This is a genomic window from Marmoricola sp. Leaf446 (assembly GCF_001424755.1).
Classification (GTDB): Bacteria; Actinomycetota; Actinomycetes; order Propionibacteriales; family Nocardioidaceae; genus Marmoricola.
The window spans coordinates 333,194-389,086 of sequence record NZ_LMRF01000002.1; the positions used below are offsets into that span (position 1 = coordinate 333,194).

A 55,893-nucleotide genomic window follows, 5' to 3' on the forward strand; every position below is an offset into this window, starting at 1 on the left:
GTGACGGCGGGGATCGCCCACTGGGTGATCTTGAGCTGGCGCTGGGCCTTCTTCAGGCCCTCGGAGGCGCCGGCGTGGGGCTCGGTGGCGCCGACGGCGCCCTGGTCCTGCTCCTGCTCGACCTTGCGGCCCAGCGCACCCGACCACGCCGTCAGGCCGGCGGCCACGACGGTGAGACCGAGCTTGACCAGCGTGTTGTTGGCCGCCTCGTCCTGCTGGCGGACCCGGTTGCTGTTGGAGGCGATGAGGCCGGCGCCGCCGATGGCGTGGACGCCGATGGCCGCGGCGGCCACGGGGGACCAGCGCTTCCAGCCCAGCGAGGACAGGCGCGTGCGCTCCTGCGGGTCGTGCGCCTCGGCGGTGGCGCCGTTGAGCCCGACGGCGCCCATGAGGGAGCCTCCGAACCAGGTGGCGAGGCCGAGGTCGTGCATGCTGCGGATGACGGTGTCGCGCTCGGACATGGATGTCCTTCCGATGGGGTGGGCCGCGCAGGGCTGCGGCGGCCGATACCGACCCGTACCCACGCCCGAGGGGCCTCACCGGCCTCCGACCCCTCGGGCTCACGCGCTGGCTAGCCTGGGGTCGTGCCCGCCCACCTCCGCCTCGCCGACCCCGGCGCGGTCGCCGACGCCCGGGCCCGGCTCGCCACGGGCGACCACGGCCGCGCCGACCTCAAGCTGCTGGTCAAGCACTACCTGGCGGTGCTGGCCGAGCGCGCGCCCGGCGCCTCGGTCGAGGTCCGGGTCCCGCCGTACGCCGCCGCGCAGGTGATCCCGGGCGTGCGTCACACCCGCGGCACCCCGCCGGCCGTGGTCGAGCTCGACGCCGACACCTGGATCGCGCTGGCCACGGCAGCCGTCTCGTGGTCGGAGGCGCTGGCCGCCGGACGGGTCCGGGCCTCCGGCGAGCGCGCCGACCTGACGGCGTACCTCCCGCTGGGGTAGGCCGTCGGGCTCCCTCCGGGGCTCCTAGGGTGGCGCCATGGACATCGAGGAGCTGCGTTCCCGGGTGCAGGCCGAGCTGCCGCGCCTGCGGTCGGACCTGGAGGACCTGGTGCGGATCGAGTCGGTCAGCGCCGACCCGGCCCGCGTCGCTGAGGTGCAGCGCAGCGCCGAGGCGGTGGCGACGCTGTTCCGGGCCGAGGGGTTCGAGGACACCCGCATCGTGAGCGCCCGCGAGGACGGCGGCGCCCCCGCGGTGATCGCGCGCAAGCCCGCGCCGCAGGGTCGGCCCACGGTGCTGCTCTACGCCCACCACGACGTGCAGCCCGAGAACGACCACGCCGAGTGGACCTCGCCGCCCTTCGAGCCGACCGAGCGCGACGGGCGGCTGTTCGCGCGCGGCGCCGCCGACGACAAGGCCGGCATCGTGGCCCACCTGGCCGCGGTCCGCGCGCTCGGCGACGACCTCGGGGTCGGCGTCACCGTGTTCGTCGAGGGCGAGGAGGAGGTCGGCAGCGACACCCTGCCCGACCTGCTGCGCGAGCACGCCGACACGCTGCGCGCCGACGTCATCGTGATCGCCGACAGCGCCAACTGGGACATCGGCGTCCCCGCGCTCACCACCAGCCTGCGCGGCCTGGTCCGCGTCGACGTCACCGTGCGCACCCTCACCCACGCCGTGCACTCGGGCATGTGGGGCGGGCTCGTGCCCGACGCGCTGATGGCGCTGACGCGGCTGCTGGCCAGCCTGCACGACGACGCCGGCGACGTCGCGGTGGAGGGTCTGGTGAGCGGGCCCGCCGCCGACGTGGAGTACCCCGCCGACCGGCTGCGCGCCGAGTCCGGCGCCCACCCCGGCGTGGAGCTGATCGGCACCGGCTCGGTCGTCGAGCGGCTCTGGACCAAGCCGGCCCTGACCGTGACCGGCGTCGACGCCCCGCGGGTCGAGGGCGCGAGCAACACCCTGACCCCGGTCGCCCGGGCCAAGATCTCGCTCCGCGTCGCGCCCGGCGACACCACGGCACACGCGCTGGCGTGCCTGCGCCACCACCTCGAGGCCCACGTGCCCTGGGGGGCCCAGCTGGCCGTCGACCTGGTCGACACCGGTGAGGCGACCCGCATCGACGCCACCGGTCCGGCGTACGACGCGGCGCGCCAGGCCTTCACCGAGGCCTGGGACGGCACCGCGCCCGTCGACATGGGCGTGGGCGGCTCCATCCCCTTCATCGCCGAGTTCCTCGAGACCTTCCCGGAGGCCAGCGTGCTGGTGACCGGCGTCGAGGACCCCGACACCCGTGCCCACGGCATCGACGAGGGCCTGCACCTCGCCGAGTTCGAGCGGGTCTGCCTCGCCGAGACGCGGCTCCTCGACCTGCTCGCCGGGGTGGGGGCCGCGGACTAGGGTGGCCGCGCGCCCGCCATGTCCCCGCGGGTCCGGGTGGAGGTGGGCCGTGCGAGCCGACGACGTCGAGGCGCGCGGACGCGACGCTGCGCCCGCCGTGGGGCGGCGTACGACACTCCTGGTCGTGGCCGCGCTGGTCGTCGCCGGCGCCCTCGCCCTGCTGCTGCCCGGCACCGTGGCGGTCGCCGCCACCGCCCAGGTGCTCGGGGCGGCGCTCTTCGTGCCGGCCGTGCTGCTGTGCTGGCGCGCGGGCCGGGTGACCCGGGCGCGCTGGTCGCTGGCCTGGCGGCTGCTCGCCGGGGCGGCCGCCGCGTGGGCGGCCGGCAACGTGGTCACGGTCGTCTCCGCCGTGGTGCTGCCGGGCCGCGGCATCAACGCCGGCATCTACCCGCTGCAGGGCGCCGCGATGCTGCTGGTGCTCGCCGCGCTGCTGGTGCTCCCGCGCCCGCGCTGGACCCCGGGGCAGGCGGCCCGGGCCTGGCTCGACGTCCTGGTGCTCGTGGCCGGCGTCGGCCTGATCGGCTCGGTGTCGCTGGTGGAGCAGGCGGTCGAGGGGGCGTCGGGCGCCGTGCGCGTGTTCGCGCTGGCCTACCCGGCAGCGGCGCTCGCGATGGTGGGGCTGGCCTACGAGCTGAGCCGACGCCACGTCTACCCGCCCCGACCGGAGCTGTTCCTGCTCTCGGCGTCGTTCGTCGCGTGGCTGGCCGGCGCCGCGGCGTACACCCTCACCCCGGACGCCTACGTCGCCCCGGCCGGGGTGACCTGGGCCGTCGGGGTCGGTACGACGCTGCTGGCGCTCTCGGCCCACCGGGTGGTCCGTCGCCGGCCGGACACCCTGGAGGTGGGTTCCCGGGTCTCGCGCGTGGTGCTCGCCGCGCCCGAGGCCGTGGTGGTCGTCGCCGCGGTGACCGGCATCGCCGTCGGGCTCGACCACTGGCCGCAGCGGGTGCTCGCCGCCGTCCTGACGCTCGCGGTGGTGGTGCGTCACGTGGTGGTCAGCTCCGACGCCCGGAGGTTCCACTGGCGCCTGGAGCGCGAGGTCGCCGACCGCACCGCCGACCTGCGCGACTGGACCGAGCGCTACGCCACCATCCTGGACACCGTCGGCGACGGCATCGTCAGCACCGACGGCCGGGGCGTCATCACCTTCGCCAACGCCTCCGCCTGCACCCTGCTGGGCCGCACGCCCGAGGAGCTGGTCGGTCGCGAGGCCTGCGGAGCGCTGTGCACCGCGCCGCGGCACGACTGCCCCTTCGACGCAGCCCTGAGGGGGTCGGTGGTCGACGGCGTCGACGCCGAGCTGCGCCACCGCGACGGGGCGGTCGTGCCGGTGGAGCTGCACGCGACGCCCCAGCCGTTCGACACCGCCGACCGGGCCGAGGCCGCCCACGACGGCGGGGTGGTGATCGCCTTCCGCGACGTCTCGGCCCGCGTGGCCGTGGAGCAGGTGAAGCGGCAGTTCGTCTCCACGGTCAGCCACGAGCTGCGCACCCCGTTGACCTCGGTGCGCGGCGTGCTCGAGATGTTCGTCGACGGTGACGCGGGCGAGCTCACCCCGGACGGCCACCGCCTGGTCGCCAACGCGAGCCGGGGCGTGGAGCGGCTGAGCCGGCTGGTGGACGACATCATCGACGCCGAGAAGCTGGCGACCGGCCAGTTCCGCCTGCACCGCACCCGGATCCCGCTGGCCCGGGTGCTCCACCAGACCGTCACCGCGCTCCAGCCGCTGGCGGCCGGCGCGCACGTGGGCATCGAGGTCGGGGAGGTGGGCCCCGCCCAGGTGTGGGGCGACGCCGACCGCATCGAGCAGGCGCTGGTCAACCTCATCGGCAACGCCGTGAAGTTCTCGCCCGAGGGCGGGACCGTCGAGGTCGGGGTCACCACCGAGCGCGACGCGGTGCTGGTCACCGTCCGCGACCACGGTCCGGGGCTGCCCGAGGACCAGCTCGAGCACGTCTTCGAGCGGTTCCACCAGGTCACCAGCGGTGCGGCGACCGACCGGGGCGGCACCGGGCTGGGCCTGACCATCACCCGCTCGATCGTGCAGCAGCACGGTGGTCGGATCTGGGTGGAGAGCACCCTCGGCGAGGGCGCGCTGTTCAGCTTCACCCTCCCGGTGGCCCCGGGCTGGTTCCCCGGCGCCCGGGCCGGCACGACCGGCTCCGCCCCCGGCGCGGCGACCGGCTTCCTCACCGGGCCCGGCGACCCCGAGACCGTCGGGGGGCCTCGCTAGCCTGGAGCGGTGCCCCTGACCACCGACGCCGTCCTGACGCTCGTGCAGGAGGTGGCGGCCGAGGTGGTGACGCCCCGCTTCCGCTCGCTGTCGGAGTCCGACATCGACGAGAAGCAGCCCGGCGACCTGGTGACGGTCGCCGACCGCGAGGCCGAGGAGCTGCTCACCGCGGCGCTGCTCGAGGCCTACCCCGACGCCGTCGTGCTGGGCGAGGAGGCCTACGCGGGCGACGAGGGGCTGTTGCAGCGGTTCCGCGACGCGGCCCACGGCTTCACCGTCGACCCCGTCGACGGCACCAAGAACTTCGTGCAGGGCTCGCCCGACCACGCGGTGATGGTCTCCGAGGTCGTCGACGGCGAGACCGTACGCGGCTGGATCTGGCAGCCCGAGCACCGGGTGGCCTGGGTGGCCGAGCGTGGGGCGGGCACGCGCCGCAACGGCGAGCCCGTCGTCCGCGAGCCCGCCGGGCCGCAGCCGCGCGGCGCGACCTCGATCTGGTCGCGTCGGGGGCGCCAGCCCCTCGGGCTCCCGGCCCTGCGCGGCTCGTGGGTCTGCTGCGGCATCGACTACCCGCGGCTGCTGGAGGGCGAGGCCGACTACCTGCTCTACGGCCACACCAACGCGTGGGACCACCTGCCCGGCTCGCTGATGCTGCGCGAGGCCGGGGGAGCGGTGGCCCACCGCGACGGCACCCCCTACACCGCCCGGTCGGACTCGCCCGGCCTCGTCGTCGCCGCCGACGCGGAGACGCTCCGCCTGGTGCTGGAGGCCTGCGAGGGCATCTGGCCCCGCACCGGTTCCTAGACCGCTCACCGTCGCCGTGTCACGGCACCCGCCGCCGGGCCGTACACTCGGGCCCGTGGCCAGCCCCTCCAGCCGTCCCGGTGACGGCCGTCTGACTCACGACCTCGACCCCCACGAACGCTCACCGCAGGACGCCTGCGGCGTCTTCGGCGTCTGGGCCCCGGGGGAGGACGTCGCCAAGCTGACCTACTTCGGCCTCTACGCGCTGCAGCACCGCGGCCAGGAGTCGGCGGGCATCGCGGTCAGCAACAGCCGCCAGATCCTGGTCTACAAGGACATGGGCCTGGTCTCGCAGGTCTTCGACGAGTCCACGCTGGAGGCCCTCAAGGGCCACCTCGCGGTCGGCCACTCCCGCTACTCCACGACCGGCGCCAGCACCTGGCACAACGCCCAGCCGACCTTCCGTCCGACCGAGCACGGCTCGATCGCGCTGGCCCACAACGGCAACCTGACCAACACCCGCGACCTGCAGGAGATGGTCGACGCGATGCCGGGCGACCGCGGCGAGCTCGACCTCGGCGGCCGCAAGCTCGAGGTCACCACCAACGACACCTCGCTGGTCACCGCCCTGCTGGCCTACCACCCCGACACCAGCCTGGAGGAGCGTGCGGCCGAGCTGCTGCCGCTCATCAAGGGCGCGTACTCGTTCGTCTGGATGGACGAGGGCACGCTGTACGCCGCCCGCGACCCCCAGGGCATCCGCCCGCTCGTGCTCGGCCGCCTCGAGCGCGGCTGGGTCGTGGCCAGCGAGACGGCCGCGCTCGACATCGTCGGCGCCTCCTACATCCGCGAGATCGAGCCCGGCGAGATGGTCGCCGTCGACGAGCAGGGCCTGCGCACCCGTCGCTTCGCCGAGGCCGCACCCAAGGGCTGCCTGTTCGAGTTCGTCTACCTGGCCCGCCCCGACACCCTGATCTCGGGTCGGCGCATCCACAGCGTGCGGGTCGAGATCGGCCGCCGCCTGGCCCAGGACTTCCCCGCCGACGCCGACCTGGTGATCCCGGTGCCGGAGTCCGGCACCCCGGCCGCGATCGGCTACGCCGAGGCCAGCGGCATCCCCTACGGCACCGGCCTGGTGAAGAACTCCTACGTCGGGCGCACCTTCATCCAGCCGAGCCAGACCATCCGCCAGCTCGGCATCCGGCTCAAGCTCAACCCGCTGCGCGACGTCATCGAGGGCAAGCGGCTCGTGGTCGTCGACGACTCCATCGTGCGTGGCAACACCCAGCGCGCCCTGGTCCGCATGCTGCGCGAGGCCGGCGCCCGCGAGGTGCACGTCCGGATCGCCAGCCCGCCGGTGAAGTGGCCCTGCTTCTACGGCATCGACTTCGCCACCCGCGCCGAGCTGATCGCCAACGGCCTGAGCTCGGAGGAGATCTGCTCCTCCATCGGCGCCGACTCGCTGGGCTACATCGAGCTCGACCGGCTGGTCGAGGCGACCACCGTGCCCAAGGACGACCTGTGCCGCGCCTGCTTCGACGGGGTCTACCCGGTCAAGCTGCCCGAGCCGGAGAACCTCGGCAAGCACCTGCTCGAGATGGCGCCGCTGCTCGACGCCGACGGGTTGGCGACGTCGCTGACCGGGGGCGGGGCGCCCGACGCCCTGGAGCGCCCGTGAGCGCCGGCACCGGTCCCGCGGGCACCGCCGGGGTGACGTACGAGTCGGCCGGGGTCTCCATCGAGGCCGGCGACCGTGCCGTGGAGCTGATGAAGGTCTGGGTCGACCAGGCCCGACGCCCCGAGATGATCGGCGGCATCGGTGGCTTCGCCGGACTCTTCGACGCCAGTGCGCTCAAGGCCTACGACCGCCCGCTGCTGGCCAGCTCCGCCGACGGTGTGGGCACCAAGGTGGCCATCGCCCAGGCGCTCGACAAGCACGACACCATCGGCTTCGACCTGGTCGGCATGCTCGTCGACGACCTCGTCGTGTGCGGCGCCGAGCCGCTCTTCCTCACCGACTACATCGCCACCGGCCGCGTCGTCCCCGAGCGCATCGCCGCGATCGTCAAGGGCATCGCCGAGGCCTGCGTGGCCGCCGGCTGCGCGCTGATCGGCGGCGAGACCGCCGAGCACCCCGGCCTCCTCGGCCCCGACGAGTACGACGTGGCGGGCTCGACCACCGGCGTCGTCGAGGCCTCCCAGCTGCTCGGCCCCGGGCGGGTCCGGCCCGGTGACGCCGTGGTCGCGATGGCCTCGAGCGGGCTGCACTCCAACGGCTACTCCCTGGTGCGCCACGTGCTGCTCACCCAGGGCGGCCGGTCGCTGGACGAGCACGTCGACGACCTCGGCCGCACGCTGGGCGAGGAGCTGCTCGAGCCGACCCGGATCTACGCCAAGGCTTGCCTCGACCTCGCCCGCGACACCGAGACCCACGCGATGTCCCACATCACCGGCGGTGGCCTGGCCGCCAACCTCGAGCGGGTGCTGCCCGTCGAGCTGAACGCGACCCTCGACCGCACCACGTGGTCGCTGCCGCCGGTCTTCGAGCTGGTCTCGCGCACCGGGTCGGTGGCCCGCAAGGACCTCGAGCGCACCCTGAACTGCGGTGTCGGGATGGTCTCGCTGACCGCGCCCGAGGACGCCGACCGGGCCGTCTCGCTGCTCGCGGGCCACGGCATCGAGGCCTGGGTGGCCGGCACGGTCGCCACCGCCGACGAGCAGGACGGTGGCCGGGTCCGGCTGCGCGGCGACCACCGCTGAGCCCCCGCACCACCCCGCCCCGGGCCCCCACGGGCCCGCGCCACGACGCGTCCGGACCGCCCCGGCCACGCGGCGGGCTCGCCGATGCCCGCCCGATGTGCGCGAGTGACCATCGGGCGGCTAGGGTTGCGTCACGAACAGTTGACTCCGACCGGCAGCCGTCGAGCGCCGGCCAAACGTGCGAGGGGGCCACCCATGGGGCGCGGCCGTGCAAAGGCGAAGCAGACCAAGGTTGCTCGCGATCTGAAGTACCGCACTCACGAGACGGACTTCGCGTCGCTGGCGCAGGAGCTCCACGGGAGTGACTCGGCCCCGGCCGAGAACACCGACCGTGTCGATGACTCCGACGAGTACGACAAGTGGGCCGACTACTCCGGCCCCTCCTCGCGCGACTGACCCTCGCCCGTCGTCTCCTCCCCGGCTCTCGGTGAGCCGGCACTGCGGCGTACTCCGAGACGATCGGCACCACGGGGGAGCCCCCGACGGTGCTTCTCGTCTCGGACTACCGCGCCGCGGGGGCGACATGCGAGGGATGTCCGCCTTGGTGCGAATGCACCATACGGGGGTCTACGCAAGAGTGGACCCGAGCCGGTCTAGACGGCGATCGCCGAATTTCCCCGGTTTCCCGGAATCCGGACATATCAGGTTTCGATGGACCCCCCTCGGTGGCAGACTCCCCTCAGAGCAAGTCGCTCTGAACTAGCACAAAGGGGAGCGCCGTGGTAACGCGACCGACTGAGACCGAATCCCTCCTCACGCCCGCTGAGGTGGCCGCCATGTTCCGCGTGGACCCGAAGACGGTCACGCGCTGGGCGAAGGCGGGCAAGCTGTCCGCCATCCGCACGCTGGGCGGCCACCGCCGCTACCGCGAGTCCGAGGTCAACGAGCTCCTGGGCGGCACCATCCCCGCCCAGCGCGGCGCTCGCGACTGACCTCGTGTCCTCGGCGCGGTGTGCTCGCACCGCGCCACCCGAGGCCGACCGAGGCTCCTCACCCACCGGTGAGGAGCCTCGTGCACGTTCGGGGCCCTGTCCGGGTCCCCGCAGGTCCTAGGCGGACCGGAGGTCGTCGAGGAGCTGCTGCATCCGCGCGATCTCGGCCGTCTGCGTCGCGGTGACGTCGTCGCGCAGCTCGCCCACCCGGGCGTCGACCCCCTCGCCGGCGGTCTCGTCGGCCATCGCGACCGCTCCCTCGTGGTGGCGGATCATCGAGCTCAGGTAGAGCTCGTCGAAGGCCGCCCCGCGCGACCTCGCCAGCGCGTCCATCTGGGCGTCGGTGAGCATGCCCTCCATCGACGCGTGACCGTGCTTGCCGTGGTCCAGCGCCATGGGGTCCTTCGCGCTGGGCACCTCCAGCGCCCGCTCGTCGAGCCACGCCGCCATCATGGTGATCTCCGGCCCCTGGGCCGCTTCGATCCGCTCGGCCAGCCGCCGGACCCGAGGGTCCTCCGCGCGCTCCGGCGCCAGCTCGGACATCCGCAGCGCCTGCGCGTGGTGCGGGACCATCATCTGCATGAACATCACGTCGTCGTGGGACCACTCGTCCTCGGCGACGGCGTCGTCCCCGCTCACCTCGCGGGCGTCCTCGCCCGGCTCGCCCCCCTGGACCACGCGCGGCCCGTCGGAGGCGGTGGACCCGCCGGAGGGCGAGGCCCCGGCGCCGGGATCGGCGTCGGTGCCGCCGCAGGCCGACAGGGTCAGGACCCCGAGCAGGGCCAGGGCGGCGAGGCGCGGCACGGGCCGGACGGGTCGGAGAAGGCGTGTGGGGGTGCATCCCGAGACGGACACGGTGGGGCTCCTCGATCGGTAACGAATCCAGCACGACCTGCGCGAAACGGGGTGCCGGGACCTTTACACGGACAGGACAGGACGGTCAGGGTACGACGAACCGGTACCGACGGAGAACCCGTCGGCCCGTCACGAAAGGTTCTCGGGAATGCACCTCCAACGACGGCGTGCCCGCACGCCCCTGCGCCGTACGGCGCTCCTGTCCAGCGTCGCGGCCCTCGGCCTGATCGCCACCGCCGGCCCCGTCCTGGCCCACGAGGGCGAGTCCTCGAGCGCCAGCCAGGCCGACCCCCGCTGCACCGACGCCGAGAAGAAGAAGCTGGCCAAGGCCGGCGACAACTTCGCCGCCGGCTGCCTGCCCGGCCAGGACTTCCGCAAGGTCGCCCCCAGCCAGGGGCAGCTCGCGCCGGGCCAGAGCGCCAGCAGCGCCAACATGAAGCTGGTCGCCAACGTGCCCAAGCAGGGCGCCTTCGCGGAGTCCTCGGCGTACAACAGCGACCTGGCCTTCAAGGGCGACTACGCCTTCGCCGGCAACTACAACGGCTTCACCGTCTTCGACATCAAGAACCCCAAGAAGCCCAAGGCCGTGACGCAGTTCCTGTGCCCCGGCGGCCAGGGCGACGTGTCGATCTCGGGCGACATCCTGGTCTTCAGCGTCGACTCCAGCCGCAGCAGCTCCTCGTGCGCCGACAGCACGCCGCAGCCCGCGACGGAGAAGTCGTCGTGGGAGGGCCTGCGCATCTTCGACATCAGCGACCCCAAGCGGCCCGAGTACGTCTCCGCGATCGAGACCGACTGCGGCTCCCACACCAACTCGCTCGCCCCGAGCAAGGACGGCAAGTCCGTCTACGTCTACGTCTCGTCGTACTCCCCGCGGGCGGACTTCCCCGACTGCCAGCCGGCCCACGACAAGATCAGCGTCGTGAAGATCCCGGCCGGTGCGCCGCGTGACGCCAAGGTCGTCAACGAGCCCGTCCTCTTCCCCGAGGGTGGCAACCCGGGTGGCAACGGCTCCAGCGCCACCACCGGCTGCCACGACATCACGACCTACCCCGCGAAGGACGTCGCTGCCGGCGCCTGCATGGGCGACGGCGTGCTGCTCGACATCAAGGACCGTGAGAACCCGAAGGTGACCGAGACGGTGCGCGACACCACCAACTTCGCGTTCTGGCACTCCGCGACCTTCAACAACGCCGGCACCAAGGTCGTCTTCACCGACGAGCTCGGCGGTGGCGGCAGCCCGACCTGCAACCCGGCCGTGGGGTCGACCAAGGGTGCCAACGGCATCTACGACATCGTCGCCGGCCAGCTGGAGTTCCGCAGCTACTACAAGATGCCGCGCACCCAGGCCGACACCGAGAACTGCGTGGCCCACAACGGCTCGCTGATCCCGGTCGAGGGCAAGGACGTGATGGTCCAGGCGTGGTACCAGGGCGGGACGTCGGTCTTCGACTTCACGAACTCCTCCAAGCCCACCGAGATCGGCTGGTTCGACCGGGGTCCGCTGTCGGCCACCGCGCTGCAGCTGGGTGGTTCGTGGTCGTCGTACTACTACAACGGCTACATCTACTCCAACGACATCCAGAAGGGCTTCGACGTGTTCGAGCTGCGTGACAAGCGCACCGACCCGGCCCGCAAGGTGAGGATGACCGAGCTCAACCCGCAGGCCCAGACCTCGTTCAACGGCTGATCTGCACCGCACGCACCGCGGCCCCCGGACCGAGCTGGTCTGGGGGCCGCGGTGCGTCCGCGGGTGGGTGCGTCAGGCGGCGCGCTGGCCGTCGTACGACGCGGCGGTGCTGGCCCGTGGCACGACGACGTGGACGGCGTTGCGCTCGACCCGGAAGTCCACCGGCGTGCCGAGGGCGACCTCGCCGTCGAGGTTGAACGGCTGCGGCACCGAGGTGTGCACCCGCACCCGGCGGGTGAGCAGGTGGTGGACGCGGTCGTGCTCCACGAAGCTGCCGTCCTTGAGCAGTCGCGCGATCGAGACGTGGTCGCGCAGCCGGCCGCGGGTGATGGCGTAGAGGTCGAGGGTGTGGTCGTCGACCGAGGCGCTGGGGGAGACCGCGTTGCCACCGCCGTAGTGCCGGCCGTTGCCGACCGCGACCTGCAGCAGGTCGTCGAGCTCGAGCGTCGGGTGGTCGCCGTCGGGGAACTCCAGGCGCACCGAGAACGGCTCGTGGTGGCGGTACGCCGAGAGCGTGGCCACCGGGTAGGCCAGCGGCCCGAGCCGGCGCTTGAGCCGCGCGCTGAGCCGCTCGGTCACGCCGACCGAGAGCCCGGTCGAGGCGACGTTGAGGAAGGGCCGCGACACCGCGGCGGTGCCGGGACCGAAGGCGCGCGCCCGGCCGAGGTCGACGTCGACGACCTTGCCGGTGCTGAGCGTGCGCACCGCCTCCTCGAGCACGCCGGGGATCTGGCAGGTGCGGGCGAAGTCGTTGGCGGTGCCGAGCGGCAGCACGCCCAGGGGGGTGCCGGTGCCGGCGACCTTGCCGGCGGCGGCGCTCAGGGTGCCGTCGCCGCCCCCGACGACCAGCAGGTCGGGCCCGGTCTCCAGCGCGGCGTCGAGGGCGGCGTCGAGCGCGCTGCCGACGGGCACGGCGTCGAGCCGGGCGTGGCCCAGGCCCGCGGCGGCGAGCAGGCGGCGTACCTCCTCGACGGCGTCGGCACCCCGGCGGGACGCGGTGTTGAGCACCACGCAGACACGGTCGCGGGCAGGGTCGGTGGGCATGCGTCCACGGTAGGCCGGGGGTGTGAGGACGCCGTGTGAGCGACCTGATGCGAGCCTGAGGACCGCGCTCGCCGACGGCTCAGGCGACGCGCTCGCGCCGGTCCCACAGCCGTACGCCGCGGCGCGCGGGCGCCGGGGTCGCCTGCGCGGCGCGCTGGGCCTGCTCGACCCGGTGCATCTCCTCCAGGGCCCGGTGGGCGGCCGCGCGACCGTCGGCGACGTGCTCGCGGGTCGCGGAGAAGTCGGTCATCCGCACACCCCGGTCGGGGGTGGTCATCCGGTGGACCGGGACCGACGGGCCGAGGTCGGCCTGCGGGCCGACCCGGATGGCGACGCCGAGGCTGGCGACGAGCACGTCGATCGGCGTACGACCTCGGGGGAGGCGGGCGGGGACGCTGGCGTCGAGCACGAACACGCGGGTGGGTGCCAGGTCGGCCGCGCCGGCCACGGGCACGTTGTCGGCCACGCCGCCGTCGACGTGCAGCCCGGGGTGGCCGCAGCTCGCCGGCAGCTCGACCGGGGCGAAGACCGCGGGGACCGCCGCCGAGGCCAGCAGCAGCCGGGCCAGGTCGCCGTGGCGGTGGTAGACCGCCCCGTCGCCGGCCAGCGGCGTGGTGACCACCCGCACCGGCGTCGGCAGGTCCTCGAGCCGGTCGACGGGCTTCCAGTCCTCGACCAGCCGGGTCAGGGCCGCCGAGGAGAACAGGTAGGGCCGCTGGCGGACCAGGTGTCCCACCCGGGTGAGCGTGCCACCGGGGAAGATGTCACGGGTGGTCAGCTGCAGCCACTTGCCGCGCAGCTCGCGCACCCGGTCGTGGGTCGGGTCGGCAGCGAGGTAGGCCGCGTTGAGCGCGCCCACCGAGGTGCCGACGAGCGCGTGGGGCACGATCCCGGCGTCGAGCAGCACCTCGAGCATGCCGACCTGGACCGCTCCGCGGGAGGCGCCACCGGAGAGCACGAAGACGTTGCGGTGCCCGGTGGGCGGCCCCGCCGGGGGCGGGGTCGTCGCGTGGACGTCGCCGGTCGCGCTCATCGCCCCTCCAGGTGGTCTCGTGTCCTGGCCGCGCATCGCGGACCCAGACCCATAGTGGCGTCTCCTATGTCCGTTTTGCTGGGAAACCCCGGGATTGGCCGAGCGGGCTGCTGTGCGCGCCGGAACGCCGACCGGGCTCGCGTCGTACGCCGGGTCAGCGCTGCTCGACCGGGCACCACCACGTGGTCCGGCTGCCGACCGTGGCCCGGGTCATCTCCGCGCCGCAGCGCGGACAGTGCCGACCGGCTCCCCGGTGGGGGACCACCTCGCCGGTGTGGACGCCGCCGAGCCGGATCGCGCGGCGGATGCCGGCCCGCAGCTCGCGCCGCAGCGCGTCGAGCTCCTCGGTGGACAGCTCGCCCGCGGGACGGCGCGGGTCGAGCCGGCTCTGCCACAGCACCTCGTCGGCGAGCAGGTTGCCGACGCCGGCCAGCACCGACTGGTCGAGCAGCCGCGCCTTGAGCGGTGCCGTGCCGCGGCCCACGCGCCCGCGGAACTCCTCCCGGCCGATCTCCCCGGCGTCGGGACCGAGCGCGTCGAGGTCGGGGTCGAGCCGGACCCGGCCGAGCCGCCGCTTGTCGAACAGGCGCAGCCGCCCGCCGTCGTCGAAGGTGAGCGTGAAGCGGTACCACTCCTCCTTGCGCACCCGGCCGGCCGAGCCGCCCTGGTGGTCGCCGCCCTCGACCTCGCTGTCGTCCGGCTCGACGACCAGGATCCGACCGCTCATCCCGAGGTGCAGCCCCAGCAGCGGACCGTCGCCCTGCCGCGAGCGCCGTCCGGTCGTCTCGCACCACATCAGCTTGCCGCGCCGGTGCACCGCGCGGATCCGGCGGTCGAGCAGCGCCTCGGCGATCTCGCCGGGTGCGTGCGGCCGGCACTCGTAGGTGTCGTGGTCGTCGACCTCGACGATGCGTCGGTCGAGCGCCCCGCGCTCGATGACCTGGCGGGCGGACTCGACCTCGGGCAGCTCGGGCACGCTCCCAGTGTGCCGACCTCACCCCACCCGGCATCCTGGACGCATGCGTGCGGTGGAGGTGCTGGTGACCGGCAAGGTGCAGGGCGTCGCGTTCCGGGCGTACGCCGCCCGTGAGGCCGAGCGGCTCGGGGTCGCCGGCTGGGTCCGCAACCGCAGCGACGGCACCGTGCACGCGCTCGTCGAGGGCGAGGAGGGTCCGGTCGAGGACATGCTCAGCTGGTTGCGCCGCGGCTCCCCGAGCGCCCGCGTGCACCACCTCGCCACCGTCGACACCGACCCCGCCGACCTCGTCGGGTTCACGGTCGAGGAGTAGCGAGCGCGCTGATTACCCGGACGTCCGGGTAATCAGTCACTTGACGTCTGTTGCAACGCCCGCCAAGTGACTGAGAAGGCCGTCCAGTCCCGGCCGGGAGCGGGCGGCCGCCCGGGCTCGCCAGGACCGCACGTGGTTGGGTCGTGCCATGGACGACCCCCTGGTGCACCAGCGGCAGCTCAGCGAGGAGGCGCGCGACGCGCACCTGCGGTGGCTCATCACCGCGCTCGACGTCGACCTGGTGCTCGACGTGGGTGCCAACCGGGGGCAGTTCGGGCGCGGCCTGCGCGAGGGCGGGTACGCCGGTCGGCTGGTCTCCTTCGAGCCCGCCGCCGCGCCCCGCAGCCGGCTCGAGGAGCTGGCCGCGGGAGACCCCGCGTGGGAGGTGCGGCCGTGGGCGCTCGGTGACGTCGAGGGCGAGGCGGTGCTGCACGCGGTCGACGAGGAGACCGAGCTGGGGTCGCTGCGCGAGAGCTCGGAGTTCGGGCGCGCCTGGAAGGACGTGATGTCGCGGACGCGCGAGGAGCGGGTCGCCGTACGCCGCCTCGACGCCGCCTGGGACGAGCTCGCCGGCGACGCCGCCCGGGTGCTGCTCAAGCTCGACACCCAGGGCTTCGACCTGGCCGCCTTCCGGGGCGCGGGCCCGCTGGTGCAGGCGGACGGCCCCGTGGTCGCGGTGCTGTCCGAGGTGGCCTGCCTGCCGATCTACGACGGCGTGCCGCTGCTGGCCGAGCACCTGCAGGAGTACGCCGCTGCGGGCTGGTCGCTCGCCGGGCTCTACCCCGTCTCCTTCGAGCGCGCCAGCCTGCGGGTGATCGAGCACGACGCCGTTCTCGTCCGCACGCCGCCGGACTGATCGACCCTCAGCCGAGGTCGGTCGGGAGCCCGCTGTCCAGGCACAGCACGTTGTCCTCGCTGTCCCTGAACCACGCGGCGTGACCCATCCCCTCGGTGAACGAGACGTCGCCGTCCCACTCCATGCCCGGGGCCTCGAAGTGCTCGAACCGCACGCCCTTCGCGGCGAGCTCCCGAGCGACGGCGGGGACGTCGTCGACGTGCCACTGCGCGATGGTGTGACCGGCCCGGCCGGCGTGCTCGGTCTGGTAGATCGTGAACACCGACCCGCGGCCGACGCGGTAGAGCAGGGCGACGCCCGACATCTCCTGGGCGGGGGTGACGCCGAGCTTGTCGGCGTAGAACGCGCGGGCCCGGGCGAGGTCGGCGGCGGGGATGTTGGCGGTGACTTCGGCCTGGTCGAGCATGGGGGTCCCTCCGGTGGGGGAGGCGCCGCCAGCATCCCGGGACCGTGACGCCGCCTCGGCGGTCATGGCCCACCCGACTCTCCCCTGGCCGTGCGAGCGCCACAAGGGCCCCGACCCACCGGTCTACCCCGGGGACGGACGGCGAAGGCCCGCCGGTCGCACGGACCGGCGGGCCTCCTCGGTGGTGGGCAGGGGCGGGGTCGAACCGCCGACCTTCCACTTTTCAGGCGGACGCTCGTACCAGCTGAGCTACCTGCCCTCACCAGGCTCCTGCGGCGGACCGGAGGAACCGAGACGGAACTGTACCGGACACCTCCGGCACGCCCGCAACCGTGTCCGGGGCGATCGCGGCACCCGTCATCGCGACGGCCGCCAGCCCCGGGTGCGCTCGTGCGCCAGCGCTGCGCGGGCCGCGTTGGCGCCGGGGGCGCCGTGGACGCCGCCGCCGGGGTGGGCCGAGGCGGAGGCCAGGTAGAGCCCGGGCACGCCGGCCTCGGCGCGACCCAGGCCGGGCACCGGACGCAGCACCAGCTCCTGGGAGATCCGCGAGGTGCCGCCGTTGATCGCGCCCCCCACCAGGTTGCCGTCGCGGGCCTCGAGCTCGTGCGGCCCGAGCACCCGCCGGGCGAGCACGGTGCTGCCGAAGCCGGGCGCCAGCCGCTCGATCCGCGCCTGCATCCGGTCGCCGAACCGCTCGAGGTCGTCGTGGTCCCAGCGGCCGCTGAGCTCGCCGGCGGCGTCGCTGCGGTGCTGGGCGGGCTGCGGCACGTGGGTGTAGGCCCACAGCGACTCGGTGCCCGCCGGCGACCGGGTGGGGTCGCTGGTGGTCATCTGGCCGGTGAGCAGGAACGGGTCGGACGGTACGACGCCCGCGGCGACCTGCTCGGTCACCTCGACCATCTGGGCGACGGAGTCGGCCACGTGCACGGTGCCGGGGGCGGCCGCGGGGGTGCTCGCCCAGGGCACCGGCGCCGACAGCGCCCAGTCGACCTTGACGGTGGAGGGGTCGAGCTGGAACCGCTTCATGCCCCAGCGCACCCGGCGCGAGACGTCGCGGGGCCGCAGCAGGTCGGCGTACAGGTGGGGGGCGACGACGCTGGCCACGACGGCCCGCGTCGCGTCGTACGTCGTCCCGGTGGCCGTGCGGACGGTCCGGGCCTGGCCGTCGCGCAGCTCGATGCCGGTGACGGGCGTGCCGAGCTCGACCCGGCCGCCCTTCTTCTCCAGCCGCCGGGCCAGCGCCGCGGTCAGGGCCCCCGCGCCACCGACGGGCACGGGGAAGCCGTGGACCTGCCCGGTCATGGTGAGCATCAGCGCGAACACGCCTGAGCCGATGCCGGTGAGCGGCAGGTCGGCGTGGCCGGCGTTGCCGGCGAGCAGGGTGCGCGGGGCGCGGCCGCCGAAGCGGCTCTCGCCGAGGCCGGTCACCGAGCGCAGCAGGTCGCCGACGAGCCGCGCACCCCCGGGGCCCGGGAGTGCGGTCAGGCCGCGCAGCCCGGCACGCACGGGTGGGAACGGGCTCAGCAGCGCCTCGACGATGTGGGGGCCGACGCGGTCCCACTCGCGGCACAGCTCCAGCCACGCCTCGCCGTCGCCGGGGTGCTGCTCGTCGAAGCGGGAGGCGGTGGCCTCGCGGTCGCGGGTCTGCAGCGCCCACTCGCCGTCGGGGAAGGGGTGGCCCAGCACCGCGGGGGCGTGGGCCCACTGCAGCCCGTGCTCCTCCAGGTCGAGACCGCGCACGACCGGGGAGGCGGCGGCGAGGGGGTAGAACGCGCTGAAGGTGTCCTGCACGAAGGCCGGGTGCAGCTCGCGGTCGCTGCGCACCGCGCCGCCGAGGGTGTCCTGGGCCTCCAGCACGACGACCGACCAGCCGGCGTCGGCGAGCAGGTTGGCGGCGACCAGCCCGTTGGGGCCGGCGCCGACCACCACCGCGTCGTACGTCGTCATCGGCGCTCGGCGAGGTAGGCGAGCCGGCGCAGCGTCTCGGTGTTGCGCCACGCGATCCCCGGGTCGGCCACCAGGCGGGGCACCAGGGCGCCCGGGCCGCTGACGGCCTCCTCCTCGATCGTGACGCGGGTGCCGGCGCCCTCGGGGACCAGCGTGAGGGTGACGCGGGCCTCGCCCATCGGCCAGCCGCGGGCGGTCAGGACCAGCTCGCGCGGCTCCTCGGAGGCGATCACCGACGTGGTGTCGTCCAGGAGCATCGGCCAGCTGCCCACGGAGTGGTGGAGCTTGGCGTCCTCGGCGGGCCAGGTCTCGTCGACCTCCCGCATCCGTGAGGCGCCCACGACCCACACGGGGTAGAGCCAGCCGTCGGCCAGCACCTCCCAGACCTTCTCGGGGGACACGGTCATCACGCGCTCGACAGTAGCCATGGGTGCGCGGTACCCGATGTGGCCGCTCGTCGTCGCGGTCCGCAGACGCCACGAGGGCGAGGTCATGGTGACCTCGCCCTCGTGGTGGTGGCGACCCCGACGGGACTCGAACCCGCGGCCTCCGCCGTGACAGGGCGGCGCGCTAACCAACTGCGCTACGGGGCCTCGTGCGACTTCGTTTTGCGAAGCCACGGAATGCTAACGCACGACCACGGCCAGCCTGAAATCGGCACCCCTCCGTGTCCGGCCGGGGAGTCAGGACCGCTCGGCGAGGGCCGTCAGCCGGGCGACGTACGCCGGCCAGTCGGGGTCGTCGGGGAGGTTCGTGGACCACGGCAGCATGCCCACGGCCCCGTCGACCTGCTCGCGCAGGACGTCGGCGTGCCCGGCGTGGCGCTGCAGGTCGACGACGGTGTGCACCATCACCTGGTGCAGCGTCACCTCCTCGCCTCCCCAGTGGGCGACGTGGCCGACGGCCTCGAGCGGCAGCGACGCGATCGTCTCGTCGGCGAAGGCCTGCACCCGCCGGTAGAGGTCGAGGATGCCGGCCGAGGACTCCTCGGCCGTGGCGTACCAGTCGGCCTGGGGGTCCGCCCCGTCGTCCGCGACGAGCTCCTCGGGCGTGGCCCAGGTCCGGCCGAAGGTGGGGCCGAAGTAGACCGCCTCGACGTTGAGGGCGTGCTTGACGATGCCGAGCAGGTTCGTGCCGGTGGGGGTCCGCGGCAGCCGTTGCTCCCGCTCGGAGAGGCTCTCGAGCTTCCAGACGAGCGCGTGCCGCGCTCCCCGGAGGTAGGTGGTGAGCACGTCCTTGGGGCTCGGGGGCATGGCGCCATCATGCCGCCGCCGGTCGGTCCGCGAGCACCCCCAACGGGATTCGAACCCGTGCTACCGCCGTGAAAGGGCGGGGTCCTGGGCCACTAGACGATGGGGGCCCGCCGCCCCGGAGGACGACGCGCAGAGTCTAGGACACCCCTCGGTCGGGAGGACCTCAGGCGTAGCCGAGCTCGTGCAGCGCCGCGTCGTCGATGCCGAAGTGGTGGGCGATCTCGTGCACCACGGTGATGCGCACCTCCTCGACGAGCTCCTCGGGCGTCTCGCACATCCGGGTCAGCGGTCCGCGGAAGACCAGGATCCGGTCGGGCTGGGCGAAGGTGTAGCTCGTGTCGCGCTCGGTCAGCGGGATGCCGTCGTACAGGCCCAGCAGCTCGGGCTCCTCGGCCGGCGGCTCGTCCTCGACGAGCACCACGACGTTGTCCATCAGCGCGGCCAGCTCGGGAGGTACGCCGTCCAGCGCTTCGCCCACCAGCTCCTCGAACTCGGTCTGCGTCGTCTCCAGCACGTGCTCAGTGTGGCCGGGGCGCCAAGCGGGTGGGGTGCGGCCGTGGCGGCGTACTCCGAGACGAAAAGCACCCCCAGAGAGCTCCCGGGGGTGCTTCTCGTCTCGGACTACCCGGTCGTGGTCAGGCCGCGACGGTGGTCTCCGAGCGCTCCCGGGCGGGGAGCGGGGTGGGGTTGACCTTGCGCGACAGGAAGTCGTTGGGCAGCGAGAGGCGGATCACCTTGTGCCACGCGGACGCGACCTGCTTGGGCAGCGAGCCGGTGGTGTAGGTCAGGCCGTAGCGCTCGAACAGCGCCTCCACCTTGGGCGCGATCTCCTGGTAGCGGTTGCTCGGGAGGTCGGGGAAGAGGTGGTGCTCGATCTGGTAGCTCAGGTTGCCGGTGGCGATGTGCATGGCGCGCGAGCCGGTGATGTTGGCCGAGCCGAGCATCTGGCGGACGTACCACTCGCCCTTGGTCTCGCCCTCGATCGACTTCTTCTCGAAGGTGGAGACACCCTCGGGGAAGTGGCCGCACATGATCACCGAGTGGGTCCACAGGTTGCGGCCCAGGTTGGCCACGAAGTTGGCGGCCAGGGTGTTCAGCGCGGAGGGGCCCGAGAGCAGCGGGTGGACGACGTAGTCCTTGGTGGCCTGCTTGCGGATCTTGCGCAGCGTCTGGCTCAGCTTGGCCTTGAACTCGGGCGTCTTGGTGCGCTTGCGCTTGATGTTCTTGCCCAGCTCGAGGTCGTACGCCGCGATGCCGTACTCGAAGAAGCACGCGTTGATGAAGTTCCACAGCGGCTGCGCGACGTAGAACGGCACCCACTTCTGGTCCTCGTCGACCCGCATGATGCCGTAGCCGAGGTCGTTGTCCTTGCCGACGACGTTGGTGTAGGTGTGGTGCAGCTCGTTGTGCGAGTGCTTCCACTGCTCGGCCGGGGAGGCGTTGTCCCACTCCCAGGTGGTCGAGTGGATCTTGGGGTCGCGCATCCAGTCCCACTGGCCGTGCATGACGTTGTGGCCGATCTCCATGTTCTCGAGGATCTTGGCGACCGTCAGGCCCGCGGTGCCGGCGATCCACGCCGGCGGGAACAGCGAGAACAGCAGCACGGCGCGCGAGCCGAGCTCGAGCTTGCGCTGCACGTCGATGACCTTGCGGATGTACGCCGCGTCGCTCTCGCCGCGGGCGGCGACGACCTCGGCGCGGATGGCGTCGAGCTCGCGGCCGATCTGCTCGATGTCCTCCGGCGTCAGGTGGGCGATCGGGTTCTCGGCGGTGGTCTTCTTCTGGAGCACGGTCATGGTGTTCTCCTTCGTGGTCGTGGGTCGAGCTGGGGGGTGACCCGGGGTCGGGGGGTCAGTGGTCGATGCGGCACGGGCCGGCGGCGGCCGAGATGCAGGTCTGGATGTTGACGCCGTCGCCCTCGACGGCAGTGGTGATGTCGCCGCTGCGCAGGTCGCGGACGACGCCCTCGCGCAGCGGGAGCACGCAGCCGAAGCAGACGCCCATCCGGCAGCCGCTGGGCATCAGCACGCCGGCGTCCTCGGCCTGGTCGAGGATGGGTCGGTCGCCGGTGGCCTCCAGCGCGATGCCGGACTTGTCGAAGCTGACGGTGCCGCCCTCGCCGGTGACCAGCGTGGCGACGCGGAACTGCTCGGTGAGCAGCTCCAGGCCGCGCTCGGCGTGGTGCGCGCCGAGGGCGTCCAGCAGGCCGGCGGGGCCGCAGGCCAGCGTGACGCGGGCGTCGAGGTCGGGCACCAGGTCGACGAGGTCGGCGACGTCGAGCACGCCGTGCGTGTCGTCGTACCGCGCGACCAGGGTGATCAGGCCGGCGCGGTCGAGCTCGCGCAGGTTGGCCAGGAAGATCGAGTCGGGCTCGGTCGGGGCGACGTGCACGACGGTGATGTCGTACGCCGCGCTCCGCGGCAGCGCGACGGCGCCGGAGTCGGTGACCGGGAACAGGTTGCGCAGCATCCCGATGACCGGGGTGATGCCCGAGCCCGCGGTGACGAAGAGGAACTTGCCGCCCTCGGGGGGCAGCACGAACTCGCCGGCGGCCTGCTCGAGGTGGACGAGCGTGCCGACGCGGGCGTCGTGGACGAGGTGGTTGCTGACCTTGCCCTCGGGGACGGCCTTGACGGTGACCGAGATCCTGCCGTCGGCGCGGGGGCCGTGCGTCAGGGAGTAGGCGCGCCACTGGCGGACGCCGTCGACGTCGATGCCGATCCGGACGTACTGGCCGGGCACGTGCCCGGCCCAGTCGGCACCGGGGCGGATCACGATGGTGGCCGCGTCGGCGGTCTCCGCGTGGATCGACTCGATCCGGCCCCGCAGGTCGGCGCCGCGTCGCAGCGGGTCGATGATGTCGAGGTAGTCCGAGGGCACCAGCGGGGTCGCGGCCAGCTCGGCGACCTTGCGGGCACCGTCCTTGAGCGACGTCATCCAGCGGGGGGTCCCCGGGCTGGTGAGTCGCACGAACGCAGTGGTGGTGGCCATGGCTCTACTCTTCGTGAGTCAGGGGTTAAAGTCATGAGCCTGCGGCGTGAATCGAACGCCTCGTCTTGTTCGTGAGGAACAAAAGATGGCACGACAGCGCACGCTCCGCCTCACCCGACGCACTGTCACCGACCTGCGTGCCTCCCTGCCGCAGGTGGCCGACCGGACGGTCTCGGCCATCACCGACGAGGTGCCGAGCTACTCCGAGGCCTTCACCGGTCACATGGGCGAGACCATCCGCGGCGCGGTCGAGCTGGCCCTCGGCGGCTTCCTGTCGCTGGCCGAGCGGTCCCGCGGCGCTGAGCAGTCGCCGACGGCCGTGGCGGCCGACGGGGCCTACCAGCTGGGTCGCGGCGAGGCCCGGAGCGGCCGGTCGGTCGACGCGCTGCTCTCGGCGTACCGCATCGGGGCGCGGGTGGCGTGGCGCGAGATGTCGACGACCGCGGTGGCGGCCGGGCTGGACGCCGAGAACGTCGGCCGCTTCGCCGAGCTGGTCTTCGCCTACATCGACGAGCTGTCCGCGGCCAGCGTCGCCGGGCACGGCGACGAGCGCGAGACCACCGGGCGGGTGCGGCAGCGGCTGCTCGAGCGGCTCGCGGCGCAGCTGCTCGCCGGGGCGGACGCCGAGGCCGTCGAGCGGGCGGCCGAGGAGGCGGGGTGGCCGGTGCCCGAGACGTTGACGGCGGTCCTCGTGCCCGACTCCCAGGCCCGCGCCGTGCTCGCGTCGCTGCCGCCGGAGACGCTCCAGGTGGCCGAGCCGGTCGAGGTCCACGGCGAGGAGGGGCTGGCGGTGCTGCTGGTGCCCGACGTCCACGAGCACCGGCGCGGCGCGCTGCTGCGCGCCCTGGAGCACCGCTCGGCCGTGGCCGGCCCGGCGCGCCCCTGGCCCGCGGTCGGCGCCTCGCTGGCGCGCGCGGTGCGGGTGCGCGAGCTGGGCCGGGGGCCCGACTCCGAGGCCCACCTCGCCGAGCTGGTGCTCTGCGCCGACGCCGTGGCGCTGGAGGACCTCCGTGCGCGGGTGCTCGCCCCGCTCCGCGAGCTGCGGCCCGGCAGCGCGGAGAAGCTGGTGGAGACGCTGCGCTCGTGGCTGCTGCACCAGGGCCGCCGCGACGCCGTGGCCGCCGACCTGTTCGTGCACGCCCAGACGGTGCGCTACCGGATGACGCAGGTGCGGGAGGTCCTCGGCGACCGCCTCGACGACCCGGTGGCGGTGCTCGAGCTCACCGTCGCCCTCGGCACCCTCGACCCCGAGGCATGGGCGGCGGAGACGGCCGACGACGCCGGCTGAGCAGCCTGCCTACAGCGCCGAGTGGACCAGGTCGCCGGCCACCCAGGTGGCGTCGGAGCGCACGGCGCGCAGCACCTTCGCCTGCTCGACGGGGTCGCCGGCCGGCAGCGGGTCGGTGTCGAGCAGCGCGAGGTCGGCGACGTCGCCGACCGCGACGGTGCCGCGCCCGTCGGTGCTGGCGGCCAGGGCCTCGGCCACGCTCAGGTGCTGCTCGGGGTGCCAGGCGTCCTCGTCGGGCGCGCCGCGGTGGACGGCGGCCGCGATCGCGAGCCAGGGGTCGAGCGGGGCGACGGGGGCGTCGCTGCCCAGCACCACCTCGACGCCGTCGTCGACGAACCAGCGCAGCGCGAAGCAGCGCTCGGTCCGGTCGGGCCAGATGGTCTCGGTGAGCAGCCGGTCGTCGATGAGGTGGGCCGGCTGCACGCTGGCGCGGACGCCCAGCTGCGCCATCCGGCGCGAGTCCTCGCGGCGCACGAGCTGGGCGTGCTCCACCGACCCGCGGACCCCGGTGGCCTCGAAGGCGTCCAGCGCCTGCCAGACGGCCGCGTCGCCGATCGCGTGCACGGCGACGTCGAGGTTGCTGCGACGGGCGTGGTCCAGCGCCCAGTGCAGCCCGGAGGCAGAGATGTTGGCCGCGCCGTGGCCGCCGCCGGCGTACTCCCGGCAGCACCAGGCCGTCCGGGTGTTCAGCGAGCCGTCGGAGATGATCTTCAGCGGCCCCATGGTGACCAGGTCGCCGCACTCGGGCAGAGGCTGGCCGGTCTGCATCCCGGCGGCGGAGAACTCGTCGAGGGTGTCGACGTAGGCCCCGACCCGGACGCGCAGCAGCGCCGCCCCGGCCTCGACGCGGGCGGGCCAGGCGCTGAAGGACTGGTCGAACTCGAGGTCGACGAGGCCGGTGACCCCGCGGGCCGCCGCCTCGCGCATCACGTGCAGGTAGGCCTCGGGGCTGGTGCCGTCGGTGCCGACCAGCCGCACCAGCCGGGGGTACGTCGCGAACCACTCGCCCTCGCTGACCATCCCCTCGCGCTCGGCCAGCGACAGCGCGCGCATCGCGACCCGGTTGAGCCAGGCGTGGTGGCCGTCGCCGGCGATGAGCACGACCGCCCGGTCGCCGGCGAGCTCGTCGAGCACCTGGGTGGTGGGCGGCTCGGACCAGGTGGCGGGCCGGTGGCCCCAGCCGACGACGGGGAGCCCGGCCACGGCGTCGAGCCGCTCGGCGACCTGGTCGAGCACCTCCTGCCGCGACCTCGTCGTGGTGAGGTCGAGCCGCTGGGCCGCGAGCGCCCACTGGCCGAGGTGCACGTGCTGGTCCCACAGGCCCGGCACCAGCCAGCGGCCGTCGGCGGCGACCTCGGGCAACCCCTCGGCGCGCAGCCCCTCGCCGACCTCGCGCACGCGGCCGTCGACGACCCGCACGTCGACCGGCCCCGGCGGGACGGCGGCTCCCGGGCCGACGGGCACGAGACGGGCGCGACGGAGCAGGAGGTCGGACATGGGGTGAACGCTAGAAGAGGGTCGCGGCGAGCGCGTATCCGGTGGTCGCCAGCAGCAGGCAGCCGCCCACCGTCGCTGCGGCGTACGCCGTCCCGCGCCGTGCCCCCAGGTCCACCGACTGCACCGCGAAGCTGGAGTAGGTCGTCAGCGCACCGCAGAACCCGGTGCCCAGCAGCGCCAGCACGTGGCCGCCCACGGCCGCCCCGACGAGGCCGCCCAGCACCAGCGAGCCGACCAGGTTGACCAGCAGCGTCCCGTGGGGCCAGCGGCCGTCCCAGCGGTGGGCGGCGAGCAGCCGCAGCGGGGCGCCGACCGCCGCCCCGAGGGCGACCAGCAGCGCGGTGCCCGCGGTCACCGGGCCGCTCCCCGCACGGCCCGGCTCACCAGCAGCACGGCCAGCAACGCACCCACCAGCGTCCCCAGCACGTACGCCGCCCCGGCGACCGGCCTCCCGGCGTCGAGGAGCACCACGGTGTCCACCGACGCGGCCGACATCGTGGTGAACCCGCCGAGGACGCCGGTGCCGAGCAGCGGAGCCGCCCAGTCGCGGCGGCGTACGACGGCCAGGGCGGGGAGGGCGGCCAGCAGCCCGCTGCCGACGACGTTGACGACGACCACGACCCACGGCAGCGCGCCGGGCGCCGCCGGCCACGCGAGCGTGAGCGCCCACCGCAGCAGCGCCCCGACGGCGCCCCCGACCGCCACGGCGAGCAGGTGGGAGGCAGGGAGCGGGGCGGACCCGCTCACGCCGTGGTGACGACCGACGTGGGGCCGTCCCAGGGCAGCGGGGCATCGCCGCGGCCCTGGCGCTCGAACTCGGTGAAGTACCAGTTCTGCAGCTCCACGATCACCTCGGGCGGCCGCAGCGCCAGCAGGTGCTCGTCGGCGAACTCGCGGTAGATCTCGACGTAGAGGTCCCGGAGCCGGGCCATCGTCACCGGCGCCGTCGCCGGCACCAGGTAGTCGAGGTCGACGGTCTCGAGGTTGTCGGCGATGGCCTGGTCGAGCGTGGAGACCCCGACGGCGACCCGTCGCTCGCGGTCGGCCTGCACGTAGGCGGCCGTCATCTCGTGGGCGAGCGGGTAGTTCTCGGGCGAGGTGAGCGAGAGCAGCCGCAGCTCGCGGCGGGTCTCGTAGTAGAAGGTGCGCAGCAGGCTGAACAGTCGCGGCGGCAGCCGCAGCAGGCGGATGTTCAGCTGCGGCTCGTCACCGGCCTCGGTGCTGTCCTCGAGACCGAAGTCGGGGTCGAAGTCGAAGATCTCGCCGGTGCGGCCTCCGTGGTCGCCGTCGCCCTGCGGCTCGAACCACACCGACTTGCTGCTGCCGTCGTGGGCCAGGTCGGAGCCCCAGCGGGCCGACATCATCGCCACCAGGTCGAGGCCGCGCCCGAACGTGGTGACGTTGAGGTCGTCGACGTCCTCGGGCTCCGGCGACATCTCCGAGCGCTGCGGCGGCACGGGGGAGGAGTCGACGACCTCGATGCGGGGGTGGTCGACGGTGCCGCGGATCCGCACCGACAGCGGCGGCTGGGAGTGGATCAGCGCGTTGGTGACCAGCTCGGAGACGCCGAGCGCGGCCGACTCGACGAGGTCGTCGCGGCCGATCTCCGCGAGCACGCGTGTGACCCACGAGCGCGCCAGCTTGACCGACGGGGGACTCGCGGGGAGGACGAGTGATCGCTTGGTCAGCGGCACCATCCCTCGCCTTCGCCCGCGACACGTGGAAGACGGTCGCCTGGTCGCGACCGCCCGCTGGAGTTCAGCGTAGGGGAACCGGCACTCCCGCGTCTCGGATCAGACCACCAGCTGGAGGACGGCGTTCTCGACCACCTCGGCCAGCGAGGGGTGGATCCAGTACTGGCCCCGCGCGAGGTCGGCCGGGCTGGTGCCCAGGCTCATCGCCTGCACGAGCGGCTGGAGCAGCAGGCTGGCCTGCGGACCGATGACGTGCGCGCCCAGGATGGTGCTGCCGTCCTCGCTCGCGACGAGCTTGAGGAACTCCTCGCCAGGGGTGCTCTCCATGGCCCAGCCGTAGGCCACGTCGGCGAAGTCCTGGCGCACCACGCGGTGGGCGACGCCCTGCTCGCGGGCCGCCTCCTCGGTGAGCCCGATGCTGGCGATCTGCGGCGACGTGAAGACCGCGCTGGGCACCGGCCCGAGGTCGTTGCGGCGCAGGTCGCCGGGGTGCAGCAGGTTGTGCTTGACGATCTTGGCGTCGTGGTTGGCGACGTGCTTGAGGGCGTGCGGGCTGCTCACGTCGCCCAGGGCGAAGATGCCGTCCACGGTGGTGCGCTGGTGCTCGTCGACGACCACCAGCCCGTCGTCCGTGACCTCGACGCCGGTGTGCTCCAGGCCCAGCCGGTCGGAGTTGGGCACCCGTCCGGTGGCCATCAGCAGCACGTCGGCCTCGACCTCCGTGCCGTCGGAGAAGGTCACGACGACGCCGTCGCCGCGGCGGGCGACCTCGGCCGGGCTGCGGTCCAGCCGCACGTCCCAGGCCTGCGAGGCCGCGGCGGTGAAGGCCAGCGAGATCTCGCGGTCGTGCGCCATCAGCAGCCGGGAGCCGCGCTGCACCTGGGTGACGTGGGTGCCGAGCGAGCTGAAGACGTGCGAGAGCTCCGCGGCCACGTAGCCCCCGCCCACGACGACCATCCGGGCGGGCAGCTCCTCGAGCCGCATCACCGTGTCGCTGGTGTGGAAGGGCACGTCGTCGAGGCCGGGGATGTCGGCGACCTGCACCCGGCTGCCGGCGGCGATCACGACGCGGTCGGCGGTGACCTGCTGGCCCTGGCCGGTGTCGAGGGTGTGGTCGTCGACGAAGGTGGCGTGGGACTCGAAGACGTCGACGCCGTCCTGGCCGCGGCGGTAGTCGCGACCGCCGGCCTCGATCGGGTCGATCCGGCCGAAGATGCGGTCGCGCACCTCACGCCAGCGCACCCCGTCGTACGCCGTGTCGACGCCGAGCTCGGGGGCGTGCCTCGCCGACCGGGCGAGGTCGGCGGGGTAGACGAACATCTTCGTCGGGATGCAGCCCACGTTGAGGCAGGTCCCGCCGAACCTCGCCTCCTCGAAGAGCGCGACGCGCCACCCCGAGAAGCTGTCGTCGACGATCGTGTTGCCGGAGCCCGTGCCGATGACGGCGAGGTCGTAGTGCGTCACCCGGCCATGGTGCCCGAGGGGTCCCACCCCGGCGCTGTGATGCACTCAACCACCCAGGATTGGTGGTAGCAGGACGCATCGGGGGAACATGGGTGTTATGGCTGACGTGAACACCACCACGAACGGGCGTCATCAGGTCGTCGTCATCGGCTCCGGCTTCGGCGGGCTCTTCGGGACCAAGGCCCTGCGCCGCGCCGACGTCGACGTCACCATGATCGCCAAGACGACGCACCACCTGTTCCAGCCGCTGCTCTACCAGGTGGCGACCGGCATCCTCTCCGAGGGCGAGATCGCGCCGGCCACCCGCGAGGTCCTCTCCGGCCAGGACAACGCGACGGTGCTGCTCGGCGAGGTCACCGACATCGACCTCGACGCCCGCACGGTCACCCACCACGTGCTCGGTCGGCGCACCGTCACCTCCTACGACTCGCTGCTGGTCGCGGCCGGTGCCGGCCAGTCCTACTTCGGCAACGACCACTTCGCCGAGTTCGCCCCCGGCATGAAGAGCATCGACGACGCGCTCGAGCTGCGCGGACGCATCTTCGGCGCCTTCGAGCTCGCCGAGGTGATGGCGGGCAAGGGTGACGACGTCGACCACCTGCTGACCTTCGTCGTGGTCGGCGCGGGCCCCACCGGTGTCGAGATGGCCGGCCAGATCGCCGAGCTGTCGCGCAAGACGCTGCGCAAGGACTTCCGCCACATCAACAGCCGCGACGCCCGCGTCATCCTCGTCGACGCCGCCAGCCAGGTGCTGCCGCCGTTCGGCGCCACGCTCGGCGAGAAGAGCAAGAAGGCGCTGGAGGACCTCGGCGTCGAGGTCCAGCTCGGCGCCATGGTCACCGACGTCGACGAGCGTGGCCTCGAGGTGCAGGACAAGAGCGGCCAGAAGCGCCGCATCGAGTCAGTCACCAAGATCTGGGCCGCGGGCGTGCAGGCGAGCTCGATCGGCAAGACCCTGGCCGAGCAGTCCGGCGCCTCGCTCGACCGCGCCGGTCGCATCGGCGTCAACCCCGACCTCACCCTCCCGGGCTACCCCGAGGTGTTCGTGGTCGGCGACATGATCGCGCTCAACAACCTCCCCGGTGTCGCGCAGGTCGCGATCCAGGGCGCCAAGTACGCCGCCAAGGAGATCAAGGGCCGGCTCACCGACCAGCCCGCCCAGAAGCCCTTCAAGTACTTCGACAAGGGCAGCATGGCCACGATCTCGCGCTTCGATGCCGTGGCACTGATCGGCAAGGTCAAGCTCAGCGGCTTCATCGCCTGGCTGATGTGGCTCGGGGTCCACCTGATCTACCTCACCGGCTTCAAGAACCAGTTCACCGCGCTGATCCACTGGGCCGTCACGTTCCTGTCCAACGACCGCTCCCAGCGCACCGCCACCGAGCAGCAGATCTTCGCCCGGATGGCGCTCAAGCGGCTCCCCAAGGGCGCGACCGAGCTGGTCAGCGAGCCCGGCACGTTCGGCAGCGACCAGCGTCGCGCGGAGCTCGAGGCGCAGGCGCTGGAGGAGGCCCGGCTCACCGACGCCGGCGTGCGGGGCCGCGCGAGCTGACCCTCGCGGGCGTGTCGTGCCCGATCCGGCGGGGATCGGGCGTCGGCTGGGCTTGACTGCCCCGATGAGCTCCTTCCCCCGAGCGGCTCGGCTGGCCGCCGTGCTCGCGCTCGCCGTCTCCGGCGTGTTCCTCCCGACCGTCGTCGAGGCGGCCCCGGTCGCCCGGTCGGCGACCGCCGGTGTCGCGGCGGTGCAGCCGCGCGTCGTACCCGGTCGGGTGCTGGTGCCCGCCGCGTCCGTGCAACGTCGTCGCGCGGCGATCGTGTTCGACAAGGACCCGGCCCGGCCGTTCCGGTCCCGGGTCCTCTGGCGCTCGTGGACCCGGGCCGGTGCCGGCGCCCCCTGGAAGCTGGTCGAGGAGGTGGCGTGGCGCGCCGGCTCGGGCACGGGGCCCCGGGGCACGGACAGCTGCGTGCGCAACGAGGGCTGGCTGCCCGACGGCGACTACTCGTTCGTGCAGCAGGACCAGCGCGACGGCAACTACATCGACGGCCGCGTCTTCCAGCTGGAGGACAAGCGGTGCCGCAACGGCACGCCGCGCCAGTCGCTGTTCATCCACTCCGAGCAGACCGTCACCAACGGGCAGTGCCGGGACACGCGTGGTGACCAGCGGTGCCGCTGGGAGGTGCCGATGTACAACGACTACCGCTCCGCGGGCTGCATCAAGATGTCGCCGGGCGACCTGGCCGCCCTGACCCGCCGCTTCCACCGCTACTACGACGCCGGCGTGCGCTACCCGACGAGCACGGTGAAGGTGCGCGTCACCGGCTGACTTCCCCGCGGGTCGTCACCGTGGTCCACTGGAGGGGCGTGCCAGCCCCGGACCCGGTCGGGACGCCTCCTCGAGAGACGACCGGGAGGGACGAGTGCGACCCCACACGCACCACACGCCGGAGGGCACCACGGCCCAGGAGCTCGCCGTCGGCTGGTACCGCCACCCCAGCCGGCCGCTGGAGCACCGCTTCTGGGACGGACGGGCCTGGACCGACTGGGACGAGCAGGCCGTGGCTCCGGCGGTGCCCCCGCAGCGCGAGGAGCGACCCAGCCCAGGTCAGACCTCCTGACGCTGCGACCCGTCCTCCGAGGACCCCGGCGGCGGCTCGGCGCGCGGGTCCGTGGACCGGATCGACGTCGCCATCACGGTCGCGGTGTGCGACCCGTCGCCGGGGAGCACGTAGTCGACGTGGGCCCACCAGGTCGCGCCCCGGCGGATCCAGGACCGCAGCTCTCCCGGGAGCCACCGCGTCCCGATGCGCACCTCCACGGCCGGTCGTCGTCCCGGCGCGAAGCCCAGGTAGGCGCGGTCCCCCATGTGGGGATCTTGCCCAGGTATGAGCGTTTTCACACGCTCTGGTGGGCCCCGTGGGACTCGAACCCACAACCCGCGGATTAAAAGTCCGCTGCTCTGCCCATTGAGCTAGAGGCCCGGTGCATGGAAGGAACTCAGGGAAGCAAGCAGGGAGCAACCCTGGGGAAGAACCCACACCGGGCGGAGCCTAGCGAGTGGCCCGGGGAGGGGCAGCGACACCGGAGACGGCCGCCGGTCGGGTTGGGCTCTGAGGCGACTGCTGCAGGAGGACATCCCCCTCCGCCTTCGCGACCCGCGCTGCCTTCCGCTTCTCGAGTCGTCCCACCGGCGCGAAGGAGGAGGACAGTGGACCCCATGCACCCGCCCCGACGCCGCAGCCTGCGACGGGCCCTGCATGTCGCTACCGTCGCCACGACGGCAACGATCCTGGCCGCGTGCACCGGCACGGGCACAGGCACCGATGACAGCGACAACACCGGCGGCACCGGCGGGGACCGGGTCGACGCGGACCGGATGGCCGAGGTCGCCGAAGACAGCGGCGCGACCGCCGACGAGATCGTCGACGCCGGCCGCCCGGTCGACGCCGCCACCGGACCCGACCGCACCCACCTGATCACCTACACCGTCGACCCGCCGACGAGCGAAGGACGCTCCGCCAGCGCGTGGCGCCTCTACGACCACCGCGGCCGCGACCTGGCCACCGGACTGTCCGAGGTCACCCTCGAAGGCGCCGCCACCCCGTTCGTGCGCGCGGTCGGCGACGGCTACCTCCTCATCGGCCCCGCCGGACGTGCCACGTTCCACATCACCGCGACCGGCACCGTCAGCCACGTCCGCGGCGCCACGTCGCGGCCCGCGGCCGCCGGTGACCTGGCCCCCATCTACGGCTCCGCCCGCCTGTACCGGCCCGAGGGCCGGATCATGTTCACCCCCACCCCCGCCGCCGGGGACTGGCAAGGGTGGGCGGTGGCCGCCGACGGCAGCGTGGTGCGCCAGCTCGGCTACGCCGACGGCGAGATCCAGTTCCAGCGCTCGGACGACGGCCGCAGGTGGGAACCCATCGCCGGGCACAAGACCACACCCCGGACCGTCATCCCCTCCCTGACCCTGACCGCCGTCGGCGACTACGTCGTCGCAGCCCTCACCACCGAAGGCTCGGACCTCGAGCACGCGACCCTCGACGGGCTCCTGGTGCGTCGTACCGACGCACCCTCCGACGCCGCCTGGGAGTTCCTGCCCACTGACGTCCCTGGCGACGCTGACTCCGGCGGGGACCGGTGGTGGGAGCCGGCCGTGCGCGCCCTCGACGACACGACCGTCGCCCTGGTGCCGACCGGCGACTCGGCCGCCAGCGGCACGTTCCTGGTCGACGTCACCACCCGCACGTGGACACGGCTGCCGGCACCAGGCACGGAGGGCGGCTGGGAGTACGAGTTCGAGGACGGTCGCATCTACGCCATCCACCCCGAGCGCAGCCACACGCGCGTCAGCACCGACCTCGGCGCGACCTGGACCCGACTCCCACACTGAAACCCCAGCGCTGCCGACCGCCGGGGTCGGCTAGGCCCACCGTCTGTCTCGGGTGCCAGACAGTGGGACGTGCGCCGCGAGGTCAGCTGAGCGCCGACCCTGCCCGATAGTCGCGAAACGAGGTGTTCCAGTCCCCGAAGCCGTTGGTGAGGTCCATGGGCTTGTCCGTCCCGACGTATTCGATGACGTCGCCCACGTTGGTGTTGTTGTACAGCCACTCGGCATTGGCGGTGCTCATGCCGGTGCAGCCGTGGCTGACGTTGGCGCTGCCCTGGGAGCCGACTGACCACGGAGCTGCATGCACGAACTCACCGCTGGTCGTCAGCCGCATGGCGTACTCGACGTCGTCGAGGTCATAGCCATCGGCGCTGTCGGGATCGATCCCCACTGTCGCGGAGTTCATCCGCTTGCTCCGGTACTTCTCGCTGATGACCTTGATGCCGGACCTCGTGGTGAACTTCGGCTGTTCCCCGGTAGTGATCGGGATCGTCCTGGCCAGCTTGCCGTTGCGGAACACCTGCATCTGGTGAGCATTCATGTCGACTTCACTGACCATCGCATCTCCGACCTGGAAGGTCATCCTTCGATCCTTCTGCCCGTAGATGCCGCTGCCGGCCGGCACCCCGCCGATGTCAGCCTCCACTGTCACGTCGGTGCCCGGGCGCCAGTACGCCTTCGGCCGCCAGTGCACCTCCTGACCGCTGACCCAGCGGAAGGCACCGGCCTGCGCTGGACGGCTGGTCACCTTCAGGTGCCGCTCGATCGATGCCTGATCGGTGACGGGGATGTCGAACCGGATGACGACCGGCATGCCGACCCCGACGGTCTGCCCGTCGGCGAGCGCGAAGCTGGGGTAGGTCTGCTCATCCAGGGTCAGCTCGCGTGTCCGGAAGACCGACTCGAAGGTGCCCTCCCGGCTCTCGGTGTCCGTGGCCGTGCTGGTGATCCGGTAACGCGAGTTCGCCCGCAACGGGGATCTGGCGGCCCAACGTGTCTTGTCCGGTGAGAGACGCCCCTCGATGCTCGAGCCCTCGGGGCCGGTGACTTCGACTGCCTCGAACGTGCCCGCCTCGACTCGCAGCCTCAGCTTGCGGTCGACGTCCACGTTCGTGGCACCGCGAGGGATGTTGCTGACGATCTTGGCGTTCGAGGACGCGCTGACCTGTGAGGTCGGACGCTCGGGGCCGGAGGAGGCGGTCCTGGGCGCGCTGCAGGCTGAGACCGCGGCGAAGGCCGCGGTGACTCCGAGGATCAACAGTCGTGTGCGTGAGGACCGGCAGGACATCAGTTGGCTCCATCAGGTGAATGAGTGCTCGTGAGTTCGGAATGTGAGGCGAGAGTTCCGTCGGGCCAGCGTCCGCCTGCCCTGCTGCCGGGCGGCGTCTGCAGGCGGACCACGTCGGCTCGTGCTGCTCGCTCCGGTCCCGCTGCCAGGCGGAGCTTGGTCAGGGTGGTTCTGCATCGAGTCCTGCGCGCCGTGCGGGTCCCGGCGAGCAGGAGCGAGGTGTTCTGACGGGTTCGCTCGCGATCCACGAGATGGATCGCGCAGCTCACGGGCACCGCCAGCGAGCGTTCCTTCGGAATGATCTCCACACTTCCTACACGCCACGGAAGTTCGGATGGTTGCTCCCGGTCCGGCGCGGACATCGCACCTCGTGAGGTCTCGCCCTGGCTGACGCACACCGCAGGGACACTGACGCCACCCCGCGTGACCCGGTCGACTTCGTCGGCCGGCCCTCGCGCGGCACGGCTGACGACGTCCTGGCTGCCGGGTGATCCTCAGGCCCGCAGACACGCTGCACGAGTGCGAGCGGGTCCGGCATCGCTCGCTGGCTCCGTCGACAGGCCTGGAAAAGTGTGCTGCCCGACGCAACCTGCTGACCAGATCGGGCGCCTGTAGAGGTAGGAGGTGGTGCCGGTGCCGACGTACGCCGATGCCGACGCGATGACGTTCGACGACTACGCGGCCACGGAGTGGCCATCGCTGTACCGTCGCGCGTTCCTCCTTGCTGGAAATCACGCAGACGCCGAGGATCTCGCCCAGCAGACCCTCATCAAGGTCCACGGCGCCTGGTCGCGGGTGAGTCGGTCCGACGTGCCCGCCGCCTACGTCAGGCGCATCTTGATGAACACGTTCCTGTCCGCCAAGCGCCCCAGAGGGCGAAGGCTGGAACTGCTCGTGGGCGACGACGCACCCGAACCGGCCTCACCGCTCATGGCGGGTCCCGAAGAGCGGATGTCCCTGTGGCCACAGGTACGCCTGCTGCCACCGCGGCAGCGAGCCGTGATCGTGCTGCGTTACTACGAACAGCTCAGCGAGGCAGAGATCGCCGACGTCCTCGACTGCTCCCGCGGCAACGTGAAGTCCACCGCCCACCGCGCCCTGCAGAATCTGCGAACCGCTCTCGGACAGGAGGAAAGCTGATGCACTCCGACCTCGAGCGCACCCTGATCGGCGAGCTGGACGAAGTGGCCAGCAACCTCGTCGTCCCCCCGCTCCCCAGCCTGGAGGCGACCGCCTCTGGTCGACGGCGCTTGCGCGCTGTCCACCTCGGGCGAGGCGATCGGTTCGCGCCTCTCCTCGTCGCTGCCGCAGTAGTGCTCCTGCTCGTGAGCGTCACGCTCGCCACCCCCGAGCGCGATGAGCAGCCGCGGGCGACGGCGCCGAGCGCCACCCAGGAGCCGGACCTCCCTACGACGTCTCGCGCACCGGACGACGTGACGCCGCCGGCGGAGCCGAGGCTCATCTCCTACGACGGTGACGGGTCCGGCCGCGCCCAGGTCCGCACGAGGGCCGATGCGAACAACCTGGCCGGCGCGCCCGACTCCTTCAAGGAGTTCATCGGCGGCACCGCCGAACGACTCAGCCGGGGCGCCGCCTGTGACCAGGGCTTGGTCGGGGTGGCCGTCCAGTCGTTGCGCACCGACGGGTACGCGGTCGGCGCGGTCAACGACTGCGACGGCGGTTACGTCGCGATGTGGGCGATGGTCGACGGAGGGTGGACGGAGATCCAGGCCACCCAGGATCTGTGGAGCTGCGCCGTGCTCGCGCAGTACCGGGTGCCTAGCGACATTGCCGGAGACACCTGCTACGACGACGTCGCGCGGGCCCAGCGCCCCTACCAGCGGCGATGAACGACCACCATGCCGAACGCGCGTTCCGGCGGGGCCGATCGCCGGAGAACCTGCATCTGCTCGCCGCGGATTGAGTGACAGCTGCCACCGGCGGGTCGTGGAGCGGCTCCCTCAGCAGGGCCTCAGACCGTGCCCCACACGGTCTGTTGGAACGAGATGCAGCCGATCCCGCGGCCCTGGTAGTACTTCGGCCACCTCATCGCGTTGCGCGTCTGCGGGCCGTACCCGCCATCGACCGTGATGCCGTGGCGCCGCTGCACCATCTCGATCGCAGCCTTGGTGCGGCTGCCGTAGTGACCATCGACGCTCAAACCGGTCGCGTAGCAGGCGTTCAGAGCGCTCTGCAACGTCTTGACGCCCGAGTACGACGTCGACGCGAGCCAGATGCCGGCCTCGCACTGAGACGAGCCGCTCGAGGTCACCGGGTAGTAGAAGTTCGGCGACGTGCTGCGGTACGCGGTGTTCGTGCACGCCGAGTACGCCGAGGCGGGGCCCATCGGCAGGAGTAGAGCGAGGACGAGACCGAGCAGCAGTCCGAGGGCCGCGAAGCGGCCGCGGGGGGCGCGAGTGTTCACTTCTCTCCCGAGAGGTAGGGCGACCCGGGCGGGCCGTGCCCGCACGGTACGCGGTGGACGGCCGGAGCGGCCACCGTCCGGCGCCGTCGGGCGAGAACCGAGGGGCGTCCCACGGAACGGCGGTAGTCAGCGCGGAGTCCCGCGTCGTTCCGCATCCCGGGAGCCCAGCGAGGGTGGCACCCGAGTACAGCTAGCGTCGGGCGCGTGCCCATCCCGCCGTACGTCGCCGCACTGCGCTCCCACGTCGGCCACGACCTGCTGTGGCTGCCCGGCGTGACGGCGGTCGTACGCCGCGCCCGCGGGCCCGCCACCGAGGTGCTGCTGGTCCGGCGGGTCGACGACGGGACGTGGACACCTGTCACCGGCATCGTCGACCCGGGGGAGGAGCCCGCCGTGGCGGCCGCCCGCGAGGCGCTGGAGGAGGCCGACGTGGTGATCCGGGTCGACCGGCTGGCCCGGGTGGGGGTGACCGATGAGGTGGCCTACCCCAACGGCGACCGGTCGGTCTACCTCGACCTCACCTTCGCCTGCACCTGGGTCTCGGGCGAGGGGCGGGTGGCCGACGACGAGTCCACCGACGTGCGCTGGTGCACGCGGGACGAGCTCGAGGACCTCCGCCCGACGCTCGCCGCCCACATGCGGGCCCGCATCGAGGCGGCCCTCTCCGGGGAGTCGGCCGCGAGGTTCGTCACCGGCTGAGGGTGGACGTGCGGCGCCTCGTGGGCCAGCGGCGGGCGGCAGGCGCCGAGGACGACCTCGGGCGGCACGTCGAAGCCCGGTCGACCAGGCCCTCGCGGGAGGCCTGCGCGGAGGGGCCGGACCTGCGACCATCGGCGCATGCAAGGGGTACGCCGCACCGCGGCCGCGGCAACCGGTCTGGCCGTGCTCGCGCTCACCGGCTGCGCCGACGGGTCGGCCGACGACCCCACCACCGCCCGAGGCCAGGTCCAGCTGCTGACCTCCGCCCTGGTCGAGGTGGACGCGGCGCAGCTCAAGGACGTGGCGGTCCCGGACTCGCTGTCCTTCTCCGACGAGCTGCTGGTCGACGACGTGCTCGAGCAGGGGGCGCTGGCGCGCCGGGACGTGACGATCGACGGCGAGGGCAGCGGCCTGGGCTACGTCTCCTACACGCTCGACACCGACCCGCCCGTCCGCAGCGGGGGGCCGTGGCTGCGGCTGAACGCCCGCACCTCGGGCAGCTTCAGCGGCTCGGTGCTGCCGACCGTCGAGCTCACCGGGCAGGGCATCACCGCGCTGCGGGTCGGCGAGGCCACGGTGCCCGTCGCCCCTCTGCCGGCCGAGGGTCGGAGGTACTACCTCCCGCCCGGCGAGTTCACCGTCGCCGCCGTCGGGCCCGAGGGCCTGGTCGAGCACGACCCGGGCCAGCAGGTCGACACCCGCGACGTCGACCCCTACGCGCTCGATCTCGGCGGCACGCTCACCGCGGCGGCCCAGGCGCAGGTGCAGCAGGCGGTCCGGTCCTTCGTACGCCGCTGCACGCGACCCCTCGGCGACGCCCCGCGCCCACGCGGCTGCCCGGCCCGGCTGGCGTTCGTCGGCGGACTGACCTCGTCGTCGTGGACGCTCGACGGGCCGGTCCGGGTCGAGGTCGAGCCCGACCGCACGGGGTGGCGCATCACCACCCCTCGGCCGCCCCTCGCCCGGATGGTCGGGCAGGTGCGCGACCCGGACACGGGCGACCTGCTGCCGGTGTCCGACCGTGTCAGGTTCCGCGTCGAAGGCGTCGTCGAGGCCCGCGGCGACCGGCTCGACATCGCCATCCCGGGCTACTGAGCCCGGGCGGGCTCCGGGCTCTCCGGCTCGGCCCGCTGGGTGCGGACCCGCTCGACGACCTGGCCGAACCGCCGCGGTTCGACGTCGGAGCGGCGTACGACCACCGGGTCGTGCTCGCCCGAGGTGAAGGTGCCGGTCCACGAGCGTGACGCCGGGTCGTCGAGCTCGACCACCAGGTCGGGGTCGCGCAGGTCGACCTCGCGGGTGGTGCCGCCGCGCTCGACCAGCAGCGTGCCCTCGCGCACCGTGACGGTGGTGGGGTCCCACCGCGACAGCACGACTCCGGCCGCCACGGCGAGGCCCGCCAGCAGCAGGACCAGCAGCACCCCGCCCGCCGAGGGGTCCTCGAGCGCCAGCACCGCCAGCAGGACCGCACCCACCCCGGCGAGGGCGAGCACGGCTCCGGCGGCCAGAGGGACCAGGCCGGAGGGGGAGTACTCGAGGAAGGTCGGTACGTCGTCGGAGGCGGACGCGGGGGCGGGATCCGGCTCTGGCTCCGGCTCCGGCTCCGGCGTCGGCTCGGGCTCCAGCTCGGGCTTCTCGGCAGCAACCGGCTCCGGCTCAGGCTCTGCAGCGACCGGCTCGGGCTCCGGCGTCGGCTCCGGCGTCGGCTCCGGCTCAGGCTCCGCGGCGGCGACCGGCTCGGGCTCTGGCTCGGGCTCTGGCTCGGGCTCCGGGTCGGCGGCAGCGACCGGCTCCGGCTCCGGCTCGGGCTCCGGCTCCGGCTCGGGCTCGGGCTCGGGCTCGGGCTCCGGCTCGGGCTCCGGCTCGGGCTCCGGGTCGGCGGCAGCCACCGGCTCGGGCTCCGGCGTGGGCTCCGGCTCGGGCGTCGGCTCCGGCTCGACAGCGGCGGCCGGCTCGGGTTCGTCGTCGACCGGCTGCTCGAGCGCCCCGCCGGCGGCGTACTCGTAGACGGTGCCGTCCTCGGCGGCCAGGGTGCCGTCGTCGTAGTGGTAGAGCCAGCCCTGGAAGCCGGACCCCTCCTCGGCGTGGTGGTAGACCCAGCGGCCGCACTCGTCGTCGGCGTCGCCGGAAGCGTCCGGGGTCGCCGCTGCGGCCGGGGCGGCGTCGGCGCCGGCGGTCGCGTCGGGCTGCTCGTCGCGGCGGCGTCCGAGCAGGCGGCCGAGCCGCCCTCGGCGCCCGTCGCCGGGCTCGTCGGTCGTCTCTTGGGTCACGTCGTCCCCCTCGGCGGGCGTCCCCGTGGCGGTGTCATCGGCGGGTGGTGCGAGCAGAGCCTTGCGCAGAACGGCCGTCGGGTCGACCCGGTGCTGCCGCAACCGCGACGGCACCGCTCGCGTGCGCCCGGTGGCCGTCAGCGCCGGGTCGGGGACGGCGCGGTCGGGACGCCACCCCGGCGACTGGGTCGGGATGCGGACGAAGCGCGTCTGCAGCGCCGTCTGTCCTCGTCGTTCCACGTCGCCTCCTGGGGGATCTCGGGCGCGTCCTGGTGGGCGCGGCTCGCATCCGCAACGAGGCAGCAGCGGGAAGGACACGTCGGGCGCGGACGGCGGCGGTCCTCCGCCACGGACGGGGGTGGGCGACGAGGCCTTCGAAGTGTTGGTACTGTCGTCAACGCAGGGTGCAAGTTCCAGCGGTTACATCAACGCTCGTTGGAGGTTGTGATCCAACGGCGTTTCTTCTCTTTGCTACAGGCTTGCGAGGCGGGACGGCGTATCACCCGCACTCTGCATGAGGCCGCTGAAGTGGCGGTCTCACGCCTTTAGTAACAGGAGAACACCAGCATGGCTCAGGGCACCGTCAAGTGGTTCAACGCCGAGAAGGGTTTCGGCTTCATCGCTCAGGAGAACGGCGGGGACGACGTCTTCGTCCACTACTCCGCGATCCAGTCGCAGGGCTACAAGTCCCTCGACGAGAACCAGAAGGTCGAGTTCGACGTCACCCAGGGTCCCAAGGGCCCCCAGGCGGAGAACGTTCGTCCTCTCTGATCACGGACTTCGACACAGGGCCTCGACCTCACGGTCGGGGCCCTGTGGCGTTCCCGGGGTCGCGGCCTCCGGTGGTCCGCGGGTTACCCGTCGGTCACGTGGTCGGACACCGTTTCCGCAGGTGACAGGGTGGGTAGGAGTGGTCCCGACATGCACTCAGGGGGAGGGACGCCAGGCGTGGATCCGTACGACGTGCGGCTCGAGGACGACGAGCTGCTGAGCGAGGTCGAGCTGACGGCGAGCCTGATCGTGGCCGCCAACCAGACCGACGCGCACCTGACCCCGCACGAGATCGACCAGGCCCTGGGCATCCCGCGCCAGGGCCACGCCGCTCCGGGCTCCTAGCCCGTCGAGCCGCCCGTCGAGCCGCCCGTCGAGCCGCCCGTCGAGCCGCCCGTCGAGCCGCCCGCGGGGCCGGTGGACGAGGTCACCGCGAAGCGCCGCAGCCGTAGCGAGTTGGTGACCACGCAGACGCTGGAGGCCGCCATCGCCGCCCCGGCCACCATCGGGTTGAGCAGGCCCAGGGCCGCCACCGGGATGCCGACGACGTTGTAGGCGAAGGCCCAGAACAGGTTCTGCCGGATCACCGTCAGGGTGCGGCGCGAGAGCTGCAGCGCGGCCACGACGAGCCGGGGGTCGCCGTTGACCAGCGTGACGTCACCGGCCTCGATGGCGGCGTCGGTGCCGGTGCCGACCGCGATGCCGAGGTCGGCCTGCACCAGTGCGGCGGCGTCGTTGACGCCGTCGCCGACCATGGCGACGGTCTCGCCGGCGTCCTGGAGGCGGCGTACCTCGGTCAGCTTGTCCTCCGGTCGTACGCCGGCCACGACCGTCCCGATGCCCAGCTGGTCGGCGACGTGGCGGGCCGCGCTCTCGTGGTCGCCGGTGAGCAGCACGGTGCGCAGCCCGGCGGCGTGCAGCGCGGCGACCGCCTCGCGGCTCTCGGGTCGGACGGTGTCGCCGACCGCGACGACGGCGCGGGGACGACCAGCGACCGTCACCAGCACGGTGGTGCGTCCCCGGGCGCGGCCCGCGGCGACCGCCTCGCCGAGCTCGCGCGGGAGCGTGCCGGGCTCGGGGGCGCGCCCGACCTCGACCTCGGTGCCGACCACCGTGCCGCGCACGCCGGAGCCCGGGAGCGCGGTGAACTCCTCGACGTGGGGCAGCGCCGCGGGGGCGTGGGCCACCAGCGCCCGGGCCACCGGGTGCTCGCTGCCGCGCTCGAGTGCCGCCGCCAGCAGCAGCGCGTCGGGATCGCCGGTGACCTCGTGGACCCGCATCCGGCCCGTGGTCAGGGTGCCGGTCTTGTCGAGCACGACCGTGGTGACGGCGCGCGAGGTCTCGAGCACCTCGGCGCTGCGGACCACGATGCCGAGCTGGGCGGCGCGACCGGTGCCGACGAGCATCGCCGTGGGCGTGGCGAGCCCCAGCGCGCACGGGCAGGCGATGACCAGCACGGCCACGGCGGCGGTGACGGCGGCGTCGGTGCCCTGGCCGGCGAGCAGCCAGGCGGCGGCGGTCACCACCGCGATCGCGAGCACGACCGGCACGAACACCGACGAGACCCGATCGGCGAGCCGCTGCACGGGCGCCTTGCCGGTCTGGGCGTCGGCCACCGTCCGGCGGATGCGGGCGAGCAGGGTGTCGCGGCCGATCCGGGTGACCTCGACCTCGAGGCGGCCGTCGGTGTTGAGGGTGCCGCCGACGACCTCGTCGCCGGCGGCCTTCTCCACGGGCAGGCTCTCGCCGGTCACCATCGACTCGTCGCAGCTGCTGCGACCGGCCACCACCACCCCGTCCGTGGGCACCCGGGCCCCGGGCCGCACCAGCACCCGCATCCCGGGCCGCAGCACGGCGACGTCGACCTCGCGCTCGGCGGCGCCGTCGGGCCCGTCCTCGAGCAGCACCGCTCGCGTCTCGCCGAGCTCGAGCAGCGCGTGCAGCGCCGACCCGGCCCGTGACTTGGCCCGCGCCTCGAGCCAGCGGCCCAGCAGCAGGAACGTCGTGACGGTGGCGGCGACCTCGAAGTAGAGGTGCATCTCGCCGCGGAGCAGCTCCACCACCGACCAGGCGAAGGCCGCGACCGTGCCGATGGAGACCAGCGTGTCCATCGTCGAGGCGAGGTGGCGGGCGTTGACCGCGGCCGCGCGGTGGAACGGCCATCCGGCGTACGCCACGACGGGGAGGGTGAGGACCAGCTGCAGCCACGGGAGCCGGGGCACGCCGGGGCCCATCGCCAGGACTGCCACCGCGACCGTGAGCGGCGCCGCGACCGCCAGCCGGCGCAGCAGTGCTCGGGCCTGGGTGTCCTCCTCGCTCGCCGGGTCGTCGCCCTCGCTGGGCAGCGACGCGGAGTAGCCCGTGCGCTCGACGGTCGCGACCAGGGTCTCCTCGTCGACCAGCGCGGGGTCGTAGGCGACCCGGGCCGAGGCCGTGGCGAGGTTGACGGTGGCCGTGACCCCGTCGAGGCGGTTGAGCTTCTTCTCCACCCGGCCTACGCAGGACGCGCAGGTCATGCCGCCGACCAGCAGGTCGACGGAGCGGGTGTCGCGGACGGGGGTCTGGCTCATCGGGGTCTCCGGGTGGTGCAGCGGTGGTGCGGGCGGGTCAGGCCAGGGCGTAGCCGGCCTCGTCGACCGCCTCGGCGACCTGGGCGTCGGTGAAGCCCTCGCCCTCGACGACGACCGTGCCGGTCTCGACGTCGACCTGGACGCCGGTGACGCCTGGCACCGAGGACAGCTCGGTGGTGACGGCCTGGGCGCAGTGGCCGCAGGTCATGCCGGTGACGTCGTACGTCGTGCTCATGGGTGCTCCTTCGGTGGGGTGGGGTTCAGCTCTTGAGCAGGCGGGTGATGGCCGCGCTCGCCTCGGCGACCTTGGCCTCGGCGCGGGCCCGGCCGTCCTCGTCGCCGGCCGCGGCGCCCGCGACGGCGTCCTGGACGCAGTGGCCCAGGTGGTCCTGGACCAGACCGACCGAGACGCTCTGCAACGCGCTCTTGACGGCCGAGACCTGGGTCAGGATGTCGAGGCAGTAGACGTCCTCGTCGACCATCCGCTGCAGCCCGCGGACCTGTCCCTCGATGCGCCGCAGCCGGGTCAGGTAGTCGCCCTTGTGGTCGTGGTAGCCGGGGGTCGCGTCCATGGCTCCAGCATACATACCCCCTGGGGGTACGCCGCGGCCCCGAGTTGCCGTCCCGGGCTCGCCACCGCCTAGCATGGCGACGTTCTGATCCTGCTCACGTGGAGTTAACCCGGTGGCGTTTCGCTTCAAGCCCGTGGACGACGTCTTCTACGACCTCTTCCAGACCTCCGCACAGCACCTGGTCGAGGGGGCGGCGATCCTGGCCGAGCTGCTCGGCGAGGGTGCCGACCGGCACGCCATCGCGGCCCGGATGCAGGAGGCCGAGCACCGCGCCGACGAGACCACCCACGAGATCGCGTCGCGGGTCAACGCCACCTTCGTGACCCCCTTCGACCGCGAGGACATCTACGCGCTGGCCTCCGGCCTCGACGACGTCATGGACTACATGGAGGAGGCGGTCGACCTGACCGTCCTCTACGAGGTCGGCGCGCTGCCCGCCGAGATCGCCGACCAGGTCGACGTGCTGCAGCGCTGCGCCGAGCTGACCGCCGAGGCGATGCCGCGGCTGCGCTCGATGAAGGACCTCTCGGAGTACTGGATCGAGATCAACCGGCTCGAGAACGCCGGCGACAAGAGCTTCCGCCACATCCTGGCGCAGCTGTTCAGCGGCAGCTACGACGCGCTCGACGTGCTCAAGCTCAAGGACATCGTCGAGTCGCTGGAGAGCGCCGTCGACGCCTTCGAGAAGGTCGCCAACACGGTGGAGCAGATCCACGCCAAGGAGTCCTGAGCGTGACGCTCGCCATCGTCATCGCGGTGGTCCTGGTCGCCCTGGTCTTCGACTACACCAACGGGTTCCACGACGCGGCCAACGCCATCGCGACCTCGGTCTCGACGCGCGCGCTGACCCCTCGGGTGGCGCTGCTGATGGCGGCCGTCATGAACTTCGTCGGCGCCTTCCTGGGCCAGAAGGTCGCCAGCACCGTCAGTGACGTGATCGACCCCGGGGTCGGCAGCCACGGCCTGGTGATCGTGATGGCCGGCCTGTTCGGGGCCATCACCTGGAACATGGTGACCTGGTACTACGGCCTGCCCTCGTCGTCCTCCCACGCCCTCATCGGCGGCCTGGTCGGCTCGGCGCTGACCGCCGGCGTGTTCGTCAACTGGGCCACGGTGGTCGAGAAGGTCGTCATCCCGATGGTGGTCTCGCCGCTGCTGGCGTTCTCCCTCGGTTTCGCCTTCATGCTGCTGATCATGTGGCTGTTCCGGAAGGCCTCGCCGCGCCGCGTGGGGTCGGGCTTCCGGCTCGCCCAGACCATCTCGGCCGCCGCGATGGCGCTGGGCCACGGCCTCCAGGACGCACAGAAGACGATGGGCGTGATCTTCCTGGCGCTGCTCTCCGGTGGGTACGTCGCCGCCGGTGACCCGCTCCCGGTCTGGGTCATCATCGCGGCCGCGACCGCGATCTCGCTGGGCACCTACTCCGGTGGCTGGCGCATCATGCGCACCCTCGGTCGCCGCATCATCCACCTCGACCCGGCCCGGGGGTTCGCCGCCGAGTCGATCTCGGCGGGCGTGCTCTACACCGCGGCGTACGTCTTCGAGGCGCCGATCTCGACCACCCACACCATCACCAGCGCGGTGATGGGCGTCGGCGCCACCAAGCGCTTCTCCGCCGTCCGCTGGGGCGTCGCCCGCTCCATCCTCACCGCCTGGGTGCTCACCTTCCCCGCCGCCGGCGGCGTCGCCGCCCTCGTCTACCTCCTGCTGCGGTTCGTGCTCCAGCTGCCCTGACCGGGCTCGGCTAGCCGGGCGGCAGGACGATCCCCGACTCCGGGTAGTCCGAGACGAAAAGCACCGACGTCGGGCCGTCGCCGGTGCTTTTCGTCTCGGACTATCCCCCGTGGTGGAGTGTGCGGGGTGGCGGGAAGCAGGTCAGGCGGCGCGTTCGCGGTGGGCCAGGAGACGGCGGGCCACGGTGGCGGCGAGGGAGCGCCTGAGGGAGACCGTGTCGGTGGGCGTCCACCACGGTGGTGGCTCGGTGGTCCACCGGCGTTCGGACGCGGGTCGCCGTCGGGCGCGCTCGTGCCCGGCGAGCAGGCGGCGTACGACGCGATCCCGGTCGGCCATGTCGTCGGAGACGACCACGACGGGCTCGAGCCCGTGGTCGCGGAACCGGTCGAGCCGGCCTAGGTCGTGGGCCCGCTGCGGGCCGACGAAGTGGACCACGCCGTCGTACTCGCCGAGCAGCCCCGACTCCGGGTCGACCATGTCGGGTACGCCGATCAGCCGACCCTCGAGGTCGAACACGGGGCTGTTGCACAGGGGCGCCCCCAGACCGGCGTCCTGTGTCCACACCAGGCGCAGCGCCGTCTCCCGGGGGGACCACGAGTTCTCCGCCGCGAGGAGGAGAGCCCGGCGAGCCTGCGGCACTCCCGTCCACCCCGGGTGAGCCAGGGCGTACTCCCAGGCCTCGTCCAGGGAGACGAGGTCGGAGTAGGCAGCCATGTCGGCGGCGATCACGGCCGTCCGGAGGTCGGGCGCGCGGCGGAGCACGAAGAGCAGTGACCGGACCGGCAATGTCATGCGTACGCCGTCGTGGTCGACGAGCTCGGACGGGGGCAGCCGCTCCTGGCACACCCGCTTGCCCGGACGGGTCCGAACGTCCTCGTAGCAGGTCGCGAGATCCACGTCGCGAGGCTGACCCTGCGGTCCGCGACCGTCGAACCAGACGCCGCCGGCCCAGCGCAGACCGGCCCACCCGGTCACGCCTCCGATCTCGGGCAGGATGGCCGCCGCCTCGACGATGCGTTGCTCGGGCTGATCGGCCTCCACGGTTGCCGGCACGTAGAGCCCGTGGCTGGAGCGACGCCACCGCGACCCGCGCGCCGCCCCGCGGGTGGGGCCGTCGACACCGGTCGGGTCGAGCGCCACCGGCCAGACCACGGCAGCCCTCGCCGCACTGAGGGGATCATCGGTGTCCATCCGCTGCAGGGTGCCCGCCGTACGTCGGTCTCGCGAACGGTGATCCACAGGGGCAGGTAGTCCGAGACGAAAAGCACCACCCGGAGGACCCAGGTGGTGCTTTTCGTCTCGGACTACGCCGTATGGCGAGGCGGACCCCACCCGACGCGGGTAGCGCGGGGCCGACCTACCCGAACCGACCCGAGATGTAGGCCTCGGTGGCGGGCTCGTCGGGGACGCTGAAGATCTTCTTGGTGGGGTTCATCTCGATCAGCTTGCCGGGCTTGCCGGTGCCGGCGATGTTGAAGAAGGCGGTGTCCTCGGAGACGCGGGCGGCCTGCTGCATGTTGTGGGTCACGATGACGATCGTGTACTCCGACTTCAGCTCGTGGATGAGGTCCTCGATCGCGGAGGTCGAGATGGGGTCGAGGGCCGAGCAGGGCTCGTCCATCAGCAGCACCTGCGGCTCGACGGCGATGGCGCGGGCGATGCACAGCCGCTGCTGCTGGCCGCCGGAGAGGCCCATGCCGGGCTTGCCCAGCCGGTCCTTGACCTCGTTCCACAGGTTGGCGCCCTTGAGGGACTTCTCCACGACCTGGTCGGCGGCGGACTTCTTGAGCTTCTTGTTGTTCAGCCGCAGCCCGGCGAGGACGTTCTCGTAGATCGACATCGTCGGGAACGGGTTGGGCCGCTGGAAGACCATGCCGACCATGCGGCGGACCTCCACCGGGTCCACGCCCGGGTCGTAGAGGGACTGCCCGTCGACGATGATCTTGCCGTCGACGCGGGCGCCGGGGATCGCCTCGTGCATCCGGTTGAGCGAGCGCAGGAAGGTCGACTTGCCGCAGCCGGACGGTCCGATGAGCGCGGTCACCGAGCGGGCGGGGATCGTCATGTTGACGCTCTCGACCGCCAGGAAGTCGCCGTAGTAGATGTCGAGGTCAGAGACGTCGATGCTCTTGGCCATGGTGTGTGAACTCTCCGTGTTGTCCGGACTCAGTGTCCGGTCTTGGGGGCGAAGTACTTGCCGACCACGCGGGCGACGAGGTTGAGCAGCATCACGATCACGATCAGCACGAAGGCGCCGCCCCAGGCGATGCCGATGCCCGGGGGCTCGCCGCCGCTGGGCGGCGGGATGCCCGGGTTGGCGTTCTGGGTGAAGATCAGGACCGGCAGCGTGGTCATCCGGCCGTCGAAGAGGTTGAAGTTGGTCCGCGTCGTCAGGCCCGCGATCAGCAGCAGCGGCGCGGTCTCGCCGACCACGCGGGCGATGGCGAGGGTCACGCCGGTCACGATGCCACCCAGCGCGGTGGGGAGCACGACCTTGGCGATGGTGCGCCACTTCGGCACCCCCAGGGCGTACGACGCCTCGCGCAGGTCGTCGGGCACGAGCCGGAGCATCTCCTCGGTGGAGCGCACCACGATCGGGATCATCAGGATCGCCAGCGCGATCGAGCCGCCGAGGCCGGCGCGGGCCGAGGGGCCGAACAGCAGGATCCACAGCGCGAAGGCGAACAGGCCGGCCACGATCGAGGGGATGCCGGTCATCACGTCGACCAGGAAGGTGATCGAGCGGGCCAGGCGGCCCTTCTGGCCGTACTCCACGATGTAGATCGCGGTGAAGATGCCGATCGGGACCGCGATCACGGTGGCGCCCAGCGTGATCAGCAGGGTGCCGATCAGGGCGTGGTAGATGCCGACCGGCTGCGAGAGGTCGGTGCGGAACTGCGAGAACGTCAGGAAGGTCGCGTTGATCTGCGGCGCGCCCTTGGACACGACGGTCCAGATCAGCGAGAGCAGCGGCACCAGGGCGATCAGGAACGCGCTCCAGACCAACGAGGTCATCAGCCGGTCGACGGCGGCGCGGCGGTTCTCCACCACCAGCGACCAGACCGGCATCAGCACCACGAACAGCAGCAGCGCGACGAAGCCGGTGCTCAGCAGGCCCCAGCCGAGCAGCAGGCCCAGCAGGGCGGCGCCGGCGACGGCCCCGAGGGCGACCAGCAGCGGCGCCCAGCGGGGCAGCCGCGGCCGCTGCAGGCTCTGGACGCGGGTGGGGGCCGACCCACGGGGCGCCTGGGTGGTGGTGCTCATCGCGCCATCCTCCGCTCGGAGCGGCCGACCAGCCAGCGGGCCGCGAAGTTGACCAGGAACGTCACCAGGAACAGCACCAGGCCGGTGGCGATGAGGACCGCGACCTTGCCAGGCGTGCCTTCCTTGTAGTTGTTGGCGATGTTGGAGGCGATGCTCGCCGGGTTCGACGACGAGATCAGGTTGAAGGTGATGCCGCCGCCGGCCGAGAGGACCATGGCGACCGCCATCGTCTCGCCGAGCGCGCGGCCCAGGCCGAGCATGACCGCGGAGACCATGCCGGACTTGGCGTAGGGGAAGACCGTGAGCCGGACCATTTCCCAGCGGGTCGCGCCCAGGGCCAGCGCGGCCTCCTGGTGCAGCCGGGGGGTCTGGGCGAAGATCTCGCGCGAGATCGCGGTGATGATCGGCAGGATCATGATCGCCAGCACGATGCCGGCGGTGAGGATCGTGCGGCCGGTCGTCGAGGGCGGACCGGCGAAGAACGGGATGAAGCCGAGGTGCTCGTAGAGCCACTCGTAGCCCGGCGCCACCTTGCGGGCCAGGACGTTGATGCCCCAGAGGCCGAACACGACGCTGGGGACGGCGGCCAGCAGGTCCACGACGTACGCCGCGGGCACCGCGATCGAGCGGGGGGCGTAGTGGCTGATCACCAGGGCGATGCCGAAGGACAGCGGCGCGGCGATGATCACCGCGATCACGGCCGCCAGGATCGTCCCGAACAGCAGCGGGGTGACGTAGCCGATGAACGTGCTGGCCTGCGGGGCGTAGAAGCTCGACGGCTGGGTGAGGCCGGGGATGCCCTCGATCGCCAGGAAGACGAAGACCCCGGCGAGGGCGACGAGGATGAACAGGCCGGCGCCGCGGGAGAGTCCCGCGAAGATGCGGTCGCCCTGGCGCCGCTTGGGGCGGGCGGCGGGAGGGGCGGCGGGCGTGGTGGTCACGTCAGGTCCTCTGGGTGGAAGGGGGCTGGTCGTGCAAGTGGCGTGCGGGGGGTGGTGACCCCCCGCACGNNNTTCCGGCGGAGATCTTCTCGACGATCCCCTGGGCCTCCTCGGCGACCGACGAGGACAGCGCAGCCGCGCCGGCGTTGTCGGCGGCGGCCTTCTGGCCCTCGTCGGAGACGATGTAGGACAGGTAGCCCTTGACCAGGTCGGCCTCGGCCTGGTCGGAGTAGGTCTGGCAGGCGATCAGGTAGGAGACCAGGACGACGGGGTAGGTGTCGGCCGCGGTCGTGGTGCGGTTGATCTCGAACGCCATGTCGACGTCCGGGCGGCCCGAGACGCGCTCGGACTCCTCGATGACCTTGGCGCCGGCCTCGGGGGTCGCCTCGACGAACTCCTCGCCGACCTTGACCTTGGCGATCGCGAGGTCGCCGGCCTGGCTCTCGTCGGCGTAGCCGATGGTGCCGGTGCCGTTGGTGACCGCGGAGATCACGCCGGAGGTGCCCTCGGCGGCCTCGCCGCCCTTGGCCGGCCAGACGCCGTCGGCGTCGTAGCTCCACGCGCCGTCGCCGGCCTGGTTGAGCCAGTCGGTGAAGTTCTCGGTCGTGCCGGAGTCGTCGGAGCGGTGGACGGGCGTGATCCGCTCGTCGGGCAGCTCGGCGTCGGGGTTGAGGTCGGCGATGGCCGGGTCGTTCCAGGTGGTGATCTTGCCGTCGAAGATCTCGGCGGTGGTCTTGGCGTCGAGGTTGAGCTCGTCGACGCCCTCGAGGTTGAACACGATGGCGATGGGGGAGACGTACGCCGGGACCTCGATCGGGTCCTGGCCCTCGCACCGCTCCTTGGCGCCGCTGAGCTCCTGCTCGTCGTCGTCGAGGTAGGCGTCGGAGCCGGCGAAGGCGACGCCGCCCTCGATGAACTGGGTGCGGCCGTCACCGGAGCCGACCGGGTCGTAGGTCACGGTGACGCCGGAGTTGGCGGCCTGGAAGGCGGTGGACCACGCCTCCTGGGCGCGCTCCTGGGAGGACGCGCCGGCGCCGGCGAGCTCGCCGGAGAGCGAGGACTCGCCCTCGGCGGCGGCGTCGCCGCTGGCGGCCTCCTCGTTGGCGGCCCCGCAGGCGGACAGCGCCGTGGCGAGGGCGATCGCGGCGACGCCCGGGAGGGCGGTGCGACGGAGGGAAGAGCGGTTCACTTCAGGCTCCTGTGAGTTCACAAGGGGGTGGACGACCAGAACCTAGGAAGCAGAGGTGTCACGGCACGGGGACGCGGGTGAACGGGAGGTGAACGCTGGCTGCCCAGATGGCGGGAACGCCGCGTGGCATGACGCGCGTCACAGGGAGATGCGCAGCTCAGCGGCCCTGGCGACGCTCGCGCACCGCGTCAGGCCAACGGTCCCGGGAGGTGGCGCTCGACCGCGACCAGCTCGCCCTTGCGGACGTGGCACACCACCAGCTCGGAGGGCGCCAGCGGCTCCTCCTCGACGCCCAGGACCCCGAGCAGCGTCGGCAGCACGGGGCGGTGGCTGCACACCACGCTCGACTCGGGCGCGGCCGCCAGGGTGTGCAGCAGCCGGGCGGCCGCGTCGGGGTCGGAGAGCTCCTCGGAGAGCTCGTCGAGCTCCTCCAGCGGCAGCACCTGCTCCTCGGCGTACGGCGCGAGGGTCTGGGTGCAGCGGGTGCTCGAGGAGCTGTGCACCCGGGTCACGCCGTACGCCGCGAGCAGCCGTGAGAGCTCGCGGGCCTGCTCCTCGCCGACCTCGAGCAGCGGCCGTCGGGGGTCGGGGCCGTCCCAGTCGCGCCGCTTGGTCGCCTTGGCGTGGCGTACGACGACCAGGGCACTCGTCGCCCGGGGCTGCTCGCGGAGCTGCTCGAGCAGGTGCACGTCGTCGAGGTAGGTCAGCAGCGAGGCGGCCGTGGCCAGCGGCACCCAGCGCACCTGGTCGACCTCGGGGTTGGGCTCGTAGCCGCTCACGTCGTCGTCGCCGACCACGTGGCCGACCCAGTAGTGCACCTTCTTGGCCCGGCCGCCGGAGACGGCGTACAGCTGGGGGAGCAGCGGGCGCCCGAGCCGGACCTCGACGCCGGTCTCCTCGAGGATCTCGCGCACGGCCGTGGTGGTGACGTGCTCGCCGGGGTCCTGCTTGCCCTTGGGGAACGACCAGTCGTCGTACTTCGGTCGGTGCACCAGCAGCACCTCGCGGCCCTCGGGGCCCTTGCGGACCACGACGGCCCCCGCCGCGACGACGTCGGGGCCGGTGGCCCGGGGCAGCGGGGTCGGGAGGGGCGGAGGGGGCTGACCCATGGCGCACATCCTCACACGCCCACCCGGCGGCTACCCTCCTGACGTGCAGAGACGTCCGCGGCCGCGCCGCCGGACCCTGCTCGTCGGGCTGCTCGTGCTGGCCCTCGTCGCCGGCCTGGTCGTCGCCGGCGTCTGGTGGTGGCGCCGGGCGGACCGCACCCCGCTCCAGGAGGCCCTGCAGCACGCGCCGCAGGACGCCCGCCGGGTCGCCTTCACCGACTGGGTCCAGGTGCGGCGCAGCGTCGGCGCCGACCTGGGTGACGACCCCGACCGCGACGCGGTCGAGGCGATGACGGCCGAGGCCTACGACGCCGACCTCTCCCCGGTCTCGAGCACCGAGGAGGCCGCGGGCGCGCTGCAGGAGATCTACGGCTTCGGCCCGGGCACCGCCCAGTGGGAGCTCTACACGCAGTCACCGAAGGGCGCGGCGATGGTGCTCCGGCCGCCCGAGGGCACCGACTTCGACGTGCTGGCCGGCAACCTGCGCCGCGCGGGGTACGACGCTCCGTCCGGCGGCGGCCCGGAGGGCACCTGGGACGGCGGCATCGACCTGGTCTCCTCGCTCGACCCGACACTGACCCCCGCCCTGCAGTACGTCGCGCTGCTGCCCGACCAGGGACTGGTGGTCAGCAGCGACACCCGGGCCTACGCCACCTCGACCGCGAAGGTCGCCCGCGGCGACGGCACCCCGGTGAGCGACGTGGCCGGGGTGGCGGACGTCGCCGGGCGCCTCGGGGCGACCGTCAACGCGATGCTGTGGACCGGCGACTTCGTGTGCGAGGACCTCTCGATGGCCACCGCCGCCGAGGAGGAGCAGCAGCTGGCCGAGGGCCTGGTCGACGAGGTCGGTGGGGTGAACCCGCTCGCCGGCTTCGCGATGGGGATGGACCCCCGACGCACCCTCCACGTCGTGGCGCACTACGAGGACGACGACCGGGCGCGCGAGGACCTCCGCGCCCGGGCGGAGCTGGTCGTCGGGGAGACGCCGGGGCGTGGCGGGGGCCGTGTGGCCGACGACTTCGAGCTGACCCGGTCGCGCGCCGTCGGGCCCGACGTGCTGCTCGACCTGCGCCCGCGGGAGCCGGACGGCTTCGTGCTGTCGAGCCTCTACGAGGGACCGCTGGTCTTCGCCACCTGCTGACCGGCCTGCCCGCTCGGGCTTGGGGCAGGCACGTCGATGTCGTCCTCGAGCAGCACCCGGTTGGGCTCGATGGCGAGGTACGCCGCCGCGAGGTCGTCGTCGCCGACGCGGGCCGCGGTCTCGCGCAGGTGGGCCCGGGCCTGCCCCAGCACGGTCTCCGCCCGCGGGTCGCCCGCGCGGCGCAGCACCTCGACGCAGCCGCGCAGCATCGTGGCGGGCAGGGCGGCGCCGACGAGCTCGTCGTGGTCGAGGTGGTCGAGCACCGGCTCCAGCAGGGCGACGGCGCGGTCGTGCTCGCCCCGCAGCGAGGCCACCCGCGCCCGTCCGACCGCGCACTCGCGCCCCGGCACGGCCACGTCGACGGCGGCGAACAGCGCGGCGGCCTGGCGGAAGTGCTCGTCGGCCTCGGCCAGCCCGTCGGGGCTGCAGACCAGGGCGTGGCCGAGCCCGAGGTGCGCCTGGCCCCGGTCGAGGTCGGAGGAGGCGTCGGCGCCGATCGCCACGGCCTCCCGCCCGTGCCCCACCGCGGCGTCGACCTCGCCGCGCACGAGGTCGACGTGCACCAGCCGGGTCAGCGCGTCGACCTCCAGCGGCCGGTTGCGCAGGCCGCGGGCGATGTCGAGCGACTCCCGGGCGTGGGCCTCGGCGGCGTCGAAGCGGCCGGTGAACAGCTCGACCTGGGCGGCCACCATCAGGTTGGTCGACGTCGCCTCGAGCTCGCCGAGGTCGCGGGAGACCGCGATCGCCTCGCCGACCCACGCCTCGGCGGGTCCGAAGCGGCCCCGGACGGCGGCCACGCTGGCCAGGTTGCCCAGCGCGATGGACTCGCGGTAGCGGTGGCCGGCCCGCCGGAAGATGGGCAGCGTCTCCTCGAGCGCGGTCTGCGCCTCGGCGTACCGGCCCATGAAGTAGTGCGTCGTCGCCAGCTGCACCAGCGCGGTGCTCTCCATCTCGCTGTCGCCGAGCCGGGCGAACAGCTCGCGCGCCTGCTGCACCCGCTCCAGCGAGAGCGGGAAGTCGCCGGTGTTGCTGGCCACCATGCCGAGGTAGCGCAGCGCCTCGCCCTCCACGTCGGGGCGCGTGCTCGCCCGCGCGAGGTCGACCGCCCTCGTCAGGCACACCCGGGCGGCGTCGGGGTCCTCGGCCCAGGTGAGGGTCTCGCCCTGGAGGAGCAGCGCCTCGGCGACGAGGTCGTCCCGGCCCTGCTCGGTGGCCAGCTGCACCGCCCGGCCGGACAGTCCGCGTGCCGCGTCGTACTCGCTCTGGACGAAGGCCCACCGTCCCTGCGCCAGCAGCAGCGCCACCCGGCGGGAGCCGTCCAGCCGCTGCTCGAGCCGCTGCATCGCCTCGAGGTGCTCGTGCTGGCGCGCCCGGTCTCCCTGCCGCTCGGCCAGCGCCTCGCTCGCGGCCAGCACGTCGAAGCGCAGCGCGTCGTCGTCGGCCGCGACCAGCTCGGCGGCCCGGGCCAGGGTCCGCTGGGCCTCGTCGAGGGCGTGGACGGCGGCGGCGCGGCGGCCGGCGCGGAGGTACCACCGGGCCGCGTCGGCGTCGCGGGCCCGGTCGAGGTGGCCCGCGACGACCGCGGCGAAGGTCTCCTCGCGGCCCGAGTCGGTCGCCGCCCGCGCGAACCACCGGGCGGCGCGCGCGTGGTAGCGCTCGCGGTGGGCGCGCAGCATCCCGTCGTACGCCACGTCGCGGAGCAGGGCGTGCTTGAAGACGAACTCGCGCGACCCGGCGAAGCGTGACTCGGGCCGCTCGAGCAGCAGCCCGCGCGTGCGCAGCCGCTCGAGGTCGGCGTCGACGACGGCCGGGTCGACCTCGCGGCGGGTCATCGCGGCCAGCGCGGTGTCCCAGAAGACGCGCCCCAGCACCGAGGCGCGCTGCAGCTGGTCGCGCTCGGCCGGGGTGAGGGAGTCCAGCCGCGACTGCAGCACCCCCTTGAGCGTCGGGGGCACCGACACCGCGCCGACGCGGTCGAGGGCCACGGTCCAGGCCGGGTCGCCCCGGACGACGACGCCCGCGTCGACCATCCAGGTGACCAGCTCCTCGAGGTAGAACGGGTTGCCCTCGGCGTGGTCGACCACGAGGTCGACCAGCGCGCGGGGCAGGTCCTCGACACGCGCGAGGATCTCGCCCACCAGCTCGCGGCTCTCCCGGCGCGAGAGCGGCGCCAGGTCGAGCCGCTCGTGGTGGGCCAGGCCCTCGCCCCAGCGCTCGTGGCGCTCCAGCAGGGTGGGGCGTGCGGTCGCGACCACGAGCACGGTGGCGTCGGCCAGCTCGGGCGCGGCCGCGTCGAGCCAGCGCAGGCTGCCCTCGTCGGCCCAGTGCAGGTCCTCCAGCAGGATGACCGCCGGCGCGGTCCGGCTGAGCGCGTGCAGCAGGCGGGCCAGGGCGTGCGACCCGCGGTCGCGCAGCGCCTGCGGGTGGGTGGGCACCTCGTCGGGCTGCGCCACGTCGTACCCCAGGAACGCGGCGGCGTCGACGGCCAGCCGCGGTCCCTCGACGGGGCCGAGGGCGGTGGAGAAGGCGTCGACGAAGGCGCGGCGTACGCCGTCGGGCGGGTCGCCCGCGTGCAGGTCGAGCCGCGCCGAGACGATGTCGCGCAGCAGCGCGTGGGGGCTTTCCTGGGTGGCCGGCGACGCGCGACCGCGGAACCAGAACACCGCCTCCTCGCGGTCGTGCAGCCAGGTGTCGAAGTCGAGGAGCAGCCGCGACTTGCCGACCCCGGCGTCGCCCAGCACCGTCACCACCCGCCAGCGGCCCTCGTCGGTGACGTCCCAGGTGCGGTCCTGGAGGAACCGCAGCTGCAGCTCGCGGCCCACGGTGCGGGTCTCCACGCCCTCGACGCCGGCGCTGCGGTCGAGCCGGAAGACCGCGTGCCGCTCGCCGGTGACGACGAAGGCGTCCACGGGCAGGTCGAGGCCCTTGAGCGTGAGCGGCTCGTGGGCCTCGACGCCGAAGGAGCCGCGCAGCAGCCTCTGGGTGTCGAGGGAGACCAGCACCCGGTCGACCGGCGCCGCGGCCTGGAGGCGCGCGGCGCGGTTGACGGTCGGGCCGACCGCGACGTAGCTGTCGTCGTGGCGCTCGCCGAGGGTGCTGACCACCACCTCGCCGGTGTCGATCCCGACGCGCATGTGCAGCTCGATCCCGTGGCGGTCGTGGAGCTCGGCGCTGAGCGCGCGCAGGTCCTCGAGCATGGCCAGCGCGGAGCGG

At 73.2% G+C, this 55,893-nt stretch carries 55 protein-coding genes, 4 tRNA genes and 1 pseudogene (2 of these 60 only partly in view); 25 read left to right on the forward strand and 35 right to left on the reverse strand.

Going from position 1 to position 55,893, the window contains the following annotated elements; all coding sequences use genetic code 11:
- On the reverse strand, window positions 1–461 hold the 5' portion of the coding sequence (locus tag ASG49_RS09605; protein WP_056540775.1) for a hypothetical protein. The gene continues 85 nt to the left of window position 1, outside the view; the window shows 461 of its 546 coding nt (coding positions 1–461); its start codon is at window positions 459–461; its stop codon lies beyond the left edge, outside the window.
- Between the two features lie 123 nt (window positions 462–584).
- Between ASG49_RS09605 and ASG49_RS09610 the strand changes: the two genes are divergently transcribed.
- From ASG49_RS09610 to ASG49_RS09645, 8 genes are all read left to right on the forward strand, one after another.
- Entirely contained in the window at window positions 585–944 is a 360-nt protein-coding gene (locus ASG49_RS09610) for a sterol carrier family protein (RefSeq protein ID WP_056540778.1), read from the forward strand.
- 37 nt (window positions 945–981) lie between these two features.
- Complete coding sequence (locus ASG49_RS09615) at window positions 982–2,343, forward strand: dipeptidase (RefSeq protein ID WP_056540781.1); 1,362 nt, start codon at window positions 982–984, stop codon at window positions 2,341–2,343.
- A gap of 49 nt (window positions 2,344–2,392) precedes the next feature.
- Window positions 2,393–4,576, forward strand: coding sequence for an ATP-binding protein (locus ASG49_RS09620; protein WP_056540786.1), 2,184 nt, complete (start codon window positions 2,393–2,395; stop codon window positions 4,574–4,576).
- A 9-nt stretch (window positions 4,577–4,585) separates the two neighbouring features.
- Window positions 4,586–5,380, forward strand: a complete 795-nt coding sequence (locus ASG49_RS09625; RefSeq protein ID WP_200936263.1) for an inositol monophosphatase — start codon at window positions 4,586–4,588, stop codon at window positions 5,378–5,380.
- A 55-nt stretch (window positions 5,381–5,435) separates the two neighbouring features.
- The gene (gene purF / locus ASG49_RS09630; protein ID WP_056540788.1) at window positions 5,436–6,998 is read left to right on the forward strand and encodes an amidophosphoribosyltransferase; all 1,563 of its coding nucleotides are present in this window, start codon (window positions 5,436–5,438) and stop codon (window positions 6,996–6,998) included.
- Complete coding sequence (gene purM / locus ASG49_RS09635; RefSeq protein ID WP_056540791.1) at window positions 6,995–8,080, forward strand: phosphoribosylformylglycinamidine cyclo-ligase; 1,086 nt, start codon at window positions 6,995–6,997, stop codon at window positions 8,078–8,080. Before purF ends, purM begins: the two co-directional genes overlap by 4 nt.
- A gap of 195 nt (window positions 8,081–8,275) precedes the next feature.
- On the forward strand, window positions 8,276–8,476 hold the full coding sequence (locus ASG49_RS09640) for a DUF3073 domain-containing protein (protein ID WP_056540794.1): 201 nt from the start codon (window positions 8,276–8,278) through the stop codon (window positions 8,474–8,476).
- A 323-nt stretch (window positions 8,477–8,799) separates the two neighbouring features.
- Window positions 8,800–9,012 (forward strand): BldC family transcriptional regulator, encoded by a 213-nt coding sequence (locus ASG49_RS09645; RefSeq protein WP_056540797.1) that lies wholly within the window; start codon window positions 8,800–8,802, stop codon window positions 9,010–9,012.
- Window positions 9,013–9,129: 117 nt separating this feature from the next.
- Here ASG49_RS09645 and ASG49_RS09650 read toward each other — a convergent pair whose 3' ends face one another.
- Complete coding sequence (locus ASG49_RS09650; protein WP_056540801.1) at window positions 9,130–9,816, reverse strand: DUF305 domain-containing protein; 687 nt, start codon at window positions 9,814–9,816, stop codon at window positions 9,130–9,132.
- 199 nt (window positions 9,817–10,015) lie between these two features.
- Between ASG49_RS09650 and ASG49_RS09655 the strand changes: the two genes are divergently transcribed.
- Window positions 10,016–11,557, forward strand: a complete 1,542-nt coding sequence (locus ASG49_RS09655) for an LVIVD repeat-containing protein (protein WP_056540804.1) — start codon at window positions 10,016–10,018, stop codon at window positions 11,555–11,557.
- A 72-nt stretch (window positions 11,558–11,629) separates the two neighbouring features.
- Here ASG49_RS09655 and ASG49_RS09660 read toward each other — a convergent pair whose 3' ends face one another.
- The 3 genes from ASG49_RS09660 to ASG49_RS09670 all read right to left on the reverse strand — a co-directional run bounded on the left by ASG49_RS09660 (window position 11,630) and on the right by ASG49_RS09670 (window position 14,610).
- Window positions 11,630–12,601 (reverse strand): YegS/Rv2252/BmrU family lipid kinase, encoded by a 972-nt coding sequence (locus ASG49_RS09660; protein WP_056540807.1) that lies wholly within the window; start codon window positions 12,599–12,601, stop codon window positions 11,630–11,632.
- 79 nt (window positions 12,602–12,680) lie between these two features.
- The gene (locus ASG49_RS09665) at window positions 12,681–13,634 is read right to left on the reverse strand and encodes a patatin-like phospholipase family protein (RefSeq protein WP_056540810.1); all 954 of its coding nucleotides are present in this window, start codon (window positions 13,632–13,634) and stop codon (window positions 12,681–12,683) included.
- A 154-nt stretch (window positions 13,635–13,788) separates the two neighbouring features.
- Window positions 13,789–14,610 carry an Fpg/Nei family DNA glycosylase gene (locus ASG49_RS09670; protein WP_056540815.1) on the reverse strand — a complete coding sequence of 274 codons (822 nt, stop codon included), beginning with the start codon at window positions 14,608–14,610 and terminating at the stop codon, window positions 13,789–13,791.
- A gap of 43 nt (window positions 14,611–14,653) precedes the next feature.
- Between ASG49_RS09670 and ASG49_RS09675 the strand changes: the two genes are divergently transcribed.
- Window positions 14,654–14,923 (forward strand): acylphosphatase, encoded by a 270-nt coding sequence (locus ASG49_RS09675; RefSeq protein ID WP_056540818.1) that lies wholly within the window; start codon window positions 14,654–14,656, stop codon window positions 14,921–14,923.
- 148 nt (window positions 14,924–15,071) lie between these two features.
- On the forward strand, window positions 15,072–15,779 hold the full coding sequence (locus tag ASG49_RS09680; RefSeq protein ID WP_056540821.1) for an FkbM family methyltransferase: 708 nt from the start codon (window positions 15,072–15,074) through the stop codon (window positions 15,777–15,779).
- Between the two features lie 7 nt (window positions 15,780–15,786).
- On the opposite strand, the gene ASG49_RS09685 is transcribed toward ASG49_RS09680, so the two are convergent.
- From ASG49_RS09685 to ASG49_RS09730, 10 genes are all read right to left on the reverse strand, one after another.
- A complete protein-coding gene (locus tag ASG49_RS09685) occupies window positions 15,787–16,185 on the reverse strand; it encodes a VOC family protein (RefSeq protein ID WP_056540825.1) in 399 nt (132 codons plus the stop codon).
- Window positions 16,186–16,367: 182 nt separating this feature from the next.
- A tRNA-Phe gene (locus ASG49_RS09690) sits at window positions 16,368–16,444 on the reverse strand.
- Between the two features lie 98 nt (window positions 16,445–16,542).
- On the reverse strand, window positions 16,543–18,132 hold the full coding sequence (locus ASG49_RS09695; protein ID WP_056540828.1) for an NAD(P)/FAD-dependent oxidoreductase: 1,590 nt from the start codon (window positions 18,130–18,132) through the stop codon (window positions 16,543–16,545).
- Window positions 18,129–18,560 (reverse strand): SRPBCC family protein, encoded by a 432-nt coding sequence (locus ASG49_RS09700; RefSeq protein ID WP_056541274.1) that lies wholly within the window; start codon window positions 18,558–18,560, stop codon window positions 18,129–18,131. The genes ASG49_RS09695 and ASG49_RS09700 overlap by 4 nt, the downstream gene beginning before the upstream one ends.
- A gap of 88 nt (window positions 18,561–18,648) precedes the next feature.
- Window positions 18,649–18,725: transfer RNA gene (locus ASG49_RS09705), tRNA-Asp, on the reverse strand.
- Window positions 18,726–18,815: 90 nt separating this feature from the next.
- On the reverse strand, window positions 18,816–19,385 hold the full coding sequence (locus ASG49_RS09710) for a DinB family protein (protein ID WP_056540830.1): 570 nt from the start codon (window positions 19,383–19,385) through the stop codon (window positions 18,816–18,818).
- 34 nt (window positions 19,386–19,419) lie between these two features.
- A tRNA-Glu gene (locus tag ASG49_RS09715) sits at window positions 19,420–19,492 on the reverse strand.
- A gap of 56 nt (window positions 19,493–19,548) precedes the next feature.
- Window positions 19,549–19,899, reverse strand: a complete 351-nt coding sequence (locus tag ASG49_RS09720; protein WP_056540833.1) for a metallopeptidase family protein — start codon at window positions 19,897–19,899, stop codon at window positions 19,549–19,551.
- Between the two features lie 121 nt (window positions 19,900–20,020).
- The gene (locus ASG49_RS09725) at window positions 20,021–21,181 is read right to left on the reverse strand and encodes an acyl-CoA desaturase (protein WP_056540835.1); all 1,161 of its coding nucleotides are present in this window, start codon (window positions 21,179–21,181) and stop codon (window positions 20,021–20,023) included.
- Window positions 21,182–21,236: 55 nt separating this feature from the next.
- Window positions 21,237–22,376: a ferredoxin reductase gene (locus ASG49_RS09730; protein WP_082533990.1), complete on the reverse strand. Its 1,140-nt coding sequence runs from the start codon at window positions 22,374–22,376 to the stop codon at window positions 21,237–21,239.
- A gap of 85 nt (window positions 22,377–22,461) precedes the next feature.
- Between ASG49_RS09730 and ASG49_RS09735 the strand changes: the two genes are divergently transcribed.
- Window positions 22,462–23,664, forward strand: coding sequence for a CdaR family transcriptional regulator (locus ASG49_RS09735; protein WP_056540838.1), 1,203 nt, complete (start codon window positions 22,462–22,464; stop codon window positions 23,662–23,664).
- Between the two features lie 9 nt (window positions 23,665–23,673).
- On the opposite strand, the gene ASG49_RS09740 is transcribed toward ASG49_RS09735, so the two are convergent.
- The 5 genes from ASG49_RS09740 to ASG49_RS09760 form a co-directional block, all read right to left on the reverse strand.
- Window positions 23,674–25,161: an amidohydrolase gene (locus ASG49_RS09740; protein ID WP_056540841.1), complete on the reverse strand. Its 1,488-nt coding sequence runs from the start codon at window positions 25,159–25,161 to the stop codon at window positions 23,674–23,676.
- 10 nt (window positions 25,162–25,171) lie between these two features.
- Window positions 25,172–25,516, reverse strand: a complete 345-nt coding sequence (locus tag ASG49_RS19090) for a CrcB family protein (protein ID WP_056540844.1) — start codon at window positions 25,514–25,516, stop codon at window positions 25,172–25,174.
- Window positions 25,513–25,908 (reverse strand): CrcB family protein, encoded by a 396-nt coding sequence (locus ASG49_RS19095; RefSeq protein WP_200936264.1) that lies wholly within the window; start codon window positions 25,906–25,908, stop codon window positions 25,513–25,515. Before ASG49_RS19095 ends, ASG49_RS19090 begins: the two co-directional genes overlap by 4 nt.
- Window positions 25,905–26,855, reverse strand: coding sequence for an ATP-binding protein (locus tag ASG49_RS09755; RefSeq protein ID WP_162244512.1), 951 nt, complete (start codon window positions 26,853–26,855; stop codon window positions 25,905–25,907). The genes ASG49_RS19095 and ASG49_RS09755 overlap by 4 nt, the downstream gene beginning before the upstream one ends.
- A gap of 99 nt (window positions 26,856–26,954) precedes the next feature.
- A complete protein-coding gene (locus ASG49_RS09760) occupies window positions 26,955–28,319 on the reverse strand; it encodes a mycothione reductase (RefSeq protein ID WP_056540849.1) in 1,365 nt (454 codons plus the stop codon).
- 106 nt (window positions 28,320–28,425) lie between these two features.
- On the opposite strand from ASG49_RS09760, the gene ASG49_RS09765 reads away from it, so the two are divergent.
- The 3 genes from ASG49_RS09765 (at window position 28,426) to ASG49_RS09775 (ending at window position 30,935) form a co-directional block, all read left to right on the forward strand.
- A complete protein-coding gene (locus tag ASG49_RS09765) occupies window positions 28,426–29,871 on the forward strand; it encodes an NAD(P)/FAD-dependent oxidoreductase (protein WP_235562005.1) in 1,446 nt (481 codons plus the stop codon).
- 64 nt (window positions 29,872–29,935) lie between these two features.
- Entirely contained in the window at window positions 29,936–30,643 is a 708-nt protein-coding gene (locus ASG49_RS09770; protein ID WP_056540857.1) for a hypothetical protein, read from the forward strand.
- 94 nt (window positions 30,644–30,737) lie between these two features.
- On the forward strand, window positions 30,738–30,935 hold the full coding sequence (locus ASG49_RS09775; RefSeq protein ID WP_056540860.1) for a hypothetical protein: 198 nt from the start codon (window positions 30,738–30,740) through the stop codon (window positions 30,933–30,935).
- Here ASG49_RS09775 and ASG49_RS09780 read toward each other — a convergent pair.
- Window positions 30,923–31,183, reverse strand: a complete 261-nt coding sequence (locus tag ASG49_RS09780) for a hypothetical protein (protein ID WP_056540862.1) — start codon at window positions 31,181–31,183, stop codon at window positions 30,923–30,925. The two genes, ASG49_RS09775 and ASG49_RS09780, sit on opposite strands and share 13 nt — an antisense overlap.
- 39 nt (window positions 31,184–31,222) lie before the next feature.
- Window positions 31,223–31,298: transfer RNA gene (locus tag ASG49_RS09785), tRNA-Lys, on the reverse strand.
- 395 nt (window positions 31,299–31,693) lie between these two features.
- Between ASG49_RS09785 and ASG49_RS09790 the strand changes: the two genes are divergently transcribed.
- Window positions 31,694–32,710, forward strand: coding sequence for a hypothetical protein (locus ASG49_RS09790; protein WP_156384266.1), 1,017 nt, complete (start codon window positions 31,694–31,696; stop codon window positions 32,708–32,710).
- A gap of 82 nt (window positions 32,711–32,792) precedes the next feature.
- Here ASG49_RS09790 and ASG49_RS09795 read toward each other — a convergent pair whose 3' ends face one another.
- On the reverse strand, window positions 32,793–33,965 hold the full coding sequence (locus tag ASG49_RS09795; RefSeq protein WP_235562006.1) for an Ig-like domain-containing protein: 1,173 nt from the start codon (window positions 33,963–33,965) through the stop codon (window positions 32,793–32,795).
- 663 nt (window positions 33,966–34,628) lie between these two features.
- On the opposite strand from ASG49_RS09795, the gene ASG49_RS09800 reads away from it, so the two are divergent.
- Window positions 34,629–35,135, forward strand: coding sequence for a SigE family RNA polymerase sigma factor (locus tag ASG49_RS09800; protein WP_200936265.1), 507 nt, complete (start codon window positions 34,629–34,631; stop codon window positions 35,133–35,135).
- Entirely contained in the window at window positions 35,135–35,845 is a 711-nt protein-coding gene (locus ASG49_RS09805; RefSeq protein ID WP_056540869.1) for a hypothetical protein, read from the forward strand. The genes ASG49_RS09800 and ASG49_RS09805 overlap by 1 nt, the downstream gene beginning before the upstream one ends.
- Before the next feature lie 122 nt (window positions 35,846–35,967).
- Here the strand turns inward: ASG49_RS09805 and ASG49_RS09810 are convergent, their stop codons facing one another.
- The gene (locus tag ASG49_RS09810) at window positions 35,968–36,342 is read right to left on the reverse strand and encodes a peptidoglycan-binding domain-containing protein (RefSeq protein WP_156384267.1); all 375 of its coding nucleotides are present in this window, start codon (window positions 36,340–36,342) and stop codon (window positions 35,968–35,970) included.
- A gap of 282 nt (window positions 36,343–36,624) precedes the next feature.
- Here ASG49_RS09810 and ASG49_RS09815 point away from each other — a divergent pair, with 282 nt between their 5' ends.
- Both ASG49_RS09815 and ASG49_RS09820 read left to right on the forward strand, forming a co-directional pair.
- Window positions 36,625–37,119, forward strand: coding sequence for an NUDIX domain-containing protein (locus ASG49_RS09815; RefSeq protein ID WP_056540875.1), 495 nt, complete (start codon window positions 36,625–36,627; stop codon window positions 37,117–37,119).
- A gap of 138 nt (window positions 37,120–37,257) precedes the next feature.
- Window positions 37,258–38,214: a hypothetical protein gene (locus tag ASG49_RS09820; RefSeq protein WP_156384268.1), complete on the forward strand. Its 957-nt coding sequence runs from the start codon at window positions 37,258–37,260 to the stop codon at window positions 38,212–38,214.
- On the opposite strand, the gene ASG49_RS19100 is transcribed toward ASG49_RS09820, so the two are convergent.
- On the reverse strand, window positions 38,208–39,389 hold the full coding sequence (locus ASG49_RS19100) for a hypothetical protein (RefSeq protein WP_200936266.1): 1,182 nt from the start codon (window positions 39,387–39,389) through the stop codon (window positions 38,208–38,210). The genes ASG49_RS09820 and ASG49_RS19100 overlap by 7 nt on opposite strands.
- A 567-nt stretch (window positions 39,390–39,956) precedes the next feature.
- On the opposite strand from ASG49_RS19100, the gene ASG49_RS09830 reads away from it, so the two are divergent.
- Together ASG49_RS09830 and ASG49_RS09835 are read left to right on the forward strand one after the other, a co-directional pair.
- Window positions 39,957–40,160 carry a cold-shock protein gene (locus ASG49_RS09830; RefSeq protein ID WP_056540883.1) on the forward strand — a complete coding sequence of 68 codons (204 nt, stop codon included), beginning with the start codon at window positions 39,957–39,959 and terminating at the stop codon, window positions 40,158–40,160.
- A 177-nt stretch (window positions 40,161–40,337) separates the two neighbouring features.
- Window positions 40,338–40,505, forward strand: coding sequence for a hypothetical protein (locus ASG49_RS09835; RefSeq protein WP_235562007.1), 168 nt, complete (start codon window positions 40,338–40,340; stop codon window positions 40,503–40,505).
- Here the strand turns inward: ASG49_RS09835 and ASG49_RS09840 are convergent.
- From ASG49_RS09840 to ASG49_RS09850, 3 genes are read right to left on the reverse strand one after another with little or no spacing between them, the layout of a single operon-like run.
- Window positions 40,502–42,730 carry a cation-translocating P-type ATPase gene (locus tag ASG49_RS09840; protein ID WP_056540887.1) on the reverse strand — a complete coding sequence of 743 codons (2,229 nt, stop codon included), beginning with the start codon at window positions 42,728–42,730 and terminating at the stop codon, window positions 40,502–40,504. The two genes, ASG49_RS09835 and ASG49_RS09840, sit on opposite strands and share 4 nt — an antisense overlap.
- A 37-nt stretch (window positions 42,731–42,767) precedes the next feature.
- Window positions 42,768–42,965, reverse strand: coding sequence for a heavy-metal-associated domain-containing protein (locus ASG49_RS09845; RefSeq protein ID WP_056540891.1), 198 nt, complete (start codon window positions 42,963–42,965; stop codon window positions 42,768–42,770).
- Between the two features lie 25 nt (window positions 42,966–42,990).
- On the reverse strand, window positions 42,991–43,302 hold the full coding sequence (locus ASG49_RS09850; protein WP_056540894.1) for a metal-sensitive transcriptional regulator: 312 nt from the start codon (window positions 43,300–43,302) through the stop codon (window positions 42,991–42,993).
- Window positions 43,303–43,414: 112 nt separating this feature from the next.
- On the opposite strand from ASG49_RS09850, the gene ASG49_RS09855 reads away from it, so the two are divergent.
- Window positions 43,415–44,032, forward strand: coding sequence for a DUF47 domain-containing protein (locus ASG49_RS09855; RefSeq protein WP_056540898.1), 618 nt, complete (start codon window positions 43,415–43,417; stop codon window positions 44,030–44,032).
- Between the two features lie 2 nt (window positions 44,033–44,034).
- Window positions 44,035–45,036: an inorganic phosphate transporter gene (locus tag ASG49_RS09860; protein WP_056540902.1), complete on the forward strand. Its 1,002-nt coding sequence runs from the start codon at window positions 44,035–44,037 to the stop codon at window positions 45,034–45,036.
- 141 nt (window positions 45,037–45,177) lie between these two features.
- Here ASG49_RS09860 and ASG49_RS09865 read toward each other — a convergent pair whose 3' ends face one another.
- The 6 genes and pseudogenes from ASG49_RS09865 to ASG49_RS09890 form a co-directional block, all read right to left on the reverse strand.
- Window positions 45,178–46,227 (reverse strand): hypothetical protein, encoded by a 1,050-nt coding sequence (locus tag ASG49_RS09865; RefSeq protein ID WP_056540905.1) that lies wholly within the window; start codon window positions 46,225–46,227, stop codon window positions 45,178–45,180.
- Between the two features lie 166 nt (window positions 46,228–46,393).
- Window positions 46,394–47,173 (reverse strand): phosphate ABC transporter ATP-binding protein PstB, encoded by a 780-nt coding sequence (pstB, locus tag ASG49_RS09870; RefSeq protein ID WP_056540907.1) that lies wholly within the window; start codon window positions 47,171–47,173, stop codon window positions 46,394–46,396.
- A 29-nt stretch (window positions 47,174–47,202) separates the two neighbouring features.
- Window positions 47,203–48,300 carry a phosphate ABC transporter permease PstA gene (gene pstA / locus ASG49_RS09875; RefSeq protein WP_056540909.1) on the reverse strand — a complete coding sequence of 366 codons (1,098 nt, stop codon included), beginning with the start codon at window positions 48,298–48,300 and terminating at the stop codon, window positions 47,203–47,205.
- A complete protein-coding gene (gene pstC / locus ASG49_RS09880; RefSeq protein ID WP_056540911.1) occupies window positions 48,297–49,241 on the reverse strand; it encodes a phosphate ABC transporter permease subunit PstC in 945 nt (314 codons plus the stop codon). The genes pstA and pstC overlap by 4 nt, the downstream gene beginning before the upstream one ends.
- Before the next feature lie 72 nt (window positions 49,242–49,313).
- A pseudogene (pstS, locus tag ASG49_RS09885) lies at window positions 49,314–50,451 on the reverse strand (phosphate ABC transporter substrate-binding protein PstS); the annotation flags it as partial.
- 167 nt (window positions 50,452–50,618) lie between these two features.
- Window positions 50,619–51,539 carry an NUDIX hydrolase gene (locus tag ASG49_RS09890; protein ID WP_156384269.1) on the reverse strand — a complete coding sequence of 307 codons (921 nt, stop codon included), beginning with the start codon at window positions 51,537–51,539 and terminating at the stop codon, window positions 50,619–50,621.
- A gap of 43 nt (window positions 51,540–51,582) precedes the next feature.
- On the opposite strand from ASG49_RS09890, the gene ASG49_RS09895 reads away from it, so the two are divergent.
- On the forward strand, window positions 51,583–52,680 hold the full coding sequence (locus tag ASG49_RS09895) for a hypothetical protein (protein ID WP_156384270.1): 1,098 nt from the start codon (window positions 51,583–51,585) through the stop codon (window positions 52,678–52,680).
- Here ASG49_RS09895 and ASG49_RS09900 read toward each other — a convergent pair.
- Window positions 52,647–55,893, reverse strand: the 3' portion of a protein-coding gene (locus tag ASG49_RS09900) for an adenylate/guanylate cyclase domain-containing protein (RefSeq protein WP_056540916.1). It continues 374 nt past the right edge of the window; the window shows 3,247 of its 3,621 coding nt (coding positions 375–3,621); its start codon lies off the right edge, out of view; its stop codon occupies window positions 52,647–52,649. The two genes, ASG49_RS09895 and ASG49_RS09900, sit on opposite strands and share 34 nt — an antisense overlap.

Bases quoted from the DNA above. Each gene is read 5' to 3' on its own strand.
- ASG49_RS09615 (WP_056540781.1), top strand. From the start codon at position 982: ATGGACATCGAGGAGCTGCGTTCCCGGGTGCAGGCCGAGCTGCCGCGC.
- ASG49_RS09640 (WP_056540794.1), top strand. From the start codon at position 8,276: ATGGGGCGCGGCCGTGCAAAGGCGAAGCAGACCAAGGTTGCTCGCGAT.
- ASG49_RS09655 (WP_056540804.1), top strand. From the start codon at position 10,016: ATGCACCTCCAACGACGGCGTGCCCGCACGCCCCTGCGCCGTACGGCG.
- ASG49_RS09660 (WP_056540807.1), bottom strand. From the start codon at position 12,601: ATGCCCACCGACCCTGCCCGCGACCGTGTCTGCGTGGTGCTCAACACC.
- ASG49_RS09665 (WP_056540810.1), bottom strand. From the start codon at position 13,634: ATGAGCGCGACCGGCGACGTCCACGCGACGACCCCGCCCCCGGCGGGG.
- ASG49_RS09675 (WP_056540818.1), top strand. From the start codon at position 14,654: ATGCGTGCGGTGGAGGTGCTGGTGACCGGCAAGGTGCAGGGCGTCGCG.
- ASG49_RS09680 (WP_056540821.1), top strand. From the start codon at position 15,072: ATGGACGACCCCCTGGTGCACCAGCGGCAGCTCAGCGAGGAGGCGCGC.
- ASG49_RS09685 (WP_056540825.1), bottom strand. From the start codon at position 16,185: ATGCTCGACCAGGCCGAAGTCACCGCCAACATCCCCGCCGCCGACCTC.
- ASG49_RS09695 (WP_056540828.1), bottom strand. From the start codon at position 18,132: ATGACGACGTACGACGCGGTGGTGGTCGGCGCCGGCCCCAACGGGCTG.
- ASG49_RS09700 (WP_056541274.1), bottom strand. From the start codon at position 18,560: ATGGCTACTGTCGAGCGCGTGATGACCGTGTCCCCCGAGAAGGTCTGG.
- ASG49_RS09710 (WP_056540830.1), bottom strand. From the start codon at position 19,385: ATGCCCCCGAGCCCCAAGGACGTGCTCACCACCTACCTCCGGGGAGCG.
- ASG49_RS09725 (WP_056540835.1), bottom strand. From the start codon at position 21,181: ATGACCGTGCTCCAGAAGAAGACCACCGCCGAGAACCCGATCGCCCAC.
- ASG49_RS09730 (WP_082533990.1), bottom strand. From the start codon at position 22,376: ATGGCCACCACCACTGCGTTCGTGCGACTCACCAGCCCGGGGACCCCC.
- ASG49_RS09735 (WP_056540838.1), top strand. From the start codon at position 22,462: ATGGCACGACAGCGCACGCTCCGCCTCACCCGACGCACTGTCACCGAC.
- ASG49_RS09740 (WP_056540841.1), bottom strand. From the start codon at position 25,161: ATGTCCGACCTCCTGCTCCGTCGCGCCCGTCTCGTGCCCGTCGGCCCG.
- ASG49_RS09770 (WP_056540857.1), top strand. From the start codon at position 29,936: ATGAGCTCCTTCCCCCGAGCGGCTCGGCTGGCCGCCGTGCTCGCGCTC.
- ASG49_RS09780 (WP_056540862.1), bottom strand. From the start codon at position 31,183: ATGGGGGACCGCGCCTACCTGGGCTTCGCGCCGGGACGACGACCGGCC.
- ASG49_RS09790 (WP_156384266.1), top strand. From the start codon at position 31,694: ATGGCCGAGGTCGCCGAAGACAGCGGCGCGACCGCCGACGAGATCGTC.
- ASG49_RS09805 (WP_056540869.1), top strand. From the start codon at position 35,135: ATGCACTCCGACCTCGAGCGCACCCTGATCGGCGAGCTGGACGAAGTG.
- ASG49_RS09810 (WP_156384267.1), bottom strand. From the start codon at position 36,342: ATGGGCCCCGCCTCGGCGTACTCGGCGTGCACGAACACCGCGTACCGC.
- ASG49_RS09820 (WP_156384268.1), top strand. From the start codon at position 37,258: ATGCAAGGGGTACGCCGCACCGCGGCCGCGGCAACCGGTCTGGCCGTG.
- ASG49_RS09830 (WP_056540883.1), top strand. From the start codon at position 39,957: ATGGCTCAGGGCACCGTCAAGTGGTTCAACGCCGAGAAGGGTTTCGGC.
- ASG49_RS09840 (WP_056540887.1), bottom strand. From the start codon at position 42,730: ATGAGCCAGACCCCCGTCCGCGACACCCGCTCCGTCGACCTGCTGGTC.
- ASG49_RS09845 (WP_056540891.1), bottom strand. From the start codon at position 42,965: ATGAGCACGACGTACGACGTCACCGGCATGACCTGCGGCCACTGCGCC.
- ASG49_RS09850 (WP_056540894.1), bottom strand. From the start codon at position 43,302: ATGGACGCGACCCCCGGCTACCACGACCACAAGGGCGACTACCTGACC.
- ASG49_RS09865 (WP_056540905.1), bottom strand. From the start codon at position 46,227: ATGGACACCGATGATCCCCTCAGTGCGGCGAGGGCTGCCGTGGTCTGG.
- pstB (WP_056540907.1), bottom strand. From the start codon at position 47,173: ATGGCCAAGAGCATCGACGTCTCTGACCTCGACATCTACTACGGCGAC.
- pstA (WP_056540909.1), bottom strand. From the start codon at position 48,300: ATGAGCACCACCACCCAGGCGCCCCGTGGGTCGGCCCCCACCCGCGTC.
- ASG49_RS09890 (WP_156384269.1), bottom strand. From the start codon at position 51,539: ATGGGTCAGCCCCCTCCGCCCCTCCCGACCCCGCTGCCCCGGGCCACC.